Source organism: Streptomyces sp. M2CJ-2 (assembly GCF_016757295.1).
Lineage (GTDB): Bacteria > Actinomycetota > Actinomycetes > Streptomycetales > Streptomycetaceae > Streptomyces.
Genome location: NZ_JAESIF010000051.1, coordinates 1 through 49,299, shown reverse-complemented (window position 1 = coordinate 49,299; position 49,299 = coordinate 1). Strand labels below are relative to the sequence as shown.

The window sequence follows — 49,299 nt, the reverse complement described above, 5'->3', positions numbered from 1 at the left end:
CCGTCCGCCAGCGCCATCAGGCCGCGGAGGAACTCCGGGCGGCGGGCACCCACGACCACGGCCCGGTGCTCCAGGGCCGCCCGGGTGGTGGCCAGCGAGTAGCCGACATCCACCGGGCGCAGCCCGGCATCGGCCCGCACCCGGTCCGCCAGCCGGGCCGCCTGCGCCCGCACCGCCTCGATGCCGCGCCCCGACAGCACCCACGGCACCACCGGCAGCGAGGCCGTCGGGGACGCCGAATCGGAGTCCTGCGGCGGTTCCTGCGGAGCCTCCTCGATGATCACATGCGCGTTGGTCCCGCTGATCCCGAACGACGACACGCCGGCCCGGCGGGGGCGCTCGCCCCGCTCCCACGCGCGTGACGAGGTCAGCAGCTCCACCGCGCCGGCCGACCAGTCGACCTGCGTCGACGGCTCGTCCACGTGCAGCGTCGCGGGCATCACCCCCGCGCGCAGGCCCAGGACGACCTTCATCACCCCGGCCACCCCGGCCGCCGCCTGGGTGTGCCCCAGGTTGGACTTCACCGACCCCAGATAGAGCGGGGACCCCTCCGGCCGGTCCTGGCCGTAGGTGGCCAGCAGCGCCTGCGCCTCGATCGGATCACCCAGCGTGGTGCCGGTGCCGTGCCCCTCCACCAGGTCCACCTCGTGGCTGGTCAGTCCGGCGCCGGCCAGCGCCTGGCGGATCACGCGTTGCTGCGACGGGCCGTTCGGGGCGGTCAGGCCGCTGGACGCGCCGTCCTGGTTGACCGCCGAGCCCGCCACCACCGCCAGCACCCGGTGCCCGTTGCGGCGGGCGTCCGACAGCCGCTCCACCACCAGCACGCCCACGCCCTCGCCCCAGCCGGTGCCGTCCGCACCATCGGCGAAGGACTTGCAGCGCCCGTCACGGGCCAGGCCGCGCTGCTCACTGAAGTAGACGAACATGTCGGGGGTGGCCATCACCGTCACCCCGCCCACCAGCGCGAGGGAGCAGTCGCCGCGCCGCAGCGCCTGACCCGCCCAGTGCAGCGCCACCAGCGACGAGGAGCACGCCGTGTCCACCGTCACCGCCGGGCCCTCCAGGCCCAGCGTGTACGCCACCCGGCCCGACACCATCGAACCGAAGCTGCCGCTGCCGGGGTAGTCGTGGTACATCACGCCGGCGTACACGCCCGTGCGGCTGCCCTTCAGCGACGTCGGGTCGATGCCGGCCCGCTCCAGCGCCTCCCAGCAGGACTCCAGCAGCAGCCGCTGCTGCGGGTCGGTGTTCCGTGCCTCGCGCGGGGACATCCCGAAGAACGCGGGGTCGAAGTCTCCCGCGCCGTCGAGGAATCCGCCTTTCCGGGAGTAACTGGTCCCGGGCCGTTCGCCGGAGGGATCGACGACGCCGTCGATGTCCCAGCCGCGGTCCGCGGGGAATTCGGTGACGGCGTCGCGTCCTTCGGCCAGCAGCGCCCACAGATCCTCCGGTGAGCGGACCCCGCCCGGAAAACGGCACGCCATTCCGACAATCGCCAGCGGTTCGGTGTCGCGCAGCGTCGTGTCGCGAATCTGGCGCCGGGCTTCCCTGAGGTCTGTGGTCGCCCGCTTGAGATAGCTGAGAAGTTTTTCCTCATTGCTCGCGTTGCTCACGATCGACATTCCCCATGGATTTCCGGAGGGCCGGGCCGCCCTGCCGAGTGGACGCTACGACAGGTGGGTTTTCCCGCCCACCCCTAATCGGAGAGAAGTGCCCCTGATTTCCACGGCCGGGTAGCGGTGACCTCGTCACCGAGCCAGGAGGCGAGCCGAGGTGGTCCGGGCAGCGCCGCGTTCTCCTCACCGAGCCGCCGCGCCGCGGCGCCGAGCGCGGGGTCGGCCAGCAGCCGACCGAGCTGCCCGCCGAGGGCGTCCGGATCCCCGGTGTCGGCCGTGAGGGCGGCGCCATGCCTCTCCAGCAGCCGGGCGAGAGCGGTGCCGGACTCGGCGCCACCGAGGTCGAGCTGGGGCAGCCCAGCGGCGAGGGCGGCAGCGGCCGCGGCGGACGAGCCGTCGTGGACGACGGCGGCGCAGGTCGACAGCACGGTGCTGAGGGGCAGTTCGTCGACGAGCCGCAGGTTGTCGGGAACGGAGGCACCGGGCGGGATCCGGTCCTCGGCGAGCCGTGCGACGACCTCGGCGTCGAGCGCGGGCAGGGCCGCCAGCACCTGGGCGACGGGCGTCCTGCCGCCGTCGAGGACGAGGCAGACCCGGATCCGCTTCGGCGCTCTGCCCAGCCATGCGGGCAGGACCGCCGGTCCGTCGTACGGTACGTGCCGCAGCGGCCGGGTCGCGCTGTCGGCGACCGTCCGCAGCGACGGCGGCGTCGGATCGAGGACGAGGCCCGGCGCCGGGTGGCCGGCGCCGTCCTCGTACTCCTCGCCCGGCATCAGCAAGCGGGCGCCGGGGACGCCATGCTCGGCGGCGGCCGCGGCCGCCGCGGGGGCGCCGGAGTCCCAGACGAGCAGGTCGTGCCGCCACACGCCGAGGTACGCCGCGAGGTCCGCGGCGGCGTCCGGGCCGGCCAGGGCGCCGTCGGGGGCGGGCTCGTCGGGGCCTGCCTCGACCGCGACCAGTCCCGTCCGGTTGACGCGCGGCGCGAACCGCGGTGGGGCGGCGACCTGTACCTCGTGGCCGGCCGCGCGCAGCGCCCAGCCCAGCGGCACCATGTTGTGCAGCCGTTCCGGTGCGGCCGGGACGGCGAACAGGACGCGCATGGCGACCTCCAATCATCTCCAGCCGGGGCGGATCCCGCGGTGAGGGATCCGCCCCGGGCCGCGGGGTCAGCTCAGCCGGGCGAGCCAGTCCTCGATGGCCGCGGCGGTGGTGTCGGCCGTCTCGTCGACCATCATGAAGTGGTCGCCGGGCACGGTCCGGATGGTGTCGGCGTGCTGCCAGGTGGTCCGCCACTTCTCGTCGTCGGTGTCCTTGACGAAGGGGCTGTCGGCGCGCAGCAGCAGGCGCGGGACGGCGAGTTCGCCGGGCGCCAGGTCACGGGAGAGCTCCAGGTAGCGGGCCAGTGCGGTGAGCTTGTCGCCGCTGAGGGCGCCGTACTGGCTGTCGCGGCCGAGGAGGCCGACGGCCATCTCGCCCACGACCTCGCCGCCGGTCTCGGCGACGAGACCGTCCCCGGTCTCGGCGGCGGGCTCTCCGACCGCGTAGCTGTCGAGCAGGATGACGGCAGCGGCGGTCTGTCCGGAACGGGCCAGCCGGTCGGCGGTGGCGTAGGCGATGACACCGCCGAGGGAGTGGCCGAGCAGGACGAACGGGCGGCCGTCCGCGGCGCGCAGCACGCTCTTGGTGAGGACGTTGATGACGGCGTCGGCGGTCTCGGGGAGGCGTTCACCCTCGAGGAAGCCGGGCATGGACACCGCCGAGAACTGGCGTACGCCGCGGAACCGGGTGGCCAGGCGCGCGTACTGCACGGCTCCGCCGAAGCCCATGGGGGTGGCGAGGCAGATCAGCTGGGGTTCGGCGGGGCCGTCGGCGAGCCGCACCGCTTCGGGGATCCGTTCGATGTCGATCGAGGAGGTGAACGTGGGCCGCAGTTTGGCGGCCCAGCTCAGGACGCCGATGCTCTCGTGCACCTTTCCGATGCGCACCGCCTGCCGGAACAGTCCGGTGAGGCTGTCCGGGGCTTCCACGGCGTGCGGCGCGGGGGCGGCCTCGGTCGCCGCGTCGATCTGCTGCCGGAGGTGGGCGGCGAGGGCGACGGGGGTCTGGTGGTCGAACACGACGGTGAGTGCCAGTTGTGCGCCGGTGGCCTCGTTGAGGGCGTTGCGCAGTTCGACGGCCGTCAGCGAGTCGAAGCCGGCCTCCAGGAAGTCCCGTTCGGCATCCAGGGCCGCGCCGCTCGAGTAGCCGAGGAGGGCCGCGGCGTGGTCCAGGACGAGGTCGCGCAGGATCTGCTCCTGCTCGGCGGCGCTCCGGCCGACCAGCTGCCGGCGCAGCGCCGCCTCGCCGGAGGATCCGCTGCTCGCGGCGGTGCGGCGGGTGGTGGGGACCAGGCCGCGCAGCAGCGCGGGAACACTGCCGGGGGCCGCGCCCAGGTCGGTCAGGTCCAGCTTCACGGGCACGACGAGCGGTTCACCCAGAGTGCCCGCGAGGTCCAGGAGAGCCAGTCCCTCCTCGGCGGTGAGCGCCGGCATCACATCACCACGACCCCCCTCGGAGGCGGCCGGCCGGCTGCCGGTCATGCCGCCGGCCTGCTCCCACTGCCCCCACGCCAGGGACAGGGCGGGCAGCGACCGGGCGACGCGGTGAGCGGCCAGAGCGTCGAGATAGGCATTGGCCGCCGCGTAGTTGCCCTGACCCGCCGCACCGAACACACCGGCAGCGGAGGAGAACAGGACGAACGCGGCCAGCTCCTGGTCCGCCGTCAGCTCATGCAGATGCCACGCCGCATCGGCCTTCGCGGCCAGCACCCCGTCCAGCCGCTCCGGGGTCAGCGAGGAGATCACACCGTCGTCCAGGACACCCGCGGCGTGCACCACCGCGGACAGCGTGCGCCCGGCCAGCAACCCGGCCGCGGCCTCCCGGTCGGCCAGATCACAGGCCGCCACCTCCACCTCGGCGCCCAGGGCGGTGAGCTCGGCGGCCAGCTCGGCGGCACCCGCCGCCCGGCCGCCGCGGCGGCTGACGAGCAGCAGGTCGCGCACCCCGTGCCGCTCGACCAGATGCCGGGCCACGAGCCGGCCCAGAGCACCGGTGCCACCGGTCACCAGCACGGTGCCCTCCGTCGGCCAGCCGACGGACTCCACGCCAGGAGTGGGCGCGGCAGGCACCAGACGCGGCACGCGGACCGCCCCGTCACGGACCAGCAGCTCGGACTCGTCGGCGGCCAGCACCGCCGGCAGCAGCGCGGGCACCGCCTCGGGCGCGTCGGTGTCGATCAGCACGATCCGGCCGGGGTTCTCGGCCTGCGCGGAACGCACCAGCCCGTGAACGGCCGCCGCGGCCGGATCACTGACCACACAGCCCGGGGCGTGCACGGCACCGGACGTCACCACCACCAGACGGGAACCGGCGAACCGTTCGCCGGCCGACCAGGACTGCAGCACAGTCAGCGCCTCACCCGCGGCGGCCCGCGCCGCGGCGCCGTCGCTGCCGCCCGGCACGGTCAGCAGCACCGCGTCCGGGACCGGCCCGCCCGCCTCGAGGGCGCGCACGTCGGCGGACGTCACGGGGGCGGATGCCTCCGGCAGCGCCACCGGCGTCCACTCCACCCGGAACAGGGAACGGGAACCCGCCGCGGAGGCGGCCTCCGCCGCCGCGATCCCCTCCTGGGAGATCTGCCGGAACTGCAGGGCGGACACCACGGCCACCGGCTGCCCGTCGGTGTCGGCCAGCTCGATCCGCACCGCGCGGTCCCCGCCGCTCCCGCCCGCCGGGGCGATCCGCACCCGCAGCGCCGCGGCACCGGAGGCATACAACTCCACGCCCTGCCAGGCATACGGCAGGGAGGTGTCCTCACCCGGGTCGGCCAGCCCGGCGGCCAGCCCGCTGGCCTGCACGGCGGCGTCGACCACGGCCGGGTGCAGCCCGAACCCCTCGGCGGCGGACCGCTGATGATCGGGCAGCGCGACCTCCGCGAAGATCTCCTGCCCGCGCAGCCAGGCCGACCGCAGCCCCTGGAAGAACGGCCCGTACTCCAGTCCGCGGGCGGCCAGCTCCTCATACACACCGTCCAGCGCGAACGGCTCGGCACCGGCCGGCGGCCACACAACCGCCTCGAATCCCGGCTCCCCGGCGCCCTTGAGCAGTGTTCCGGTGGCGTGCCGGGTCCACGGGGCGGCACCGGTCAGCTCCTCGGGGCGGGAGTGGATACCCACCGAACGAGCACCCGACGCATCAGGCGTGCCCACGGTGACCTGGAGCTGCACGCCGCCGCGGGCGGGCAGGACCAGCGGGGCGTGCAGGGTCAGCTCCCCGATCCGGCCGCAGCCCACCTCGTCGCCGGCCCGCACCGCCAGCTCCACGAATCCGGTGCCGGGGAAGAACACCGAGCCGCCCACCCGGTGGTCGGCCAGCCAGCCGTGGGTGGCCAGCGAGAGCCGCCCGGAGAACACCAACCCGTCGGAATCGGCCAGCACCACCGCGGCACCCAACAGCGGATGGTCGACGGCGCCGAGGCCCATGGTGCCGGCATCACCATCACCGAGAGCGGCCTTCATGTCGACGTCCGGCCAGTAGCGCTGCCGGTGGAAGGCGTACGTCGGCAGCTCGACGAGCCGCGCGCCGGTCCCGGTGTACAGCCGCTGCGGGTCGAGGCCGCAGCCGTGTACGTACAGCAGTCCGGCGGCGGTGCGGGCGCTCTCGGTCTCCGTACGGCCCTTACGGCCCGTCGGCACGACGACGACGTCGCCGCTGCCGCCGTCGGCGCCCAGGGCGGCCTCGACGAGGCCCGACAGGACGGTGTCGGCGCCCAGTTCGACGAAGCGGTCCGCGCCGGACGCCGCCAGGGCCCGCAGGCCGTCGGCGAAGCGGACCGGGCGGCGGCAGTTGGCGACCCAGTAGTCGGGGCTGCCCATCGCGTCGGGTCCGGCGACGGCGCCGGTGACGCTGGAGACGACGGTGAGGCGGGCGGGCTGGAAGTCCAGCTCCTCGGCGATCTCGGCCAGTTCCTCCAGCATGCCGTCCACCAGCGGCGAGTGCATCGCCTGCCGGACGGCGAGCCGGTGGGTGCGGCGGCCCTCGGCGGCCAGCCGCTCCGCGGCCCGGGTGACGGCCTCGTCGGGGCCGGAGAGCACTACGGAGCGGGGCCCGTTGACGGCGGCGACGCTGACCTCGGGCGGCAGTCCCGCCGCGGCTTCCTCCTCGTCGGCCTCTACGGCGATCATGGTGCCGGACGGGCACTCCTGCATCAGCTGGCCGCGCCCGGCGGTGAGTTTGACGGCGTCGGGCAGCGACAGCACGCCGCTGACGTGGGCGACGGCGAGTTCGCCGACGGAGTGGCCGAGGACCAGGTCGGGCCGTACGCCCCAGGACTCCAGCAGGCGGAAGAGGCTGACCTGGTAGGTGAACAGCGCCGCCTGGGTGAACGCGGTGCGGCCGAGCAGCTGGGCGGCGGGAGTGCCTTCGACGGCGAACATCACCTCGCGCAGCGGCCGGTCGAGGTAGGGGTCGAACAGGGCGGTGATGTCGTCGAAGCACTGCGCGAACACCGGGTACGCGGCGTACAGTTCGCGGCCCATACCGGGGCGCTGGGAGCCCTGGCCGGGGAAGAGGAAGGCGGTGCGGCCGCCGGGCCGGGCGGTGCCGCGCACCACGCCGTCGGCGGGCCGGTCCTCGGCCAGCGCGGTGAGCGCCGCGAGGAGCTGCGCGCGGTCGGCGCCGGTGACGGCGGCGCGATGCCGGGCGGCGGTGCGGAAGCCGGCCAGGGAGCGGCCGACGTCCTGCGGGTGCAGTCCGGGCCGGTCCGTGAGGTGCGCGAGCAGCCGGGCGGCCTGCGCGGGCAGCGCCTCGGCGGTACGGGCGGACAGCAGCCACGGCGCGAGGGGGCCGGTGCGGCCGTCGCCGTCGGGCTCCGGCTCTTCCTGCTCGGTGGCCTCCGTCTGCTCGGGCTGCTCGATGATGACGTGGACATTGGTACCGCTCAGCCCGAAGGACGAGATTCCGGCGCGGCGCGGGTGGCCGTCGCTCTCCCACGGCACTGTCTCGCTCAGCAGCCGTACGCTGCCGGTGGACCAGTCGACGTGGGGGGTGGGCTCGTCGGCGTACCGGCTCATGGGCAGCCGACCGTGCTGGAGGGCCATGACCATCTTGATGACGCCCGCGACACCGGCGGCGGCCTGCGTGTGCCCGATGTTGGACTTGACCGAGCCGATCCACAGCGGCCGTCCCTCGGGTCGGCCCCGGCCGTAGGTGTTGAGCAGGGCGTGCGCCTCGATGGGGTCGCCCAGGGTGGTGCCGGTGCCGTGCGCCTCGACGGCGTCGACCTCGTCGGGACGCAGTCCGGCCACGGCCAGGGCGCGGCGGATCACGCGCTCCTGGGCGGGGCCGTTGGGCGCGGTGAGTCCGTTGGAGGCGCCGTCCTGGTTGACGGCGCTGGCCCGGACCACGGCGAGGACGGGGTGTCCGTTGCGGCGGGCGTCGGCGAGGCGTTCGACCACCAGGACGCCGACGCCCTCACCCCAGCCGACGCCGTCGGCGGCGGCCGAGAAGGACTTGCAGCGGCCGTCGGCGGCGGTGCCGCTGCTGTCGAAGTGGGCGAACGGCTCGGGGTCGACGAGCGCGGTGACGCCGCCGGCCAGTGCGAGGGAACAGTCGCCCTGGCGCAGTGCCTGGATCGCCCAGTGCAGGGCCACCAGTGACGACGAGCAGGCGGTGTCGACGCTGACGGCGGGACCTTCGAGGCCGAGGCTGTAGGCGATCCGGCCGGAGACGACGCTGCCGAGGCCGCCGGAGCCGCGGAACATGGCGTTCTGTTCGAGCGCGCCGAGGGGTCCCGGGTCGTAGTCGGACTGCATGACGCCCGCGAACACGCCGGTGGGGCTGCCCTCCAGGGAGGTCGGTTCGATGCCGGCGCGCTCCAGCGCCTCCCAGCAGGCTTCCATGAGCATCCGCTGTTGCGGGTCCATCATGATCGCCTCGTTCGGGCTGATCCCGAAGAACGCCGCGTCGAACTCGGTGGCGTCGTGGACGAATCCGCCCTCGGCCTTCTTACCGGCCGCGGCGAGCAGGCCGTTCCAGTAGTCGAGGTCCCAGGAGCGGTCCTCGGGGAACGCGGAGATGCCGTCGGCGCCGGTGGACACCAGCTGCCACAGGTCCTCCGGGGTGGCGACGCCGCCGGGATAGCGGCAGGCCATGCCGACGATCGCGATCTCGTCGGACGCCGGCGCGGCGGCCGGCGCCTGTTCGACGGGTGCGTCCGCGCCGCCGAGCAGCGTCTCCAGCAGGTGCTCGGCCAGTTCGGCCGGGGTGGGGTAGTCGTAGACGAGGGTGGGTGACAGATGCGTGCCGGTGGCCTCGTTGAGGGCGTTGCGCAGTTCGACGGCCGTCAGCGAGTCGAAGCCGAGGTCCTTGAAGGCCCGCTCGGTGTCGATGAGGTCGGGTGAGCGGTGGCCGAGGACGGCGGCCACGTGCGTACGGACCAGGGTGTGCAGTTCCGTGGCGCGCTCGGTGGCGGGCAGTCGCACCAGCCGGCTGACGAAGGTGTCGGCCCCGGAGCCCGCGGCGGCGGTGCGGCGGGTGGTGGGGACCAGGCCGCGCAGCAGCGCGGGAACACTGCCGGGGGCCGCGCCCAGGTCGGTCAGGTCCAGCTTCACGGGCACGACGAGCGGTTCACCCAGAGTGCCCGCGAGGTCCAGGAGAGCCAGTCCCTCCTCGGCGGTGAGCGCCGGCATCACATCACCACGACCCCCCTCGGAGGCGGCCGGCCGGCTGCCGGTCATGCCGCCGGCCTGCTCCCACTGCCCCCACGCCAGGGACAGGGCGGGCAGCGACCGGGCGACGCGGTGAGCGGCCAGAGCGTCGAGATAGGCATTGGCCGCCGCGTAGTTGCCCTGACCCGCCGCACCGAACACACCGGCAGCGGAGGAGAACAGGACGAACGCGGCCAGCTCCTGGTCCGCCGTCAGCTCATGCAGATGCCACGCCGCATCGGCCTTCGCGGCCAGCACCCCGTCCAGCCGCTCCGGGGTCAGCGAGGAGATCACACCGTCGTCCAGGACACCCGCGGCGTGCACCACCGCGGACAGCGTGCGCCCGGCCAGCAACCCGGCCGCGGCCTCCCGGTCGGCCAGATCACAGGCCGCCACCTCCACCTCGGCGCCCAGGGCGGTGAGCTCGGCGGCCAGCTCGGCGGCACCCGCCGCCCGGCCGCCGCGGCGGCTGACGAGCAGCAGGTCGCGCACCCCGTGCCGCTCGACCAGATGCCGGGCCACGAGCCGGCCCAGAGCACCGGTGCCACCGGTCACCAGCACGGTGCCCTCCGTCGGCCAGCCGACGGACTCCACGCCAGGAGTGGGCGCGGCAGGCACCAGACGCGGCACGCGGACCGCCCCGTCACGGACCAGCAGCTCGGACTCGTCGGCGGCCAGCACCGCCGGCAGCAGCGCGGGCACCGCCTCGGGCGCGTCGGTGTCGATCAGCACGATCCGGCCGGGGTTCTCGGCCTGCGCGGAACGCACCAGCCCGTGAACGGCCGCCGCGGCCGGATCACTGACCACACAGCCCGGGGCGTGCACGGCACCGGACGTCACCACCACCAGACGGGAACCGGCGAACCGTTCGCCGGCCGACCAGGACTGCAGCACAGTCAGCGCCTCACCCGCGGCGGCCCGCGCCGCGGCGCCGTCGCTGCCGCCCGGCACGGTCAGCAGCACCGCGTCCGGGACCGGCCCGCCCGCCTCGAGGGCGCGCACGTCGGCGGACGTCACGGGGGCGGATGCCTCCGGCAGCGCCACCGGCGTCCACTCCACCCGGAACAGGGAACGGGAACCCGCCGCGGAGGCGGCCTCCGCCGCCGCGATCCCCTCCTGGGAGATCTGCCGGAACTGCAGGGCGGACACCACGGCCACCGGCTGCCCGTCGGTGTCGGCCAGCTCGATCCGCACCGCGCGGTCCCCGCCGCTCCCGCCCGCCGGGGCGATCCGCACCCGCAGCGCCGCGGCACCGGAGGCATACAACTCCACGCCCTGCCAGGCATACGGCAGGGAGGTGTCCTCACCCGGGTCGGCCAGCCCGGCGGCCAGCCCGCTGGCCTGCACGGCGGCGTCGACCACGGCCGGGTGCAGCCCGAACCCCTCGGCGGCGGACCGCTGATGATCGGGCAGCGCGACCTCCGCGAAGATCTCCTGCCCGCGCAGCCAGGCCGACCGCAGCCCCTGGAAGAACGGCCCGTACTCCAGTCCGCGGGCGGCCAGCTCCTCATACACACCGTCCAGCGCGAACGGCTCGGCACCGGCCGGCGGCCACACAACCGCCTCGAATCCCGGCTCCCCGGCGCCCTTGAGCAGTGTTCCGGTGGCGTGCCGGGTCCACGGGGCGGCACCGGTCAGCTCCTCGGGGCGGGAGTGGATACCCACCGAACGAGCACCCGACGCATCAGGCGTGCCCACGGTGACCTGGAGCTGCACGCCGCCGCGGGCGGGCAGGACCAGCGGGGCGTGCAGGGTCAGCTCCCCGATCCGGCCGCAGCCCACCTCGTCGCCGGCCCGCACCGCCAGCTCCACGAATCCGGTGCCGGGGAAGAACACCGAGCCGCCCACCCGGTGGTCGGCCAGCCAGCCGTGGGTGGCCAGCGAGAGCCGCCCGGAGAACACCAACCCGTCGGAATCGGCCAGCACCACCGCGGCACCCAACAGCGGATGGTCGACGGCGCCGAGGCCCATGGTGCCGGCATCACCATCACCAGGCGCCGAGGCCAGCCAGTAGTCCTCGCGCTGGAAGGCGTACGTCGGCAGCTCGACGGGCGCGGCGCCGGCGCCGAGGAACGCCGACCAGTCGGGGCTGAGACCGCGGACGTGGAGCCGGGCGACGGCGTCGGTGATGGCGTACGGCTCGGGGAGGTCGGCGCGCAGCGTCGCGACGGCCGCCACGGCGGGGGTCTCCTCCGCGGTGAGGCAGGCGCGTGCGGCGGCGGTGAGGACGCCGTCGGGGCCGAGTTCGAGGAACCGGTTGGCGCCTTCGGCGCGCAGGGCCCGTATGCCGTCGTGGAAGCGGACGGTCTGCCGGACGTGGCCGACCCAGTAGTCGGGGGAGGCGAGTTCGGCGTCGGTGGCGGGGCGGCCGGTGACGGTGGAGACGAAGGGGATCTGCGCGGGCGCGTAGGAGATGCCGGCCGCGACGGCGCGGAACTCCTCCAGCATCGGCTCCATCAGGGACGAGTGGAAGGCGTGGCTGACCTTGAGCCGCTTGGTACGGCGTCCGAGCTCCGCCAGCTGCTCCACCACGGCCTCTACGGCCTGCGCCGCACCCGAGAGGACCACCGCCCGCGGACCGTTCACCGCGGCGATGTCCACGCCCGCCGCCAGCAGCGGACGGACCTCCTCCTCGGCCGCCTCGACGGCCACCATCACACCGCCCGCGGGCAGTGCCTGCATCAGCCGGCCCCGCGCCGCGATCAGCCGGGCGGCGTCGGGCAGGGACAGCACCCCGGCGGCGTGCGCGGCGGCGATCTCGCCGATGGAGTGCCCGGCCACGAAGTCCGGGCGGATGCCCCAGGACTCGAGCAGGCGGAAGAGGGCGACTTCGAGGGCGAAGAGCGCCGGCTGGGTGAACTCGGTCTGCTCCAGCGCCTGCCCGTCGCCGTCGACCACCTCGCGCAGCGGACGCGGCAGGTGACGGTCCAGCTCCGCGCACACCGTCTCGTACGCCTCGGCGAACACCGGGAACGTCGCGGCGAGTTCCTTGCCCATGCGCATCCGCTGGGAGCCCTGACCGGAGAACAGGAACGCGGTGGACGCCTCACCGCGCGCCAGTCCCGTCACCACACCGGGGCCGCTCTCGTCCGCCGCGAGCGCCCGCAGCCCGGCCAGCAGCCCGGCCCGGTCGGACGCGGTCACCGCGCCGCGGTACTCGAAGGCGGTCCGCGTGGATGCCAGCGACCGCGCCACCGCGACGACGTCCAGGGCGTCGTCGCCCTCGAACCGCTCCAGCAGCAGGCCCGCCTGCGCGCGCAGCGCCGCACGGCTGCGGCCCGCCACCACCCACGGCACCGTGACCGCGGCGGCAGCGGTGTCCGGCGCGGCCCCCTGCTCCGCAGGGGTGTCCGGCGCCTCCTCCAGGATCACGTGCGCGTTGGTGCCGCTCATGCCGAACGACGACACGCCGGCCCGGCGCGGCCGGTCGCCCGACGGCCAGGCGACGGCCTCGGTGAGCAGTTGGACGTCGCCGTCCGACCAGTCCACGTGCCGGGTCGGCCGGTCCACGTGCAGGGTCTGGGGCAGCAGCCCTGCCCGGAGCGCCATCACGGTCTTGATCACGCCGGCCACTCCGGCCGCGGCCTGGGTGTGGCCCAGGTTGGACTTCACCGACCCCAGGTACAGGGGCCTGCCTTCGAGCCGGTCCTGCCCGTACGTGGCCAGCAGCGCCTGCGCCTCGATCGGGTCGCCCAGCGTGGTGGCCGTACCGTGCGCCTCGACGGCGTCGATGTCGCGGGCGGTGAGCCGGGCGTTGGCCAGCGCGGCGCGGATGACCCGCTGCTGGGCGGGGCCGTTGGGCGCGGTGATGCCGTTGCTGGCGCCGTCCTGGTTGACGGCCGAGCCGCGGACGACCGCCAGGACGCGGTGGCCGTTGCGACGCGCGTCGGACAGCCGCTCCAGCAGCAGCATGCCGGCGCCCTCGGACCAGCCGGTCCCGTCGGCGGAGTCGGCGAAGGCGTGGCAGCGTCCGTCGCTGGCCATGGTGTTGTCGATGCTGAACTCGACGAAGGTGCGGGGCGTGGCCATCACGGAGACCCCGCCGGCCAGGGCCAGCGAGCACTCCCCCTGGCGCAGCGCCTGCACGGCCAGATGGAGCGTCACCAGCGACGAGGAGCAGGCGGTGTCGACGGTGACGGCCGGGCCCTCCAGCCCGAGGGTGTAGGCGACGCGGCCCGAGACCACTCCCGACGAGCCGTAGCTGCCGGGGTAGTTGTGGTACATCACGCCGGTGAACACGCCGGTCGGGGTGCCGGCCGCCGTGTGCGGCGGGATCCCGGCGCGCTCCAGCGCCTCCCAGGACGTTTCCAGCAGCAGCCGCTGCTGAGGGTCCATCAGCAGCGCCTCGCGCGGGCTGACGCCGAAGAAGTCGGCGTCGAACGCGGGGGCCTCGTGCAGGAATCCGCCCTCGCGCACATAGCTGCTGCCGGGGCGGGTGCCCGTCGGGTCGTACAGCCGCTCCAGGTCCCAGCCGCGGTCGGTGGGGAACGGTCCGACACCCTCGCCGCCGGACTCGACCATCCGCCACAGGTCCTCGGGCGAGGCGACGTCGCCGGGGAACCGGCAGGCCATGCCGACGATCGCGATCGGTTCCCGCGCCGCCTCGGTGAGCTTCCTGTTCTGCTCCCGCAGGCGCCCGGTTTCCTTGAGTGACGCGCGGAGGGCGTCAAGTACCTTGTCCTCGGACTGCTTCATCAGGCCCTCACTCGTCTCCCGCGTCGCGCATCCTGGGAGTTCCGGATCGTCGAATGTCGGAACGGCAGTCGGAACTGGTCCCGGACATCCGGGAACGGGCGTACGCGCGTCACGCGTCCGCCGGTTCGCTTTTCGCCAATTCGCCTACTGCCGGTCGACGCCACTATAGGAGGGGGCGAATGCCCCTCCCGACCCCTAAAAAGGCGCGGACACCCCCTGAACCCGCTTACTCCTGGCGGGAAATGAGGGTTTCTCCGATGAGGCGGGTGACTTCCGCGCGGTGCTCGTCGATGAAGAAATGGCCGCCGGAGAACGTCCGCAGTTCGAAATCGCCGGTGGTGTGCGCCTGCCAGGCGCCCGCTTCCTCGGCGTCCACCTGCGGGTCGGAGCGCCCCGTCAGCACCGTCACCGAGCAGGCGAGCGGCGGCGCCGGCAGATGGCGGTACGTCTCGATGGCCCGGTAGTCGCTGCGCAGCACCGGCAGCACGCTGGCCAGCAGCTCCGGCTCGGCCAGCACCCGCGGGTCGGTGCCGCCGACCTTGGTCAGCTCGGCCAGCAGACCGGCGTCGTCGCGCTGGTGCACCCACTCGTCGCGGGCCTGGGACGGCGCCCTGCGCCCGGAGACGATCAGCCGTACGGGTACGGGCTGCCCGCGCTCGGCGCACAGCCGCGCCACCTCGTAGGCGACGACGGCGCCCATGCTGTGGCCGAAGAACGCGTACGGCCCGGTCAGCGACGGCGCGAGCGCCGTGTGGATCGTCTCGGCGAGGAGGTGGATGTCCTCGACACACGCCTCGCGGCGGCGCTCCTGGCGGCCGGGGTACTGCACGGCCAGCACCTCGACGTCGGGGGCCAGCGCGCGCGACAGCTGGAAGAAGTAGCTCGCCCCGCCGCCCGCGTACGGAAAGCAGACCAGCCGCGTCGCCCCGGCCCGGGGTTCGTGATAACGCCGGATCCACAGGTCGGGATCGGCATTCAGCGACGTCATCTTCTCCCCTTGCCGCCTGACAGGTCCTCTGGCCCGTCGACTGTAGGGCGCCACAGATCCCCGGCAGTACCCCTAAACCGCCCCCTACCGGCTGCCCCGGACACCGCCGCCGCGCCTGGCTTGATCTTTGACCTGTGCGGCGGGGCCGTGGGGTGGTCGACTTCTTCGCTCGTCGTTTCGCTGACTGCGTCGTGCGGGGTGTGCACGTCGTGGCGTGGGGTGAGCCGGGTGTTCTTGCGGCCTGGAGGTCGTCCGGGGCCGGGGCGGGAGGGTTTCGGTGCCTGGGCCGGGCAGGCGGCCTCGGGCGGATGTGCCGAAAGTCGCGGCGGACCCGGGCGGGGTGAGCCTGTCCGGGGAAACCGGCCTTTCCCATGGCCGGCGTCGGCCTGCTGCCAGCGGGCGGGCGAGCCGCAGTGGGGTGTGGGCGGCCAGGACCAGCCGTCCGTCGGCGGCCCGCGGCCAGGGCCCGCCGCAGCCGGCCGGTGTCGACCTGGCCACGGGCCACCGCTGCCCCGAGCACACGCTGACCCGCAACTGCTTCGCCACCACCGCGTTGTCCTGTCCGGCGGCGGACATCCCGGCCGCCTCCATACGGATGCACTCGCGAAATGCCCGCCGTCCGGCGGTCAGGCCACCGCCTTGCGGACACCTCATGATTCGGGCGTACCACGACGCCATCACATGTCAGTCCTTCCCGCCATCACGCCCACAAATTCAGTAACCCCAGAAACATCGACTTGGCCGACCTTGCGCTGGTCCTAGTCGATGCTGAACGCCCGCTGGGAGAGATCCGGTCCGGTGTCGTCCTGCTTGCCGTGGTGGGGATCCAGGCCGACCGGCCCGAGGAGCGTGATGCCGTGCTCGTCGCGTGCGGTGAGGATGTGGGCGGCAGTGACGTAGCCTGCGTCCCCCACGTGCTCACCCGGCATCAACCGGCGTTCGTCCAGGTTCCGGTGGACAGTCCCGGTCATTTCGGCGGCGTCGACGGCGGCGTCCGTGGTCTCCACGTTCGTGATCACATGGGGTGCACCGGCTCACATGTCTCGGTCAGGTAGGTCTTGTAGCCGCACCAGCCCGAGCCCCGCTTCATGCCGTAGCGTGCGTCGAGGTCGTAGGGCGAGGACAGCCTGCGTCTGGCCGGCGGGAGGTCCTTCGCCTCCCGCCGGCGCGCCCCCTCACCGCCGCGGTGGTACTGCTCCATCCAGGCCCGGCGCAGGATCTCGACGGCGGGAATCTGCCGAAGCCGGCCCGGGGCGGCGGGGCTGGAGACGGCCTCCAGAACGGTGAAGCCGTCCCGGCCGACCTGCTCAGCCCACTTCTGGTGCACGTTCTCCCCCTTGGGGAAGCGGTAGGAGTCGATCCGGGCACCGTAGCGCTCGGCCCAGCCGGCCGTGACCTGGCCTGCCGGCCACTGCGGGGCCGCCGCGGCCAGGGCCTCCAGTGCCGCACGCAGGGTCTCGCCGACGAACTCCATCCGGTTCAGCACCCGCACCGCCGCCAGAACCTGGGTGGAGTCCGTCCGCTGTCGACCGCCCGGCCACAGCAGCCCCAGACCACAGCTCCGCTCCAGGACCAGGTCCAGGGCCCTCTCCTCCAGGCCGTGCTCGATCAGCCGGGCGGGGAAGTCGCCAAGGACCGTGAAGTCGAACCCCGGATCGTCCAGTTCCAGACCCAGCGAGAACTTCCAGTCCATCCGGGCCCGCATCTGCTCAACGGCCTGCCGGTCACTGCAGACGGCAAAGAATAGGGGTGGGCAAGGGTGGGAACAGCAGGCCCGCAACGGCAGTCTGGCGACTGTCGGTTGTGGGCTCGCTGAAAGGGTTTCGCCACTCATGGCAACAGGTCAGAGCAGTATCGTCGAGTACTCCCTGCCCGACGGGCGAAAGGTCAACTGCACCAACCGGTTCACCGCCTCGGTGGTGTGCCGGGAGTTCGCGGAAGGCTCCTACGCGGATTGTGTCTCACGCCTCCGGCCGGGCGACACCGTCATCGACGTCGGCGCGCACGTGGGTCTGATCTCGCTGCTGCTGGCGAAAGAGGTCAGCGACCTGCGCGTCATCGCGTGCGAACCCGCCCCGCCGAGCTTCGAATGTCTGACGACCAACTTCGCGAGACACCTCCCGCGAGGTACCGCGGTCAACGTGGCGGTCGGATCCGAGTCGCGCGACGCGACGCTCACGTACTACCCGTACAGCGAGGTGATGTCCACGGTCTTCGTCGACGAGGACGACGACCGCCGGACACTGGAGGCCGGGCTCACGAGCGCCGGTGTCAAGAGCCAGGCCGAGCGGGACGGTTTCATCTCGCTCTGCCGTTCCGACGCCATCGAGTTCCCGGTACGGATGGTCACACTGACGGATCTGTTCGATGAGTACGGGGTGAGTGACGTAGGGCTGCTCAAGGTCGATGTCGAGCGCGCGGAGCTGGAGGTGCTGCGCGGTATCGACGACAAGTACTGGCCGTCCATCCGTACCGTCGCCGCCGAGGTCCACAACATCGACGGACGACTCGAAGCGACCGCTTCCCTGTTGAAGGAGAAGGGTTTCCGTCTGCACAACATGAGTGAGGAACTCTACGCGAACACCAGCCTGCACATGATCACCGCGAGCCGTGTGGACTAGCGTCGGCCGCTGTGATCGAGCAGATACTGCCGCCGCCCGCGACGGCGGCCGAGTCGTTCGGGTACCCGGCCGGGATGCGGTTGCTGCCGGAGGAGGAGCCGCTCGTCACGGCGGCGGTGGAGAAGCGCGGGCGCGAGTTCACGGCCGTACGGCACTGCGCCCGCCAGGCCCTGCGCGAGCTGGGCGTGGCGCCGGGGCCGATCCTCACCGACCGGGCCGGCGCGCCCGTCCGGCCGGCCGGCGTGGTGGGCAGCATGACGCACGGTGAGGGCTACTGCGCGGCGGTCCTGGCGCGCCTGCAGGGCCCCGCCCGCATCCTGCTCGCCGCGGCGGTCAGCACGCCTCGGTGCGCTGTACACGTCCCTCCGCCAGCGGCCCCTCGTACGCGACGAGCCGCTCGGGCAGATCGGTGCGCCGTTTGACGTCCAGTTTGCGGTAGACCCGGGTCAGGTGCTGCTCGACCGTGCTCACGGTGATGAAGAGCTTGGTGGAGATCTGCCGGTTGGTGCACCCTTGCGCGGCCAGCACCGCGACCCGTCGCTCCGCCTCGCTGAGGACCTCGTCGTCCGTCTCCCGCGGCTCCTCCACCGTACGCTCCGGCTCCTTCGACGCCGGCTCGGCGGCCGGTTCGCGGCGGACCGGGGGCTGCCTCACCGCGGATACGCCGGTGTCCCGGGTGAGCTGGTGGGCGCGTCGTACGAACAGCCGGGCGCGGGCGGAGTCGCCGGCGTGCTGGAGCATCTGGCTGGTGTCGTGGAGCGCCCGGGCCAGTTCCGGCCGGTCGCCGCAGCCCTGGAGCAGGTTGACCGCCTCGGCGAGCATCTTGCGCCGGTGGTCGGCGCCGACGGTGGCGGCCAGCAGGCGCAGCGCGCGGCCGCGGGTGCGGTCGTCGACACCGGACGGACGGCTCAGCTGCTCCTGGAGGAGCTGGGCGGCGTGGGTGCGGTCGCCCATGTCGAGCTGGACGCGGGCCAGCTCCAGCCGCCACGGCGCAAGACCGGCGACGTCAATGTTCCAGGACCTCAGCAGCTCGCCGCAGCGCCGCAGATCGGCGATGGCGGAGGCCGGCCGGCCCGCGGCGTGGTGGTGCCGTCCGCGGGCGGCCAGGTAGTGCACGCCGAGCGGGGTGTGGAAGGTGCCCGCCGGGACGGGGTGGGCCAGCCAGCGGTCGGCGTCGGCGAACCGGCCCGCCTCGGTGGCGCAGCCGACGAGGGTGCCGAGCGGTCCGCCGACGGCCACCGCCCACGCCTGCTCGGGGATGTCCTCCAGCGCTGCCCGGGCCTGCTGTTCGGCGGCGGTCAGGTCGCCCAAGCGCAGCGCCGCCTCGGCGCGGACCGCGCGGACGATGGCGCGCAGCGTCGGCGCGTGGCGTACCGCGGGCCGCGCCAGGAGCGTGTCGCCCCAGACCGCGGCCCGGGCGGCAAAGCCCGACCAGAGCAGGGCCAGCAGCGGCGCGGTCAGCAGGCCGAGCGCGCCGTCGTCGGCGTGGTGCCGCTGGAGCAGCTGCTCGGCGGCGGCCCGCACGTCGTTGTCGGGCGCCGGTGCCAGCGCGGCGTCCAGGACGGACACGGCTTGCAGGGTCGGCCGCACCGCGTCGGGCGCAATCGCCTCGCGGCTTGGGGTGTCGGCCGCCTCGCGGACCAGGTCGGCCTGGGCGGGGTGGGACAGCGCGAGCAGCAGCCGCATCGCCCGCGACCGCCCCGTGTCCGCTCCGTAGAAGTCGTCGAAGGTGCTGGCGGCCACCTTCACCGCCTCGTCCGCCCGGCCCTGCCAGAGCAGGTACGGCACGGCGGACAGGGCGGCGTCCGTCGACCAGCCGCTGGTGCGGGCGGCCTCCACCAGCTCGCTCAGATGGCCGTTGACGGACAGCGGGTTGATCTGCCAGCGGGCGCTGACCAGCATGGCGGTGGCCTCGATGCGCCGGTCGGGGGTGCCCTCGACGCGGGTGACGAGCCGCAGGAACGTCGCCGCCATGTCGGGGCGGCCCGTGAAGAGCGCGTTGTCGGCGGCCTCCTGGAGCACCGGCACCACCCAGGGGGCGTCCGTCCAGGCGGCGGCGACCAGGTGCCGGGCGACCTCGCCGGCCTCCGCGCCGTGTTCGTGCAGCACCTCGGCGGCCCGCTGGTGCAGCCGCCGCCGCTCCTCGGCGGACATGTCGGCGAGGATCGAGTGCAGGATCCGGGGATGGCGCAGCCGGCCGGACTCGGTCAGGCCGACACCGCACAGCACCCGCAGGGCGGGCACGGTGGAGTCCGGCGGTACGTCGAGGAGCTGGCCGAGCAGTTCCGCCGGCACCGCCCGGTTGAGCACCGCGAGCGCCTGCGCGGCCCGGCGCACACCCGGCTCGTGCCGGTACAGGCAGCGCAGCACCGCCTGGTCGAAGGCGTCGCCGGCGGCCGGGCCGCGGCCGCCGGCGCGCTCGTCGATGAGGGAGCGGACCAGGAGCGGGTTGCCGCCGGTGATGCTGTGGAACCGGTCGGCGGCCTCCCGGGTCACCGTCTCGGTCTCGCCGCCGGCGTCGCGGTCGACGAGGCAGGCGACGGCGTCGGCGGTGAGCGGGGGCAGGGTGAAGCGGGAGAGGCAGGGCTGGCTGAGCAGTTCGGCGCGGAAGAGGGGGTGGGTGGGGCGCAGCATGGACGCCTCGGCCAGCACGATCATGATGCGGGCGCGCCGCAGCCGCCGGATCACGTACAGCAGGCACTGCCACGACGCGGCGTCGGTGTGGTGGACGTCGTCCACGGCGATGACCAGGGGGCCCGCGTCCGCGAGATCCACCAGCGAGGTGTAGATGCCGTGCAGGGCCTTCGCCCAGAAGGCGCTGCCCGTGAAGGGCTCCTCGGGTCTTTCGGGGGCCTCGGAGAGGCCGTCGAAGGCGCTGCGCAGCAGCTCGTCGATCCGGGCGGCGGCCGCGGGCTCCAGCAGGGCGCTGTGGAACAGCTGCCCGATCACCCCGAGGGGCAGTCCGTTCTCCGCGGTCGACCCGGTGGCCCGCAGCATCCGGCCGCCGGCGCCGACGGCCCAGGTGCCGAAGGCTTCCAGCAACTGGGTCTTGCCGCTGCCCACGGTTCCGGTGACGAGCGCCACATGTCCGCGTTCCCGCTCCTGGCAGGCGCAAAACGCCTCCTGGAGCCCTGTCAGCTGTTCTTCTCGCTGTACCAACACCGCGCGCATCAGCCTCTCTGCCTGCGATGCCGGCAGCGGGATCCCCGTCGCGCCATCGCCCCCGCCAAACAGTTTCGACCTCACCGACCGGAGCAGGACTGGAGGGCAACCGAAACCGGGCGGCCGCGGCCGCGTGCGTGTGACCTCCGGGCTTCCTCAGTCGAACTGAGTCTCCCACCAGGAGAAGTTGTGCCACAACGTTCTCGGGACCTCACCAGTTTCTTCACTACTATTGAAAATAGTACGGGCGTTAGGGGTTGCGGGTCTCGCCTCTGGTGCGGTAATGGCGCTTGTCCTGAGGTGGGCGGTTTTCAGAAGCTGCGCCCGCGTCGTTTGCGGTGGCCGGTGCGGGCTTGGTGTGGCCGTCGCCGGCGCCGGGTGGACCGGTGCGGGATTATGGCCGGTGAGGCGGGCGCTCAGAGGCCCGGTCCCGGCAGGGCCGGGGTGGACGGGCGAGGGGATCCGTTTTCGCTCTCTTCGCATCCGGACGGCGGGCGCGCGGGGCCGGCACCAGTCGTCGCGGCCCGGGAACGGGTCGGGGCACAGCAGGATCTCGTCGGTGCAGACGACGCCAGCCTTCTCGGCGCGCGCCAGCGCCTGCTGCTTGGTGTGCGTGCCGGCCGGCCGGCTGTAGTCGTATCCGACGAACAGTGGCGCGATCAGGACGGGTTCGCCGCCGGCCTCCCACACCGGGTACGGGCCCTTGGGCTCGACGGCGATGCCGCCGGGCGGCTCCTTCTGCCGGTCCCCTTTTTCGACGCCCCGGCGGCGTGCTGGTGAGCCCGGCAGACGGTGGAGTCGACGTTCACGTCCCGGGTGATCAGGCCCTTCGCGTCCGCCTCGGCCTGCAGCCGGGTGACGATCCGGGCCCAGGTGCCATCGCGCTGCCAGCGCCGGAACAGGTCATAGGCCCGGCCCCAGGGACCGTAGCGTTCCGGCACCTCGCGCCAGGGAGCACCGGTCCGGGTCCGCCACCGTATGCCGTCTGTCAGCTGCCGCCGCGTCCACACCGGCGGACGGCCCGGCTTGATGCCCTTCGGCAGCAACGGCTCCAGCCGAGCCCACTGGCCGTTCGCCGGATCCCCACGTCCCACAAAGCGTGATCCTCCACGACCAAGATCCACTTTCGCAACAGGCCCTGGTCGCCCTCGTTCCCGAGGCGGAGCTGCTGGACGAGGGCGCGGTTCTCGGCGTACACGACGCACAGGTCGTTGATCGCGAGTACCTGAAGGTGCACCTGACACCACCCCGGCACCGCAGGCACAGAAGAAGCGGGCCGCGCTGAGCGGCTGCCCCTCCCGTGCACGGTGCGCGGTCCGGTCAGGCAGTCAGTGCCACCGCCTCCACTGCCGGGGCGCGCAGGGTCCGGCGGGCCGTGGCCAGACTGGTGGCCAAGGTGGCCACGACGGCGACCGCCACGACGCCCAGCCAGACGCCCAGTACCTGGTCGGGCAGGACCTCGTCGGCGCGTACCAAGCTGAACGGCAGGATTCCGGTGAGGGCGGCGGCGGTGCCGAGGAACACTCCGGCCACGGTGAGCACGAGTGCCTCCACACCGACCATGCCCAGCACCTGCCCTGGCGTCGCTCCGACCAGGCGCTGCTGGCCGAACTCCTGGCGGCGGTAGGAGGTGGCGGCGTACAGACTGTTGATCAGCATGATGCAGGAGAACACCACGATGATGCCGACCACCGTAAGATTGATGGCCTCCAAGTTCTTGTTCGCGACAGACTTGGTGAGCCCCGAGGCCTTGACCATGTCGTTCTCGACGGACTGCATGGTGAGCGTCGCGGTCGCCAGACCGGTGAAGAGGACCAACGGCATCAACATGCCGGCCAACTGCGCCGCCCGCTGCCGCATGTTGTGCACGGCCAGCCGGCCATTCACCCCGAACAGCGCGGTCAGCGGCCGCCGCAGCCAGCCGAGGAAGACCCGCAGCAGCACCGGCGAGAAGAGGGCCAAGCCCACGGCGACCACGATCGAGCCGTACGCCGGGGCCCCCATCAGCGCGGGGTCCGTGGCGTCGAAGGCAAACGTGGCGCACACCGTCGCCGCACCGACGACGAGCGCGGCCGCTCCGGTGAACGTCCGTCCCCGCCCGGTGGACCGGTTGGCCCCCGCGGCGGCCCTCGTCGCCCGGCGCACCGCGAGGAACGCGGCGCCCATCGAAGCCAGCAGGGTGACGCCGAACCCCGCCGTCAGCGCAATGGCGCCGAACGCGTGGTCCACGTCCGGTGAGGCCTGCCCGCTGTCCTGGAAGGCTTCGAGCAGGGCCCGCCCACCGAACATCGCGGGCACGATCGCCAGCAGCACCCCGACCAGGGCCACCGCCACCGCCTCGCCCAGGACCATCCGCTTGATCTGCGCCGGGGTGGCGCCGGTGTTCCTGAGCAGGGCGATCTCCTCGTCGCGCTGCCGTACGTTCACTGTGAGCGTGGAGGCAACAGAGAAGAACACCAGCAGAGTGCCGTAGCCGCCCACGATGCTCGCGGCGACGCCGAGGAACTCGGCGGTGACGTCGTCGACACCCGAAGCGCCCGCGGTGTCATGCATCGAGTTGAACACCATGATGATCGTGGCGCCCAGGAACGAGGCCAGCAGCGTGGCGAGGAAGCGTCCGGGCCGGTACCGGATGGAACGCATGGCCAGGAAGAGCACGACTCACACCTCCAACTCGGCGTCGGCGTCCACATGGTCGCCCAGGTGCGCGAGCCGCTCGGCGACGGCATCGACGGTCGGCGCGGTCATGTGCCCTGCCAGACGGCCGTCCGCGAGGAACAACACGGAGTCGGCGTACGAGGCCGCCACCGGGTCGTGCGTCACCATGACGACGGTCCGGCCGTGCAGCCGGACGGCCTCCTGCAGCAGCCGCAGCACGTCCCGTGCGCTGCCGGTGTCGAGAGCCCCGGTCGGCTCGTCCGCGAAGACCACACTGGGTTCGGTGACCAGCGCGCGGGCGATGGCGACGCGCTGACGCTGGCCACCGGAGAGCTGGTCCGGGAGGTGGTCGAGACGGTCGCCGAGACCGACCTGGGCGAGAATCTCCCGGGCCCGGTCTCGATCGACGCGCCGCTTGGCCAGCCTCAGCGGCAGCACGGTGTTCTGGGCCACGGTAAGGGTGGGCAGCAGGTTGTACTGCTGGAAGATGAAACCGATGTGCTGGCGCCGAAACTTCGTGAGTGCTGTCTCGCTGCTCCCCGTCATCTCCTCGCCATCCACTACGACCAGCCCGCTGTCCGGCCGGTCCAGCCCTGCCGCGCACTGCAGAAGGGTGGACTTGCCGGACCCGGACGGCCCCATGACGGCGGTGAAACTCCCCGACGGCAGGCTCAGACTCACCCCGTCCAGCGCGGTCACCGCCGCCTCCGCAGTGCCGTAGACCTTGCGCACCCCCTCCAAGCGAAGGGCCTCGGCGCTCCGGGCAGGCTCGGACATGCTTGTACTATGAGACATCGTCAATCTTCTCCCTCCGTCGTGGGCACTTGCTGCGCCATGCCCACGACGCTATGGCTGGCGACCCGTCGGCACACTGGATGCACCACCCGAGCAGAGGATGGTGCCAGGTGCACCTTGTGGGCTAGGAGTTTTAGCGTAATCAAGGGATCCACTGAGGACTGTTCCAGGGTCAGATTACTGGTCTCTGGATTCCCTTGCGCAGAGAGTGTCATGAATCAGGTTCTGTTTCACAGCCGGTGGTGATGCTGCGTCCTTGCTACAGGAGGAGGATGCGGTGGCGGAGGAGGTCGAATCCGGCATGGCCATGCATTTGACGCACCATCTTCTTGCTGTAGATGTTGACATCTTCGATGTTGTGAGGTTCGGCCGCGATGTCGCTGAGATGTTCGGCTTTGTGCATCGATGATGTCTAGGTGAATTGGTACTACCCAAAGGCGGTTACTGAGCTTGAACTCGTGATATCGCTGCTGGTTATCGGGGGGCGATCGTCAACCCCGTCTCTGTGAGGCAGCCGTCTATGAGGTGGCTGCGGTACTGGATATGGCGGAGGCCACTTCGTATGCGCTGCATGAGGTGCTCCGGGGTGGTGAACGCGACGTTGGAGAGCAGTTGCGCCCTGGGAAGTGGTGTACGGGTTCCCAGGACGCAACCTCGGCCCCCGTCCGGCGCCGGGTCGGCCGGTCCGGGCAGCCCGCCGGGACCGGCTTCCGGGACCGGCTTCCGGGACCGGGTGTTCGAGGGTCGACTCGGCGCTCTCGCCGAGAAAGCCGCCCGACTGGTGCTGCCACAGCTTGGCGTAGGCACCGTTCGCCGCGAGCAACTCCTCGTGGGTGCCCTGCTCGACGACGCTTCCGCAGTCGGAAGTTTCCCGTCAGGGGAGGTTCCCGGTCCAGGCATTTACCGCGGACTGGCGAGAACCGGACACCGCTGCGTTCGGCGCGGCCGGTGGGGAGTCGCGCTGCCGGGTCAGCACGGGTCCCGCCACACCCCCAGTTCCGGCTTCTTGCGCATGGACGACAGCTTCAGCTCGCGGGAGTCGGCGCAGAACTCACCGGTCGGCTCCGCGTACTCCACGTGGAAGACCGCCTTGCCCGCCTCGATGAACGGAGTGAGCTCGGCGCACTCGCCGTACTGCGCGCACTCCTCGTTGACGGCGAAGTCGAAGTGCTCCACGAGCTGCGGGATCTGCGGCAGGTCGTTCTTGAGGCCCACCGACAGACCGCGTTCGTGCGCGATGTCCGCGATCATGCGGTTGTAGCGGAGCTGGTCGGCGGCGGTGAGCGGGAACCCGGTGTCGTGGTCGTAGCCCTCCATCAGGTCCGGCTCCACCGCGTCGAAGCCCTTGTCCCGGCACATGTCGAACCGTCGCTCCATGATCGGCTTCAGTACGGGGATCCGGCGGATGTCCAGCCAGCGCTCGCCCTGCCAGCCGTTGGTCCTGCCGAGGACGGAGCGCGGGAACGCGTCCCGGTCGGGCCGGAAGTCCTCCCAGGCGCCGACGTTGATGTAGCAGATCACCTTGCGGCCGTCACGGTGGAGGCGGGCCACGTCCGCCGCGGTGTTCTCGAAGCCGTCGATGTCGTAGACGGGCACCTCGACCGACGGGTCGGCCCTGCCGTCGAGCTGCCACTGCCAGGCGAGCCCGGGGCGCGGGCGCCAGAGTCCCCCACCGGGGGCGGGGGAGGTCCCACTCGGGGCCTCCGGTGAGGTGCGGGCCGGTGCGGACGACCGGGCGGCGTCCGTGTCCCCGGCGCTGCCCGGGGCGGAGCACCCGGTCAGGGCCGTGACGGCCAGCACGACCAGCGCGATCAGCCCGGCCGGCACAGCAGGCACGGCCCGCACCCTCGACGCGGGCGTGTGGGGCGGAGGCTTCCTGGTCATGCTCGTCCCTCGGTTTCGGTCACGGTCAGGGCAGGAGTCAACTCGGCCCAGGGATTGGGAAGTCCACCCGTCACGGGGCAGCAGACCCCGGCGCCGCGGTCCTGCGCGGTGCGTACGGCCAGGGGCACGAGTGCCCCGGGCACACCGTAGACGAGGTGGCAGATCCGTTCCGGTGGATGCGGTTTCACCCGGACGGAGCGGCTGAACGCGGCGACGTAGGTGGACCAGTGTCCCTCGAAGGTGACGGTCAGGTCGGCGAGGCGGACGTAGCCGGGCGCCGGGTCCACTCCGGGGTTGAGCACGACGGTCCGCGCGCCGGCCCGGCGCAGGGACCGGACCAACCTGCGGCAGCCCGGCAGGCCCTCCGGCCCCGCGGTCACCCGGTCCAGGAAGCAGCCGTCGACCGCGTACCACTCCCGGTGCCGACGTGCGTCGGCGGTGACCGCGGAGGGGTCCCGCGCGCCGTAGTCGGTGTCGACGTAGCCGAGCAGCCGGGCGCCGGCCGTCCGCAGCGCGTCCGCGACCGCCGTGAACGCCTGGTCCGGGCCGGTCCCGGGGCCGTTCGCGGGGTTGAGCACGACGGCGTGGGTACGGTCGGCTGCCGTGATCAGCCGGTGCCAGGCGCCCGGGTCCTCGGCCGGATGGACGTACAGAGGGATCAGCAGGCTCACGGCGCGCGGTCGCCTTCCGTCCCGGCGGTGTCCTCACCGCTGGCGCCCGTGCCGCCGTCCGCCCACAGCGCGGCCAGTGACTCCTCGAGGGTGTACGAGGGGTGCCAGTCGAGTGCCTCGCCCGCCGCCGTGATGTCGGAGCACTGCCAGGACACCGCCGCCGAGCGGGCCGAGCCTCCCGTGCCCCCCGTGTCCTCCTCGGTCCGCCCCCCGAAACCGGCCCGGCGGGCCAGCAGGTGTACCAGGTCGCGCACCCGGACCGCCTCGCCGCCGCCGATGTTGAGGACGGGCGGGAGCGGCCCGGCCGCCATGGCGGCGAGCGCCGCCGCACGCGCGACGTCGCGTGCGTCGACGAAGTCGCGGTACGCGGACAGGTCACCGAGCCGCAGCACCGCCCCTGCCCCTGCCCCTGTTCCCGCCCCTGCCTCTGGCCCCGCCCCTGCCGACGCGCCGGCCTCGCGCAGCAGGGCGGCGACCCTGCCGGGCAGCCCGGTGGGCGGCGCCCCCGGTCCCACCGGATTGCCCACCCTCAGCACCACCGTGTCCGGGCCGGAGGCCGTCACCACCGCCGTGCCCGCGAGTTTGGTCGCGCCGTACGGTCCGAGCGGGCGGGTCGCCGCCGTCTCCGTCACCCTGGTGCCCGGTTCCCCCAGGCCGTACTCGGCGGCCGACCCCAGGTGCACCAGGCGTGCCCGGGGAGCGGCCTGCCGCAGTGCGGCTCACAGGACGGCGGGGCCGCGGGTGTTGACCTCGGCCAGGGTGACCGCGTCCCCGGCGGTCGCGCCCGTGCAGTTGATCACGGAGTCGGGTGCCGCCTCCGCCAGGGTCTTGGCGAGCCGGTCGGGGGAGTCGGTGGCCAGGTCGATGCGCGGACCCGCGCCGGCCGCCGCGGTCGAGCGGCTGGCCTCGGGCAGCTCGGTGTCCGGCAGGCCGCGCAGATGGGCGACGACATGACGGCCCAGGTAGCCGGTGCGGCCCAGGACGAGAACGCGCACGGGTGCTCAGGCCCCCTTGAGCAGCATGGACTTGCGGGTGGTGAACTCCGCGTTGGCCCGGTCGTAGTCGTCGGCTCCGCCCGGTTCCAGTGCCATGGGGCCGCTCATGCGGCCACGCTCCTTGTCGCCATGGGTGACGGGACCTGTGTGCGCTCGCCCGGAGGCGGCGCGGCACAGTCGGCCGGCCGGACACTGCGCGTACAGCCCGGTGCCGTCCTGTGTCCCCGTGTCCTGCGGTGTTCCCGTGTCCTGCGGTGTTCCCGCCTCGGCCGGATGCCGCCGGGTGCCGGACAGTTCGAGGTAGACGGCGCTGGAGTTCGACGCCGATGTCCTTCATCCGCAGGTTCACCACGGGGGTGTCGTCGGCGAACAGGTCCGCGTAGCCGTCGAGCACGCCGTCCAGGACCGGGTAGGCGATGCGGTCCTCGGCCAGGTTGGACTGGTGGACGAAGTGCGGCTTGGGGTCGTTGGCGAGGACGTGGCCGAGCGCGATCCGGGTCTCCAGGGGGACGATGTGCTCGGTGTATCCCGTCGCGGTGTCCAGCGGAGCCGGCAGGCACGTCGTGGTGGCCGGGTTGTCCTCGCAGATGCCGCTTCCGCCCTGGGCGCGGCTGGTGTAGATCCAGTTGTACTCGTCGACCTGCTCGGCTGTCCGCCCGGCGTTGAAGAAGGCGATTTCGCCGGGAACGGGTTGTCGTCGGGCAGGACCACCGCCTGGTACTTGGCGCGTGGTCGCCCGTCCACGATGTCGGCGAGGAAGCCGGAGTCGATGACGGGGCGGTCGGACCGGGGTGAGGTCCACTTCGGTGTACGGCGTGCCGGCGGTCTTCAGTTCGGCCGCGATCGCGTCCACGGCCGGGCCTCCGTCGCTGACGACCAGCACGCGCAGGTCGACACGGGGTAAGACGCGGGGTAAGTCGTCGGCGGCGTGCGCGGCCGCGCTCGGCACGCCCAGGGCAGCGATGAGTGCGCCCACCGTGAGCACGGCGGTGCGTGTGATCCGCTTCATGCGGTGCAGTCCCCTCCCGCGGACAGGGCTGGACACCGCTCCGCCAGAGCCGACGCACCCCCGCGCGCGACGCCGGCATCCCCCTCAGAAGCCAGTCGTCGACGCATCCGTCGCGTCACATAGTGATGACTTTGCGTGCTTCTTATGGGCTAGTTGCGAAAACTGGCGGAAAAGCGCGGGTGACCATCAGGGTGTCGGCGGGCCGGAAGCGACGGGCGCGGCTCCCCGGGACGCGGGAGGCCGGAGCGGGCGCGCGGAAGTCCTGAGCAGGTCGAAGACGTGAACGGAGCACCGGCGGGCCGCGGTGAGCCGGGACGGGCGGCGCTGCGCCGGGACAGGGCGTCGATCACCTGGCGCTCGCCCCGGCCGCGCAGCAGGAGCAGCACGAACGGGTCGGCGTCGAGCAGCCGGGCGGTCCGGTGGCAGAGGGCGGCCGATCGTCACGGGATCCAGGCGGCTCACGGGCCGCCGTCCGGCGCGTGTTGGTGGGTCAACCTTGGTGCTATACGCCGCACAGTTACTGCCCAGTACATGACACGCTACTGATGCACCGCGCGTATGACTTACGGCTACGGCAGGGACAACCTCACCGCGTAGCCGTGAGGAGGGCGACGACGCCTACACCACCGTCCACCCCGAACGGCCTCTCACCCAGGAGGCTTGGGACCTTTCCAGGAGGAGCAGTTGCCGCATCCTACAGCACGATCGCTTGCTCCCGCTTCGTCCGCGCGGCATCAAGGCAGTCAGAGCGTTCTCCCGCAACCGGACTCATGGCGCGTCCTCATCGTGGAGCCCGATGAGCAATGGGCAGAACCGCTCATCCGGATCCTGCGCCGCAATGGGCACGACGCTCATGTGGTCGCCGACGGGGTGTCAGCGCTGAAGGAGCACCACCGACACGAGATCGTCCTGCTCGACATGGAGCTCCCGGACGTGGACGGGCTGGATGTGTGCCGGTCCATCCGGGCGGTCTGCGACACACCCGTCCTCGCCGTCACCTTCCGCGACAGTGAGCTGGATCGAATACTGGGTTTCCAGGCCGGAGCCGACGATTACGTCGTCAAGCCGTACGGCGTACCGGAGCTGTTGGCCCGCATATCCGCTGTGATGCGGCGAGCGCGGCCCAGCAGACCCGCGAGTCCCCACATACGGTTGGGGCCGCTCACCATCGAACGGGAGACCCGTTCGGTCCTCCTGCACGGGCGTTCCGTCCCTGTCACCCTCAAGGAGTTCGAGCTGCTGCTGCTCCTCGCTTCCCAGCCAGGAGCCGTGGTGTCCCGGCGCCAGATCCTCCAACAGGTCTGGCAGGACACCGATATCCGGCGAAGCCGGACCATCGACACTCACATCAGTAGCCTGCGCCGGAAGCTCGGCTCTGCAAACTGGATCATCACCGTCCGAGGCGTGGGCTTCAGGCTGGGGCATGTCGCTCAGCGACCCGACTGATCCGTCCGGGGTCCGTATGCACGGCCGTCAAGCCGATCGCATGCGGACGGGTTCACGGCAATCGGTAGGCCCCTTCCGGCAGATCCTCATGCGCCTCGCCCAGTGCCGCGTTCCGCGTCCGAGAGTACGTTCACCGACACTCGGCCGATGGCATGCGAGTGCGGAAGCGAAGTCGGGTACCACTGACGGCATGACCGACCACCGGTCGGGCACTCGGTTTCATACTGGCGTGGGCCCGGCAGGCGTCCGACCCTTCACTCCCACGTCACCGCCGCTCCAACGCCACGCGCGTCGGAGCGGCACTTTCCTCCCGGCCGTGCCGGGCAAGCGAGATGCCCCAGGCCACCAGCACTGCGGACAGGCAGACGGAGCCCGAGGCCATGAGAGCGCCACGGACTCCCCACTGGTCCGCGAGCCATCCCGTGAGCAGCGCCCCGAAGGGGGTCGTGCCCTGGGATATGAGGGTGTAGAGGGCCATGACCCGGCCTCGGTGGGCCGGATCGGAGCCGAGTTGGACACGGTGGTTGCTCGATTGGGCGAAGGCCACCATGGCACAGCCGGTGAGTCCCAGGCCGAGCAGCGCCGTGGTGAACGTCGGCGCCAGTCCGGAAAGGGTCACCAGAACGGCGAAGGACGCGGCCGTGGCAAGCACCGCTCGCTCGCTCGGCCGGCCCCGGCGCACCGTGGTGGCCATGGCACCCAGCAGGGACCCGGCCGCCATGGCTGCGGTGAGCAGCCCGAACGCCGAGGCATCGGTGTGGAAGACCGTGCTCGCCAGCAGCGGCAACGTCACCTGAAAGTTGAATCCGGCCAGGGTGACGACAGCGGTGAGGGCGAGCGACAGCGACAGGTGCCCCCGCTTTCCTACGTACCGCAACCCCTCCACCACTCCTCCGCGTTCCCTCCGCCCTTCGGTCCGGTGAAGTTCCGAGGTCCGCACGGAGCGCAGGCCGGCCACCGTGAACAGGTAGCTCACCGCGTTGAGCAGCATGACGCCGCCGACATCCACGAAACCGATGAGCAAGCCGGCGGTGGCGGGCCCCAGCACCCGCGCGACGTTGAAGTACGCCGCACTCAGAGCGGAGGCGTTCGGCACCAGAGGCGCGTCCACCAATTCGCTGATGAACGACATGCGCGCCGGGATCTCGACCGCGTTGACGACTCCTGTCCCAGCGGCGCAGGCGATGATGTGCCACAGTCCCGCTCGACCGGACAGCACGGTGAGCCCCAGCGCGAGAGCCAGCAGCGCGGACATGGAGTTCGCCGCCATGAGCAGCCGTCTCTTGTCCAGGCGGTCGGCCATGGCGCCACCCGCCAGGGTCATCAGCAGGACGGGCGTGAACTGGGCCGCCGTGACCACGCCGAGCGCCGACGCGGATGCGCCGGTCATCCTCAGCACGAGCCAGTCCTGGGCGGTGAACATCATCCAGGTGCCGGTCACCGAAGCGACCTGGCCCAGGGCGAAGAGCCGGAAGTTCCGCACCCGTAGCGAGGCGGTCATGTCCGCCAGGAGACCCGTACGCGTCACGGAGCCGTGGCCTCCGTCAGCGCCAGGCACTCCTCCAGGAAGGCGAGAGCCCGCAGATGGTAGCTGCGGGCGGCTCTGCCCAGGCTGATGTTGTGTCCCGCGCCCGCCAGGTGCTCGCTCCGAGCCAGTGGCGCGTTCAGCCGGGCCGTCATGGCCTGTACGGTCTGCGGGTCGCTGCGCCACCACCGCTCGTGCTCGGCGAAGGTGAAACGCACCGGTACCCGGACGCGTTGGGCCACGCGGGGATACCTGTCCGGCCAGTCAGCCATCTCCCACGCCTCCCGGGCCGGGACGGAGGTGACGAGTGCGCCGGCGAGCCGGAAGGTCCCGGGCGGGTAGAGTCCCGGCGGACCCCAGTGCATCCCGTGGGCACGGCGGCCGTCGACCGTGGCGAGTTCGCTCGGGGTCACGGCCCACCGGTCGCTGATCCCTGAGACATCCACCCCCAGCAACCCGTCACCCGTCCAACGTGCGGCTGTGCAGAGTGCCGCCTTCCCGCCCAGTGAGTGACCGACGAGGAAGACCCCCGCACCGCAGACGTGGTTCAGCCGGTACGCCGTCACCGCCGCGAGCAGACACTCCGCCTGCTCCTCCAGGCCCATGCCCCTGGGCAGTTGTCCGGCCGAACGGCCGTAGCCGGGGCGATCGAGCGCAAGGGCGGCATACCCGCACGAGGCCGCCAGAGAGAGCAGCGACGTGGCGGGGTCGGCTGGACCGTGGAAGTACCCGGCCCTCATGCCCGCTCCGTGGAGGGCCACCACCAGGGCTCGAGGTGGGGACGCCGGCTGCGCGAGCAGTCCGGAGAGGAGGGTGCCGCCGACGTCCAGAGTGACCTCGTGGACCGGTGCGCGCTCATCGCCGGACACGGGGGCGGCGATCGATGGACCGGGCATGGGCACGGGAGCATCTCCCTCGTCGATGTCGGATCGCGGGACGTCAGGACGCCTGCCTGGTGCGCACTCCGGGCGTCGTGGATTGCCGGGCTTCCTCGTGGGAGGACCGGTACAGCACCGCTCCTCCGTGGCCACGTCAGTCGAGACCCCGGACGATGTGCGGTTCGAGGAGCCACTCGTCCTCGTCGTTCGGGTGGCTTTCGGAGACCGGCAGAGCACGGTCGGTCCGGTGACCGGTTTCCTCGGTCTCTTGGCGAGAGTCTTCCTGGTGGTGCATCGAGTCCTCCCGGGGACGGCAGAGCAGATGATCGCCGGTCGGCGTTTCGCGGAGGATCGAGCGGTCGCTCACTGGGGCGGATTGCCGTGTTTGCGCAGCGGCAGGTCGGACTGCTTGCCTCGGAGCATGGCCAGTGAGCGGACGATGACCTGCCGGGTCAGGGAAGGATCGATGACGTCGTCGACGAGACCCCGCTCAGCCGCGTAGAACGGGTGCATCAGTTCCTCCCTGTACTCCCGGATCCTGCGACTGCGCACCTCCTCCGGATCGTCGGCAGTCGTTATCTCCTTCCGGAAGATGACGTTGGCCGCGCCCTCCGCGCCCATGACGGCGATCTCGTTGCCCGGCCACGCCAGGGCGAGGTCTGCACCGACGGCACGGGAGTCCATGACGATGTACGCTCCCCCGTACGCCTTGCGCAGCACCAGGGAGATCCTGGGAACGGTCGCGTTGCAGTAGGCGTAGAGAAGTTTGGCTCCGCGCCGGATGATGCCGTCGTGTTCCTGGGTGACGCCGGGCAGGAATCCCGGCACGTCGACCATGGTCACCAGGGGGATGTTGAAGGCATCGCAGAACTGCACGAAGCGCGCTGCCTTCTCACTGGCGTCGATGTCCAGTACGCCGGCGGACGACAGGGGCTGGTTGGCGACGATCCCGGCGACCTCCCCACCGAACCGCGCCAGAACACACACGATGTTCCGTGCCCAGTCCGGGTGGACCTCGAAGAGCTCACCCTCGTCGACGATCTCCTCCACGACTGCTCGTATGTCATAGCTGCGACCCGGATCAGCGGGCACGAGGTCGAGCAGGGTCCCGGTGAGGCGTGTGAGGGGGTCATCGGTGGGGACTGCCGGCGGCAGCTCCCGGTTGTTGGACGGCAGCAGCGACAGCAGATGCCGCACGTCCGCCAGACAGGTCGCCTCGTCGTCGTAGGCACCGTGGCACACCCCCGAGACCGTCGCGTGCACGTCGGCCCCGCCCAGACCGTTCTGGGTGATGTCCTCGCCGGTCACCGTCTTCACCACGTCCGGGCCGGTGATGAACATCTGGGACGTGTCCCGCACCATGAAGACGAAGTCGGTCAGGGCCGGTGAGTACGCTGCTCCTCCGGCGCAAGGGCCCAGCATCACACTGATCTGCGGGATCACTCCGGACGCCTTCGTGTTGCGCAGGAAGATGCCGCCGTAGCCGGCGAGCGCGGACACGCCCTCCTGAATGCGGGCACCGGCGCCGTCGTTCAGCGACACCAGTGGCGCACCGGCCGCGAGAGCCATGTCCATGATCTTGTGGATCTTCTCTGCGTGCGCCTCGCCGAGGGCTCCGCCGAAGACGCGGAAGTCGTGGGCGTACACGAACACGGTGCGCCCCTGTACCGTGCCCCACCCCGTGATCACACCGTCACCGGGCGGTCTCCTGCCCTCCAGGCCGAACCCTTGCGCACGGTGTCGGCGGAGCGGCTCCACCTCGACGAACGAGTCCTCGTCCAGCAGCAGTTCGATGCGCTCGTGCGGCGTCAGCTTTCCTCGGGCATGCTGCCTACGGGTGGCTTCGGCATCGGGGCCCTGTCGTGCGGCCTCCTTGCGCGCGGCGAGTTCCGCCAGCCGGCCGACGCGAGATGAAGGGGTGTCGTCTACAACGGTCATCGTTCTCCTCGGATGCCGTGCCGTGATGGGTCACCTTTCCCCGGCGAGGTGCCGGTGCGCGCCGAGGTCCGCGTCATCGACTGCGGAACGACTGCGCGCGTCCGTCCGGGCGAAGCGGCGTGGGGAGAAGGTGCGTGGAAAGCGTTCCGGCGCCCGCCTGCGGCGCCGGAACCCGCTGTACGGGCGACGGCCCGGGCGCGCAGAGCCGCCCGTGCCGCCGGCACCGTCCAGACACAACCGGGCGAACGGATTCAAACAGTCTGGGTGGTCAGATGCGTGTTGACGGCCTCGATCAACGCCCGGGGCGTCGTGGAGTCGTCCAGGTCGGCGTCGTCCAGCATGATGTTCCACCCTCGCTCGATCCGACCGCCGGTTTCGAGCAGTGCGAGGGACTCGTAGCCGAGGTCCCCGAAGTTCGTGTCGAGGATGTCCTCGCCGAGATCGACGCCCTCCTCTGCGCCCGCGCTCTCGAGGAGGACGCGTCGCAGGTCGTCCAGGGTGAAGGCGGAGTCGCTCATGTTCGTGTGCCCCTTTCGGCGGTGAATGGTCTTCCTGACGTCGCGGATACGTCTACGCGGTGTACGGCCGCCGGTCTCTGGCCTCTTTGAGGGACCGGGCCCACCAGAGGAGTTGCTCCAGCATGACCTTCGCCGCGTGGTTGCAGCCCTCGGGATCGCTCGGTTCGCCCTGCTCGTCGAACTGCTTCCAGACGTCCGGGAAACTGACGCTGTCCCGGATGGTGACGGTGTGCAGTTCGGAGAAGACGAGTCTCAGCTGTTCCACTGCCCTCAGCCCTCCGGACCGGCCCCCGTACGAGACGAACCCGACCGGCTTGGCCTGCCACTCAGCCGTGTGCCAGTCGATCGCCGCCTTCAGAACCGCCGGATAGGCGTGGTTGTACTCCGCCGTCACCACGACGAAGGCGTGGGCGGCGGCCAGCCGTGGGCTCACCGTCGCCAGACGGCGGGCCGCGTCGGCGTCCGGCGGCTGGGTGATCACGGCAGGAAGCGGATCGGCGCCGAGATCGAGGACGTCGATCTCGAACTCACCGAAGTTCTCGGCTTCGCCGCGGAACCACCGTACGACGGAGGGACCGGTGCGGCTGCTGGGTGGGCTGCCGGACAGCACGGCGAGACGGATACGTTCTGGTGACATGGCTGACCTTTCAAAAAGGGCTGTGGCCGGCTGTCGGTGACCGGTGTCCGTGGTGTGCGGTGGAGTCCGGTGCCGCACCGCGCGGGGTCAGCTCCTGCCTTCCGCGTAGGCCTTGGCGTGATTGAGCGTGGCGAGGCTGTTGGTACTCAGCGCGGTGTGCACGTACTCGCGTGCTTCCTCGACCGTGGCCGATGCGCCGAGGACGGCGGCGATGTTCGCGGTGTTCAGCACGACGGTGTGCTGAGAGGTGGCCGTCACCCCCCCGACGTCCTCGAGGAAGGTCCAGACGCCCGTGTGCAGGGACATCAGCGCCGGGAGGGTGATCTGCTTGTAGGCGATCCTGTGGTGCGGGAAACAGACCCGGTAGGACTTCGTGGTGTGGGTCGAGCGGTCCTTGGCCCGGGTGTCCATCTCGAGGAGCTGCAGTCCCGGCTCGTCCTCGGTGAGGCGCACGGTGGCCACGTGCGGCAGCCTCTCGGACCACAGGTGGGCTTCGTTGATGAAGTCGTAGGCGTCCTTCGCCGAGCCGCTGATCCGCACCGTGTCCTCGAACGAGAAGGTGACGTCCTGCGAGGCGTGCGCCCGTTCCACGTTCTCCTTGAGGGCGGACAGCTCGGAGCGTGAGTTCCGGTCGACGGCCTGGTCGATCCAGGCCAGGGACTCGAGGTCGTCGTCCACCGCCCGGTAGTCGTGCAGCAGCCGTACCCGGGACTCGCCCGGTGACAGCGGCTCGATGATCCAGTCGCCACCCATTTCCGCGACCGGCGGCGCGGACACCTCCTGCCGGAAGGCGACCCGCAGGTTCCGCGGGTCGAGAACGCGCCGTGAGGTCCAGTTCTTCGCCACGCCGTTGGCGGTGGCCCAGATCCGGATGCGTTCGCTGTCGCCCGATCGCTCCACCTGGTCGACGTACAGGGTCGGCGGAAAGATCCGCGGCCAGTTGCCGACCTCGGCGATCAGGGCGTAGACGGCCTGTGCCGGCGCGGCGACGGTGATCGTGTGTTCCACCTGTCGGGTGACGGGCTCGCTCATACCTGCTCCTTGGTCTCGGTTCGGTGGGTCAGAAGTTGCCGAGGCCGCCGCAGACGTTGAGCGCCTGCGCCGTGATCGAGGCGGCCGTGTCCGAGGCCAGATAGCCGACCAGCCCCGCGACCTCCTCCGGGGTCGAGTAGCGGCCGAGCGGGATCTTCGCCTGGAACTTGGTGAGCACGGCCTCCTCGTCGGTCTCCCACGCCGCGGCGTAGCCCTCCCGCACCCGCTGTGCCATGGGGGTCTCGACGTATCCGGGGCACACGGCGTTCACGGTGATGCCGGTGGGCGCCAGTTCGTTTCCGAGCGCTTTGGTGAAACCGACCACTCCGTGCTTGGACGCCGAGTAGGGCGCGCCGAGCACCACGCCCTGTTTGCCGGCGGTGGAGGCGATGTTGATGATCCGCCCCCGGCTGCTGTGCCGCATCCGGCCGGTGTTGAGCACCTCGCGGGTCATCCGGAAAACACTGTGCAGATTGGTGTCGATCACGTCGTGCCAGAGCTCGTCGGTGATGTCCGCGGTGACCCCTCCGCCACTTCGGCCCGCGTTGTTCACCAGGACGTCCACGGTGCCGTGACGGGCGACCGCGGTCCGGACGAATTCGTTCACGCTCTCGTCGGAGCGTACGTCGAGCGTCAGGCCGTCGGCCGACCAGCCCTCCGCGCGGAGTTGCTCGACCCTTTCGGCCACCCCTTCCTGGCTGCGGGCCCCGATGAACACCCGGTGCCCCTGGGTGGCGAAGAGCCGGGCGACGGCAAGTCCGATGCCGCTGGTCGCTCCTGTGATCAGTACAAGACTCTGGGCAGGCATATGTGTCCGTTCTCGTGGGTGGTGGTGGGCGGCAGCCGCTCAGTCGGCGGCGGTGACGACCATCGCGGAGTTGAACCCTCCCTGGCCGCGGGCCAGGACGAGAGCAGTGCGCACGTCGGCGGCGCGCGGCCGGCCGGTGACCAGGTCGAGGCCGTATTCGACCGCGGGCTCGACGTTGATGGTGGGCGGTATCAGTCCGTTGCCGATCGCAAGCAACGCCGATGCCAGGTCAAGGGGGGCGGCACCGGAGTAGAGCCGGCCGGTCATCGTCTTCGGCGCTGTCACGGGGACACCGCGGGTGCCGAAGACGGCATTGATCGCTTCCGCCTCCGTCCGGTCGAGTTCCGGTGTGGCCGCTGCGTCCGCGAAGACGACATCGACGTCCGACGGGGACGCGCCCGCGTCCGCAAGGGCCAGCGCGATGGCCCTGCGCAGACCCGGGGTCCGGCCGCTCCCCGGCTTCGGGTCCATGGTCGCCCCGTAGCCGGCGATGCGTCCGTAGGCTCTCGCACCGCGCGCCCGCGCGGCCTCGGCGGCCTCGAGGACGAGGATCGCGCCGCCTTCGCCCGGGACGTGCCCCGCCGCCTCGGAGTCGAAGGGCAGGTACGCGCGGTCGGGCTCGTCGCTGCGACTCAGCCGTCCACCGGCGAGCTGGGCCACCCAGCCCCACGGACAGATCGAGGCGTCGACGGCACCGGAGACGACCAGCGGTGTTCCCTTGCGTATCTGACGCCGGGCCTGGGCCACCGCGTCGAGGCCCCCCGCCTGATCGCTGACGACGACTCCGCTGGGGCCTTTCATGCCGTTGCGGATGGAGATCTGGCCGCTGTTGACGGCGTAGAACCAGGCGAAGGACTGGTACGCACTCACATACCGGTTTCCCTGGCCCCAGAGCTTGCGCAGTTCGTTCTGCCCGAACTCGAATCCGCCCGAGGAACTGGCCGTCACCACTCCCATGTCGAAAGCGGGCTGTTCCTGGGGGTCTATCCCTGCGTCGGCCAGGGCCCAGTCGGCGGCGACCAGGGCCATCCGGGTCATGTGGTCGGTCTGCGGAAGCAGCCTGCCGGGCAGATGGTCCTCCGCCACGAAGCCCGGTACCTCACCGGCCAGACGCGACGGGTAGGGCGTGGGATCGAACCGTGCGATCCGGCCGATGCCGCTCTTGGCGCCGCAGACGGCTTCCCAGTAGTCGTGCGTGCCGAGTCCGTTGGGCGCCGCCACGCCCAGTCCGGTCACCACCACGGTGGTCGTCATACGAGCCTCCTCTCGGGACGTGCGAGGATCATCGCGCTCTGGAAGCCGCCGAATCCGCTGCCGACCGTGAGAACGACGTCCGTGAGCTGATCCCGTGCCTGGAGCGGTACGTAGTCGAGATCGCATTCGGGGTCCGGGGTGCGGAGGTTCGCGGTCGGTGGCACGACGTTGTGTTCCATCGCGAGCGCCGACGCGGCGATCTCTATGGAGCCGATCGCGCCGAGCGAGTGGCCGACCATCGACTTGATCGAACTCACCGCGGTCCGATAGGCGTGCTCTCCCAGGCTCTTCTTGAACGCCGCCGTCTCGTGCCGGTCGTTCTGCTTGGTGCCTGAGCCATGGGCATTGACGTAGTCGATGGCGTCGGCCGGCATCCGGGCCTCGTCCAGCGCCACCCGGATGGCCTCGGCCATTTCCGCGCCGTCCGGACGCAGCCCTGTCATGTGATACGCGTTGCTTCGGGTGGCATAACCGGCGATCTCCGCGTAAATGTGCGCTCCTCTACGCCTGGCGCTCTCCAGCTCCTCCAGGACGAAAAAAGCGGACCCTTCTCCGAGTACGAATCCGTTACGGGTCCCGTCGAATGGCCGGGACGCGCGTTCAGGTTCGTCACTGCGCGAGGTGGTCGCCTTGATCGCGTCGAAACAGGCCATGGTGATGGGGGAGATCGGGGCGTCCGAGGAGCCCGCGATCATGACGTCGGCGGAGCCCTCGCGGATCACCTCGACGGCGTGACCCACGGAGTCGATTCCGGAGGTGCAGCCGGTGGAGACCATGGTGCTGGGGCCTTCCGCGCCGACCGCCCACGCCACCTCGGCGACGAAGGAGCTGGGCACGAGGTAGTCGTACAGATGAGGGGCGGCGTAGGCGTGGTCCACGAGCTCGAGCCGGCCTCCGTCGCTGACCACCCGGTACTCCTCGTCCAACCCCATGGTGGCGCCGACCGCGCTGCCCACGGTGACGCCGGTGCGGTAAGGGTCGAGGCCGCCCATCTCGATCCCGCTGTCGGCGACGGCTCCTCCGGCCGCGACCACGGCGAACTGCGCGGCGCGGTCCATCCGCCGGATCTCCTGCGGACCGAGGCCGTGCTCCCACGGGTCGAAGTCGACCTCGGCCGCCACCTTGGACCGGAACGGCGCAGGGTCGAAGAAGGTGATGCCGCGGGTCGCTGTGCGGCCTTCGCTGATGAGGCTCCAGAAGTTCTTGACGCCGATTCCCCCAGGAGCCAGCACTTCCATGCCCGTGATGACCACGCGTCGACCACTCATGCGGTCTCCTCCGGAATATCCATACGTCCTTCTTCCTCACATTCGGATTACACCGAAACGAATTGCTGTGCTTCGCTTCGATGTTCGCGAGCCACAAACAGTCTTGCCTGCGGGCCACTATTACTTCAACGCCTGGAAGTGCAGAGCTTGGTTAAATCGAGTCACACACTGTCATGAAGGTCGGACGCACATAAAAAAGTGCGGCTGAGAAGGGCCTTTGACCCTTCTCAGCCGCACAGCTTTCTTACGCACGGTTGCGGATGAGTTAATTTCCAGGCGAATCCTGAGACTCAGGAATCCTGACGGCGAGCAGAACCACCACGACGAGTGCCGCCAGGCCGGCCGCGGCCAGGAAACCGGTGGTGCTGGACGTGGCCCCGATCAGCGGCCCCAACAGCAGCGGCGAGAGGAACTGGCCGCCGAAGATGACGGTCCCGGCCAGCGCAGCCGCACGGCCCCGCAGCGCTCCGGGCGCGTTCTCGTTGATCAGTACGGTGAGCGAGGGCAGCGACAGCCCCTGGCCGGCTCCGAGCAGTGCCGGGCCGAGCAGCACCAGTGCCGGATGGTCCGCCAGTCCGAGGACGGTGAAGGCACCTGTCCAGGCGAGGGCGGCGATGCGCAGCAGGGCCGGGTAGCTCAACCGGACACGCAACCGCGCGTACACGAGACCCACGAGACTGCCGACGGCGCTGCTGACCACCACCGAGTACAGCGCCACCGTGAGCGGTTCGTGGATGCCCAACGCGGCGAGCCGCGCGGGCAGGAAGACCACCATCGCGTACAGGAAGACCGACGACGCGGCCTGAAGGGCGTAGAAGCCGAGCAGCACCGGGTTGCGTCGTATCAAGGTGACGACGCCGCCCTCACGGGCTCCTCGACCGCCCCGGCTGTCGGGCAGGACGAAAAGGGCCAGCAGCCCGAGCGGCACCCCGATCAGGTACACGGCGAAGGGGGCGTGCCAGGAGATCCCGCCGAGGGCGCCGCCGAGGAGCGGCCAGGTGATGCCGCCGACGCTGTTGGCGGCCGAACGCCAACCCATGACGCGGTCCTGTCGGGGCCCCTGAAACAGTTGGAGCAGGGCGACGGTGGTGCCGATGAAGACGGCTGCCGCTCCAACGCCGAAGACCAGCCTGCCGGCGATCAGGACGGGGTAGGAGCCGGCGAACAGACCGGTGGCCCCGCCCAGTCCGTAGAGGACGAGGCCGAAGGCCAGCGGCGTTCTGACGCCCCGGCGGTCGATCAGCCGCCCCACCAGCGGGCTGACGACGGCGACGGCCAGCGCATGGGCGGTGACGACGAGGCCGGCCGCGGTGCCGCCGATCTGGAGCGCCCCGCGCATCACTTCCACCACCGGAGAGACGACTGAGCCCGCCATCACACCCAGGGTGGAGGCGAGCAGCAGGGTGACCAGTGCGCCGGTGCGGCCGGGGCCCGCCGGGTCCCGGGCGGCGTCGACCAGCCCTCCTGGCACGGGTGCGGGAGCCTCTTCCCCGGTGGGATGCTCGGTACGGCCGGTCATGACACGGTGCGGTGGGTGAGCCCGTTTCGGCTTGCCGTGCGGCCGAACGGCAGAGATCGGGACGGATGGTCCATGGTGCAGTACCTCGTATCAGGGCGAGTGGGCTCCGCCGGGCCTCGCGCCCGGCGGAGGGAGAAGGCAAGAGGCGGGGCGCATGTCGAAGGCGCCCCGCCTGCTCAGCCGACCAGCAGGACGACCTTGCCCCTGCCGTGGCCCGCCTCGACGTCGCGGTGCGCCTGTGCCGCTTCTTCCAGCGTGTAGGTGGCCCGTACGTGGATGTTCAGGGTTCCCTGCACGTACAGGGACACCAAGGCGTCCAGCCGGTTCGCAGACCGCTGGCTTCCGATCCAGCGCGCGCCGAGTTGCTCGTACGCCTCGACCGAGGTGATCGTGCCGACTCGGTCCTTGTCCTTGACCAGTTCCACGGCGGCCCGCAGCCCGTCCGCGCTGGCCGCGTCCAGCGCCGCGTCCACCCCGTACGGGGCCAACTCCCTTACTCGGTCGACCAGTCCGTCGCCATAGGTGACGGGTGTCGCGCCCAGCGCACGCAGGTAGTCGTGGTTCGCTTCACTCGCCGTGCCGATGACGGTGGCGCCCAGGTAACGGGCGATCTGCACCGCTACGGTGCCCACACCGCCGGCGGCCCCGTTGACGAGGAAGGTGTCGCCCTCACCGACCCCCAGGGCCTCCACTGCCGTGTGTGCCGCCTGCCCGGCGCCGGAAAACCCGCCCGCGACCTCCCACGGCATGGAGACGGGTTTCGCCACCACCTGGTCACTCGGCACGACCACGTACTCGGCGTAGGTGAACTGGGTGCGGAAACCCAGCACCTCGGTGCCCACCTCCACACCCGTCACTCCGTCACCGACCTGGTCGAGGACCCCTGCGAACTCGCCCCCGGTGATGTGCGGGAAATCGATCGTGAAGCCGGGAGCACGGCGCCCGGAACGGACCGCGCAGTCAATGGGCTGGACCCCTGCGGCCCGGACCCTGACCCTGACTTCTCCCGGCCCGGCCTGAGGTGTCGGAACGGAGACCGTCTCCAACACCTCGGGGCCCCCGAAGGAGGAAAACGCCGCTGCTCGCATGGATGACAACCTTTCGTCTCGTCCTCCTCGCCGAGCCCGACGAGGAGGTGGACCAACTCTGTGACCTCAAGAGCAGTTGAGGTCAAGGGACGGACGGGCCGGGAGCAGAACAGATCCTCCCGGCCCGCGTCCCTCGTCGGCTCAGCTCTCCATGAGCCGCCGCGAGTGCTAGCGCAGCCCCGAGCCGTCGTGCTGAAGAGTGCGGTGGCGCACCAGCCACCCCGTGCCGTCGGGCACCAGGTGGTCGTGGCAGACGACGCTGGCGAAAATCTCCAACGGTCCTCCGAGCCGCGTGCGCATCGCCAGTGCATAGTTGCGGGTGCGCAGGGTGCCGTCCTGCTGCGGAAGCACCTGGAGCATTCCGAGCCAGTGCCGGAAATCGGTCTGCTCCGCCTCCAGCCGGTCGGCCCGCTGTCGGCAGGAGGCGGCGATGGCCGCCCGGCCGCGCAACGGCTCCATCCGGCTGGCCTCCTCGAAGACCGCGTCCTCAGTGAAGGTGTCCGCCCACTCCTGCGCCTTGCGGTCGTCGATGAGCCCCATCTGCCATGCGTAGAACTGCTGGATCTGCGTGTACAGCTCCGCGGTCACGAAACCGCCTGCTGCCGCGACGGGGGGTGCGGGGGTAGCGCTCATCGGTAACTCACCTCTCTGCTGGTACGAATCCTTCGGAGATCGGTCAACGCCGTACGGTCGTGCTGGAGAGCACCACCGGCACGGCGGGGTCCGGGTAGCACTGGGTGGGGTTGAACTCGGAGGTGGTGGGATCCAGCGACCGGAGAGCCAGGCCCGGGTCGTCGAAGCCGGTTCCGGCGGCCTTGGTGGTCAGCACCCCGGAGGCCGGCGCCTTCACGGTGGCGGTGACCCTCGGCAACTGGAAGGTCTGGCCACCGAAGAAGGGGCCGCTGGCGGTGAGGTACAGCGTGTCGCCCCTCACCTCGACGGTCTGTTCCGAGTCGCCGAGGTTGCTGCCGCCGGAGAGCTCGACGTCCACGGCCATGCTGCCCTCGGGCAGGGTGACGGCCACCGTTATCTCGCGGACCTCCTGTTGGTACGCGGGGTTGAGGGTGAACGGCGACGAGAGGTAGGAGACGTCGAACTGCGAGCGGGGAGCCACCTTGGCCGGGGCCTCCACGTCCCAAGCCCGGGTGCTGTTGTAGGAGAGCCAGGCGCCCTCCCGGTATGCCTGGCAGAGGTAGCCGACGGAGGACTCGACCGCGGTTGCGGATCCCGCCAGTGCCGGGGAAACGATCAGGGCGCCGAGTGCGGCGAACACCGTGCGGACCTTCCAGTTGCCGAACTTCTTCATGGGTGTGCTCCTTCGCGTGATGGTGGTTGTGGACGGGATGTACGCGGCGCTGCCCCTGGGCCGAAGACCGGGGTGCCGCGGGGATGCGGCGGGCCGTGGCCGGCGGTCACCAGAAGAGGCCGCCGTTGACCTCGAGGACGTGGCCGTTGACGTACGAGCTGTCGTCACCGGCAAGGAACACCGCCGCCGACGCCACCTCGTCGCCCCGGCCCATACGGCCGGAGGCGAGTTTGGTCCGGAATTTCTCCCAGACCGCCTCGTTCTGCCTGAGCTGTACGCCCATTCCCTCGTCGATGAAGCCCGGCGAGAGGCAGTTGGCTGTGATGCCGTCCGCGGCGACCTCGACCGCGAGGACCTTGGTGAACGCCTCGACCGCCGCCTTGCTCGCGCCGTAGGCGGCGGCGCCGGGCGCGAACCTGCTGCCCAGCACCGAGGAGACGGTGATCAGTCGGCCCTCGGTGCTCAGTCGGAGATGCGGGATGGCCGCCTGAGCGCAGTTGAAGACACCGGTGACATTGGTGTCGATCACCTCCGCCCAGTGTGCGGGGGCGAGTTTCTCCACTGCTCCGGGGCGGCTCACGCCCGCGTTCGCCACCACGATGTCGACCGTGCCGAAGCGGTCGGCGGCGGCGCTCATGAGGTCCTGGGCAGAGGCCGGGTCACGGACATCGACCGGATGGAAGGTGACACGGGCACCGCCCGCCACCGGTTCCGGTCGCCAGTTGCCCCGGTCACGGGAAGCCACGACGACGTCGGCGCCTTCCTCGAGGAATCTCCTTGCGAGGCGCCACCCGATTCCTCGGGTCCCTCCCGTGACGACGGCGGTCTTGCCGCTGAGCCGCGTCATGCGGCCTGCTCCTGCCCGGCTGCCGCTTCCAGAGCCCGGAGTACCGCGGTCTGGCGGGTGTCCCGGGCACGGACCAACGCGCTGTAGGTCCGGTCACCGTAGGCGTCATCGGCCTGAGCGATGAGGGTCGCGATGGTCTCCTCGTCCATGGGAGGGCGCCCCAGCAGTTCCCAGCCCTGTTCGAGCCCGGCGCCCAGGGTGCTCAGCCACTGACGCAGTCCCCCTTCACCGCCTCCCAGGTGGAAGGCGAGGAACGGACCGATTGTGGCCCAGCGCAGTCCGATGGACTCCGTCACGATCTCGTCCAGTTCCTGAACGGTGACGACGCCCTCCCTGATGAGGTGGACGCTCTCCCTGAGCAGGGCCGACTGCAGGCGGTTGGCGGCGAAGGCGGTGATCGGCCGGCGCAGCACGACGGGAGTCCTGCCCGCCTCGCGGTAGAACGCGACCGCTTCCGCGACGGCGGCACGGTCGGTCGCTTCGCCCGCGACGATCTCGACCAGCGGCACCACATGGGGCGGGTTGAAGGGATGGCCCACCACCAGGCGGGAGGGGTCCGCCATGAGGGTGCCGAGATCGTCGGGGGTGAAGGTGGAGGTGGAGGAGAGGATCAGCGCCTCGGCCGGAGCCGCCTTGCCGATCCGGGCGAAGAGCGCACGCTTGAGCTCCAGGTCCTCCGGAACGTTCTCCACGATGACGTGGGCGTCGGCCACCGCTCGTTCCAGGTCCGGCTCGAAGGAGAGAAGGGAATCGAAGGTCTCGGGGTCGCCGGTGCCGTCGGGGAGGTGGCCGGCCGACAGTTCGATGCCGCGGCGGACGATCTCGGGCGCTTCGGGACGCCGGCTGTTGACCCGAACCTGCATGCCGTAGCCGAGGAAGAGGGTGATCCAGCCCAGTCCGATGGTGCCCGTGCCGATGACGGTCACGGTACGTCGCTGCTGTGTCATGGTGCTTCCTGTTCCGGGGTCAGCGGTGGAAGAGCTTGGGGATGACGTCTTCGGCCATCAGCCGCATGGTGGTGGCGGCTTGCTCGAAGGAGAGGTGTCCGGAGTGGACACCGAGGCTGATGACGATGTCGTCGCCGAACCACTCGGCGATCTGCTCCAGGTCGGCGCGTACCTGGTCGGGTGAACCGATGAGCAGCTTGCGCGCGGCCATCTTCTCCTCGAAGTGCGACCGCCCGGTGGCCTCGAAGAGCTTCTCGTAGCCCGGATAGGCCGAGCTCGTGGTGGACCCCCAAGCCGCTACGGCCTCGTGGATGGCCGCGGTGTTGCGGTCGTCGTCGTAGCGCCCCATGCGGCGTGCCGTCTCGTCGTCGGCGGCGACGACGCACGGGTAGCTGAAGTGGATCTGCTCACTGCCCGGGGCGTGCCCGGCCGCGATGCGCTCCGAGCGGTAGACGTCCAGCCTGTTCTGCAGTTCCTCGGTGGACATGACGTTGGGCACAGTCTGCAGATGGTGGCCGTCCCGTCCTGCGGCCGCGCAGGATTCGGCGCTGCGAGCCGTGGTGACGAACACCGGAGGGTGCGGCCGCTGCACGGGGCGGGGGAGCAGGGTGACGGGACCGAACTGGTGGAACCGCCCCTCGAAGACCACGTCCTCCTCGGTCCACAGCCGTTTGATGGCCTGGACACCCTCCTTGAAGCGGTCCTGGCTCTCGTCCATCGGCACACCGAACGCCTTGAACTCGTCGGGCAGGAAGGCCCGGCCGAGAGCGGCGTCGAGCCGGCCCTTGGAGATGTTGTCGAGCATGGCGAGCTTTCCGGCCAACTTCACCGGGTGCTGGAACGCGGGAATGGTGGCGCTGGTCCCCAGCCGCAGGTTCCTGGTGCGTCCGGCCGCGGCGGCCAGGAAGGTGGTGGGGTCGGGGCTGTAGCCGCCGTAGGCGAAGAAGTAGTGCTCCACCATCTTCACGTGGAGCAGCTCGAGCTCCTCCGCGAGGTCGACGAGGCGCAGGCACTCGTCGAAGTACTGCTCGGCGGACTTGTCCCCGGGTCCCACGGTGGGAAAGAAAACTATGCCGAACTTCATCCTGGCTCCTTTTCGTTTCGTGAAGGTGTGCCGGTACCGGCCCGACGGGGGCAGGCCCGGATGCCGGGCCGGCGGGGGCTGCCGTGGTCACCCGTGAGAGGCGCTCCTGAGGAGGTGCTCGCCGTAGACGGAGCCCGCCGGATCGACTCGGAGGGCCACATGGCCGGCGATGCCGTGCAGGTCACGCCAGATGCGCTGAAGGGGGTCGGGGGGGAGTTGGCCCGTGCTGCCGACCGTTCGGTAGAGACGCTCCACTTCGTCCACCAGCAGTTCCACCGCCAAGGCGCAGTCCGCCGGGTTGCGCAGTTCCTCGGTGGCGCCGGCCGTGGCGTCGTCGGCCACCCGGGCTGCTCGGCCGAGCAGCATGTCAGCCGTGTCGATGCCGGTGGCAGCCCGGGCTGCGACGAGTCTCGCGCCGGGGTCCGGGGCCGGGCGGCCACCCACACGGGCGCACCAGACCTCCAGCGCCGCGCGGGCCGCGCCCAGGGCGGGCCCGGCGAACAGCAGTCCGCTCAGCACGCGCAGCGGAACGGTGTGGCACCGCGCCACCGATGTCGTACCGGCGCCTTTGAGCATGGCCTCACGCGGAAAGGCCCGGTGACGGGGAACGTATGCTTCCGTGGCGATCAGGGTGTTGCTTCCGGTGCCCCGCATGCCCACCGGGTGCCAGGTGTCGGCGATCTCGTAGTCCGCACGCGGTAACGCGAAGAACCACAACTCCGCCCCGTCCTCTTGCGGCACCTGTGCGCAGACCAGTGCCCAGTCGGAGATGCCGATGGCGCTGGTGAAGTCCCATTCCCCGGACACCCGCCAACCGTCGCCGTGCCGGGTCGCCGTCCCACAGGGCATCAGAGCTCCGACGATCACGGAGTCGGGTCCGGCCGCCCATATCTCCCGTTGTCCCGCCAACGGTAGGTAGGCCCCCATCCGGGCGGCTCCGGCGATGACGGAAGCACACCATGCCGCAGAGGCGCAGCCTTCGCCGAGCGTTGCCGCGGCACGCAGCAGATCCGTGACGGATCCGGCGCTACCACCCCACTCCGTGGGAACGAAATGACGCGCGAAGCCCGCTTCCCGGATGGCGTCGGCAACGGGTGGCGGCAGTGCACGCGCCATGTCCGCCTCGGCGGCATGGAACAGTGCCGTCTCCGCGGCCTTCTCGGCGAGAACTTGCAAACGGGCGCTGGACATCTGGCGAGATGTCATGACTTCCTTCCTGTCACCGCCGCTATGGGCGGCGGGCAACGGTTGTTCAAGCAGCGCAGTCCGGCAGGCCCCCGTGGTAATCGACCATCGAAGCGAAGAGCTGCTCGATGTCGAGCCGGCTGCCGGGGGCCTGCCCCAGCGCCTCCGCGTAGGCGCGGTGCAGGTTCGGCACCAGCCGTTCCACGTCGAGCAGTTCGTGGTAAGGCCCCAGGTCGGCCTCACGCGCGGCGTCCAGAGGACTCAGGCCGGCGGAAAGTCCGTCAGCCGCCAGCTTCTGCACGAAGCGCAGATATCCGTACGTCTCGTCGAGGATCTCCGGTCCGGCGACGGGTCCGTGCCCCGGCACCACCGTCTCGGCCTCGAGCATCCGGAGTTCGTCGATCACCTCGATGGAGCCGGAGACCGAGCCGGTCAGGCAGAAGGGCGTCACACCCGACATGACGACGTCCCCGGTGAACAGGACCCGTTGTTCCGGCAGCCAGACCAGTGTGTCGCTGGTGGTGTGGGCGACGCCCAGGTACAGGAGTTCGGCCGGGATGTCGCCGACGTGCAGTGTCATCCGGTCGCAGAAGGTGAGCGCGGGTAGCTCTACGGCGATCTCGCCCCACTGAACGTCCGGCCACAGCCCGGTCAGATGCAATCCGGCCACCGCCATCTCGGCTCGGGCCTGTTCGTGGGCGACGATCACGGCTGTGTCTGTGAACTGACTGTTTCCGAAGGTGTGGTCCCCGTGCGCATGGGTGTTGACGAGGTACCGAGGAGGTGTCCCACTGACCCGGCCCACCGCCTCCTTGAGCGCCCGCGCCCGGACCTGGGTGGCAGCTGTGTCGACCAGGGCCGTGTGCCCCGGCGGGGCGATGATCCCCGCGTTGTTCAGACACCACCCGCCGTCGGGCTGGACATAGGCGAAGACGTGCTCCGCGACCTCCTGGACGTGGAAGGCCGGCGGGTGTGCGCTCTCGGCCGCTGTTCTCATGGGGACACTCCTGACTCGTTCCGTCGTCGGCCGCCCCTGAGCGGGCATGGGGAAGCCGTGAACCGGCCGATCACCGGTGGAAAAATGCGGGGGTCGGTCCTCTGAACCTCAGTCCTTGATCTCGCAGATCACCGCGCCGGAGGTGACCGACGCGCCGACCTCGGCGCTCAGCCCCTTGACGGT

The 49,299-nt window shown here is 71.2% G+C and carries 34 protein-coding genes and 7 pseudogenes; 4 read left to right on the top strand and 37 right to left on the bottom strand.

Annotated elements, in window-relative coordinates; genetic code table 11:
- From JL475_RS28690 to JL475_RS28665, 7 genes and pseudogenes are all read right to left on the bottom strand, one after another.
- A partial coding sequence (locus JL475_RS28690; protein WP_202280871.1) for a type I polyketide synthase occupies positions 1-1,622 on the bottom strand: 1,622 nt, incomplete at its 3' end.
- Between the two features lie 74 nt (positions 1,623-1,696).
- Complete coding sequence (locus tag JL475_RS28685) at positions 1,697-2,716, bottom strand: nucleotide disphospho-sugar-binding domain-containing protein (RefSeq protein WP_202280870.1); 1,020 nt, start codon at positions 2,714-2,716, stop codon at positions 1,697-1,699.
- Positions 2,717-2,782: 66 nt separating this feature from the next.
- On the bottom strand, positions 2,783-14,056 hold the full coding sequence (locus JL475_RS28680) for a type I polyketide synthase (protein WP_202280869.1): 11,274 nt from the start codon (positions 14,054-14,056) through the stop codon (positions 2,783-2,785).
- 226 nt (positions 14,057-14,282) lie between these two features.
- The gene (locus JL475_RS28675; RefSeq protein ID WP_202280868.1) at positions 14,283-15,044 is read right to left on the bottom strand and encodes a thioesterase II family protein; all 762 of its coding nucleotides are present in this window, start codon (positions 15,042-15,044) and stop codon (positions 14,283-14,285) included.
- A gap of 130 nt (positions 15,045-15,174) precedes the next feature.
- Positions 15,175-15,482: pseudogene (locus JL475_RS40395) on the bottom strand (transposase); the annotation flags it as partial.
- A 320-nt stretch (positions 15,483-15,802) separates the two neighbouring features.
- Positions 15,803-16,051, bottom strand: a complete 249-nt coding sequence (locus JL475_RS28670; protein ID WP_202280867.1) for a hypothetical protein — start codon at positions 16,049-16,051, stop codon at positions 15,803-15,805.
- 8 nt (positions 16,052-16,059) lie between these two features.
- Positions 16,060-16,737 (bottom strand): hypothetical protein, encoded by a 678-nt coding sequence (locus tag JL475_RS28665; protein WP_237408557.1) that lies wholly within the window; start codon positions 16,735-16,737, stop codon positions 16,060-16,062.
- A 139-nt stretch (positions 16,738-16,876) separates the two neighbouring features.
- On the opposite strand from JL475_RS28665, the gene JL475_RS28660 reads away from it, so the two are divergent.
- Together JL475_RS28660 and JL475_RS28655 are read left to right on the top strand one after the other, a co-directional pair.
- Positions 16,877-17,665 carry an FkbM family methyltransferase gene (locus JL475_RS28660; protein ID WP_202280865.1) on the top strand — a complete coding sequence of 263 codons (789 nt, stop codon included), beginning with the start codon at positions 16,877-16,879 and terminating at the stop codon, positions 17,663-17,665.
- Positions 17,666-17,676: 11 nt separating this feature from the next.
- Complete coding sequence (locus tag JL475_RS28655; RefSeq protein WP_202280864.1) at positions 17,677-18,087, top strand: hypothetical protein; 411 nt, start codon at positions 17,677-17,679, stop codon at positions 18,085-18,087.
- Here the strand turns inward: JL475_RS28655 and JL475_RS28650 are convergent.
- The 4 genes and pseudogenes from JL475_RS28650 to JL475_RS28635 form a co-directional block, all read right to left on the bottom strand.
- Positions 17,999-20,827, bottom strand: coding sequence for an AAA family ATPase (locus JL475_RS28650; RefSeq protein ID WP_307825187.1), 2,829 nt, complete (start codon positions 20,825-20,827; stop codon positions 17,999-18,001). The genes JL475_RS28655 and JL475_RS28650 overlap by 89 nt on opposite strands.
- A gap of 498 nt (positions 20,828-21,325) precedes the next feature.
- Positions 21,326-21,921 (bottom strand): annotated as a pseudogene (locus JL475_RS40390) (transposase); the annotation flags it as partial.
- 226 nt (positions 21,922-22,147) lie between these two features.
- Positions 22,148-23,485 (bottom strand): ABC transporter permease, encoded by a 1,338-nt coding sequence (locus tag JL475_RS28640; protein WP_202280862.1) that lies wholly within the window; start codon positions 23,483-23,485, stop codon positions 22,148-22,150.
- A 3-nt stretch (positions 23,486-23,488) separates the two neighbouring features.
- On the bottom strand, positions 23,489-24,262 hold the full coding sequence (locus JL475_RS28635) for an ABC transporter ATP-binding protein (RefSeq protein ID WP_237408556.1): 774 nt from the start codon (positions 24,260-24,262) through the stop codon (positions 23,489-23,491).
- Positions 24,263-24,557: 295 nt separating this feature from the next.
- On the opposite strand from JL475_RS28635, the gene JL475_RS41310 reads away from it, so the two are divergent.
- Entirely contained in the window at positions 24,558-24,689 is a 132-nt protein-coding gene (locus tag JL475_RS41310; RefSeq protein ID WP_272932987.1) for a hypothetical protein, read from the top strand.
- 65 nt (positions 24,690-24,754) lie between these two features.
- Here JL475_RS41310 and JL475_RS40385 read toward each other — a convergent pair.
- From JL475_RS40385 to JL475_RS40380, 7 genes and pseudogenes are all read right to left on the bottom strand, one after another.
- Positions 24,755-24,889, bottom strand: a pseudogene (locus JL475_RS40385) (IS630 family transposase); the annotation flags it as partial.
- Between the two features lie 51 nt (positions 24,890-24,940).
- Positions 24,941-25,142, bottom strand: a pseudogene (locus JL475_RS41305) (ABC transporter ATP-binding protein); the annotation flags it as partial.
- Positions 25,143-25,249: 107 nt separating this feature from the next.
- Complete coding sequence (locus JL475_RS28630; RefSeq protein WP_307825186.1) at positions 25,250-26,116, bottom strand: endo alpha-1,4 polygalactosaminidase; 867 nt, start codon at positions 26,114-26,116, stop codon at positions 25,250-25,252.
- Positions 26,117-26,160: 44 nt separating this feature from the next.
- Entirely contained in the window at positions 26,161-26,835 is a 675-nt protein-coding gene (locus JL475_RS28625; protein ID WP_202280860.1) for a spherulation-specific family 4 protein, read from the bottom strand.
- Positions 26,832-27,830: pseudogene (locus JL475_RS28620) on the bottom strand (NAD-dependent epimerase/dehydratase family protein). Before JL475_RS28620 ends, JL475_RS28625 begins: the two are co-directional and overlap by 4 nt.
- 6 nt (positions 27,831-27,836) lie before the next feature.
- A pseudogene (locus tag JL475_RS41525) lies at positions 27,837-27,920 on the bottom strand (nucleotidyltransferase family protein); the annotation flags it as partial.
- A 214-nt stretch (positions 27,921-28,134) separates the two neighbouring features.
- Positions 28,135-28,500: pseudogene (locus JL475_RS40380) on the bottom strand (hypothetical protein); the annotation flags it as partial.
- 1,125 nt (positions 28,501-29,625) lie between these two features.
- Between JL475_RS40380 and JL475_RS28610 the strand changes: the two are divergent.
- Complete coding sequence (locus JL475_RS28610; protein ID WP_307825185.1) at positions 29,626-30,285, top strand: response regulator transcription factor; 660 nt, start codon at positions 29,626-29,628, stop codon at positions 30,283-30,285.
- Positions 30,286-30,550: 265 nt separating this feature from the next.
- Here the strand turns inward: JL475_RS28610 and JL475_RS28605 are convergent, their stop codons facing one another.
- The 19 genes from JL475_RS28605 to JL475_RS28515 form a co-directional block, all read right to left on the bottom strand.
- Entirely contained in the window at positions 30,551-31,813 is a 1,263-nt protein-coding gene (locus JL475_RS28605; protein WP_307825184.1) for an MFS transporter, read from the bottom strand.
- Complete coding sequence (locus JL475_RS28600; RefSeq protein WP_202280858.1) at positions 31,810-32,706, bottom strand: alpha/beta hydrolase; 897 nt, start codon at positions 32,704-32,706, stop codon at positions 31,810-31,812. Before JL475_RS28600 ends, JL475_RS28605 begins: the two co-directional genes overlap by 4 nt.
- A gap of 136 nt (positions 32,707-32,842) precedes the next feature.
- Positions 32,843-32,983: a hypothetical protein gene (locus tag JL475_RS28595; protein WP_202280857.1), complete on the bottom strand. Its 141-nt coding sequence runs from the start codon at positions 32,981-32,983 to the stop codon at positions 32,843-32,845.
- A gap of 68 nt (positions 32,984-33,051) precedes the next feature.
- A complete protein-coding gene (locus JL475_RS28590) occupies positions 33,052-34,626 on the bottom strand; it encodes an acyl-CoA carboxylase subunit beta (protein WP_202280856.1) in 1,575 nt (524 codons plus the stop codon).
- 251 nt (positions 34,627-34,877) lie between these two features.
- A complete protein-coding gene (locus tag JL475_RS28585; protein ID WP_202280855.1) occupies positions 34,878-35,144 on the bottom strand; it encodes an acyl carrier protein in 267 nt (88 codons plus the stop codon).
- A gap of 52 nt (positions 35,145-35,196) precedes the next feature.
- Positions 35,197-35,781: an NADPH-dependent FMN reductase gene (locus JL475_RS28580; RefSeq protein ID WP_202280854.1), complete on the bottom strand. Its 585-nt coding sequence runs from the start codon at positions 35,779-35,781 to the stop codon at positions 35,197-35,199.
- A gap of 87 nt (positions 35,782-35,868) precedes the next feature.
- Positions 35,869-36,813 (bottom strand): aromatase/cyclase, encoded by a 945-nt coding sequence (locus tag JL475_RS28575; protein WP_202280853.1) that lies wholly within the window; start codon positions 36,811-36,813, stop codon positions 35,869-35,871.
- Positions 36,814-36,841: 28 nt separating this feature from the next.
- A complete protein-coding gene (gene fabG, locus JL475_RS28570; protein WP_202280852.1) occupies positions 36,842-37,621 on the bottom strand; it encodes a 3-oxoacyl-ACP reductase FabG in 780 nt (259 codons plus the stop codon).
- A 39-nt stretch (positions 37,622-37,660) separates the two neighbouring features.
- Positions 37,661-38,875 (bottom strand): ketosynthase chain-length factor, encoded by a 1,215-nt coding sequence (locus JL475_RS28565; RefSeq protein ID WP_202280851.1) that lies wholly within the window; start codon positions 38,873-38,875, stop codon positions 37,661-37,663.
- A complete protein-coding gene (locus JL475_RS28560; RefSeq protein ID WP_202280850.1) occupies positions 38,872-40,143 on the bottom strand; it encodes a beta-ketoacyl synthase in 1,272 nt (423 codons plus the stop codon). The genes JL475_RS28565 and JL475_RS28560 overlap by 4 nt, the downstream gene beginning before the upstream one ends.
- Positions 40,144-40,408: 265 nt before the next feature.
- Positions 40,409-41,662, bottom strand: coding sequence for an MFS transporter (locus JL475_RS28555; RefSeq protein WP_202280849.1), 1,254 nt, complete (start codon positions 41,660-41,662; stop codon positions 40,409-40,411).
- A 176-nt stretch (positions 41,663-41,838) separates the two neighbouring features.
- Positions 41,839-42,750: an NADP-dependent oxidoreductase gene (locus tag JL475_RS28550; protein WP_202280848.1), complete on the bottom strand. Its 912-nt coding sequence runs from the start codon at positions 42,748-42,750 to the stop codon at positions 41,839-41,841.
- Positions 42,751-42,918: 168 nt separating this feature from the next.
- Positions 42,919-43,383: a nuclear transport factor 2 family protein gene (locus tag JL475_RS28545; RefSeq protein ID WP_237408555.1), complete on the bottom strand. Its 465-nt coding sequence runs from the start codon at positions 43,381-43,383 to the stop codon at positions 42,919-42,921.
- 43 nt (positions 43,384-43,426) lie between these two features.
- Positions 43,427-44,056 carry a hypothetical protein gene (locus tag JL475_RS28540; RefSeq protein ID WP_202280847.1) on the bottom strand — a complete coding sequence of 210 codons (630 nt, stop codon included), beginning with the start codon at positions 44,054-44,056 and terminating at the stop codon, positions 43,427-43,429.
- A 106-nt stretch (positions 44,057-44,162) separates the two neighbouring features.
- On the bottom strand, positions 44,163-44,903 hold the full coding sequence (locus tag JL475_RS28535) for an SDR family NAD(P)-dependent oxidoreductase (protein ID WP_202280846.1): 741 nt from the start codon (positions 44,901-44,903) through the stop codon (positions 44,163-44,165).
- Entirely contained in the window at positions 44,900-45,850 is a 951-nt protein-coding gene (locus JL475_RS28530; protein ID WP_202280845.1) for a 3-hydroxyacyl-CoA dehydrogenase NAD-binding domain-containing protein, read from the bottom strand. The genes JL475_RS28535 and JL475_RS28530 overlap by 4 nt, the downstream gene beginning before the upstream one ends.
- 19 nt (positions 45,851-45,869) lie before the next feature.
- Positions 45,870-46,934 carry an LLM class flavin-dependent oxidoreductase gene (locus JL475_RS28525; RefSeq protein ID WP_202280844.1) on the bottom strand — a complete coding sequence of 355 codons (1,065 nt, stop codon included), beginning with the start codon at positions 46,932-46,934 and terminating at the stop codon, positions 45,870-45,872.
- Between the two features lie 87 nt (positions 46,935-47,021).
- The gene (locus JL475_RS28520) at positions 47,022-48,140 is read right to left on the bottom strand and encodes an acyl-CoA dehydrogenase family protein (RefSeq protein WP_202280843.1); all 1,119 of its coding nucleotides are present in this window, start codon (positions 48,138-48,140) and stop codon (positions 47,022-47,024) included.
- Positions 48,141-48,186: 46 nt separating this feature from the next.
- Positions 48,187-49,116, bottom strand: coding sequence for an MBL fold metallo-hydrolase (locus JL475_RS28515; RefSeq protein ID WP_202280842.1), 930 nt, complete (start codon positions 49,114-49,116; stop codon positions 48,187-48,189).
- Between the last annotated feature and the right edge of the window lie 183 nt (positions 49,117-49,299).

What these genes read in the sequence shown, in the direction of transcription:
- JL475_RS28685 (WP_202280870.1), bottom strand. Translation starts at nt 2,716, where the DNA reads ATGCGCGTCCTGTTCGCCGTCCCGGCCGCACCGGAACGGCTGCACAAC.
- JL475_RS28680 (WP_202280869.1), bottom strand. Translation starts at nt 14,056, where the DNA reads ATGAAGCAGTCCGAGGACAAGGTACTTGACGCCCTCCGCGCGTCACTC.
- JL475_RS28675 (WP_202280868.1), bottom strand. Translation starts at nt 15,044, where the DNA reads ATGACGTCGCTGAATGCCGATCCCGACCTGTGGATCCGGCGTTATCAC.
- JL475_RS28665 (WP_237408557.1), bottom strand. Translation starts at nt 16,737, where the DNA reads ATGGACTGGAAGTTCTCGCTGGGTCTGGAACTGGACGATCCGGGGTTC.
- JL475_RS28660 (WP_202280865.1), top strand. Translation starts at nt 16,877, where the DNA reads ATGGCAACAGGTCAGAGCAGTATCGTCGAGTACTCCCTGCCCGACGGG.
- JL475_RS28635 (WP_237408556.1), bottom strand. Translation starts at nt 24,262, where the DNA reads ATGTCCGAGCCTGCCCGGAGCGCCGAGGCCCTTCGCTTGGAGGGGGTG.
- JL475_RS28600 (WP_202280858.1), bottom strand. Translation starts at nt 32,706, where the DNA reads ATGCCCGGTCCATCGATCGCCGCCCCCGTGTCCGGCGATGAGCGCGCA.
- JL475_RS28595 (WP_202280857.1), bottom strand. Translation starts at nt 32,983, where the DNA reads ATGCACCACCAGGAAGACTCTCGCCAAGAGACCGAGGAAACCGGTCAC.
- JL475_RS28590 (WP_202280856.1), bottom strand. Translation starts at nt 34,626, where the DNA reads ATGACCGTTGTAGACGACACCCCTTCATCTCGCGTCGGCCGGCTGGCG.
- JL475_RS28585 (WP_202280855.1), bottom strand. Translation starts at nt 35,144, where the DNA reads ATGAGCGACTCCGCCTTCACCCTGGACGACCTGCGACGCGTCCTCCTC.
- JL475_RS28580 (WP_202280854.1), bottom strand. Translation starts at nt 35,781, where the DNA reads ATGTCACCAGAACGTATCCGTCTCGCCGTGCTGTCCGGCAGCCCACCC.
- JL475_RS28575 (WP_202280853.1), bottom strand. Translation starts at nt 36,813, where the DNA reads ATGAGCGAGCCCGTCACCCGACAGGTGGAACACACGATCACCGTCGCC.
- fabG (WP_202280852.1), bottom strand. Translation starts at nt 37,621, where the DNA reads ATGCCTGCCCAGAGTCTTGTACTGATCACAGGAGCGACCAGCGGCATC.
- JL475_RS28565 (WP_202280851.1), bottom strand. Translation starts at nt 38,875, where the DNA reads ATGACGACCACCGTGGTGGTGACCGGACTGGGCGTGGCGGCGCCCAAC.
- JL475_RS28560 (WP_202280850.1), bottom strand. Translation starts at nt 40,143, where the DNA reads ATGAGTGGTCGACGCGTGGTCATCACGGGCATGGAAGTGCTGGCTCCT.
- JL475_RS28555 (WP_202280849.1), bottom strand. Translation starts at nt 41,662, where the DNA reads ATGACCGGCCGTACCGAGCATCCCACCGGGGAAGAGGCTCCCGCACCC.
- JL475_RS28550 (WP_202280848.1), bottom strand. Translation starts at nt 42,750, where the DNA reads ATGCGAGCAGCGGCGTTTTCCTCCTTCGGGGGCCCCGAGGTGTTGGAG.
- JL475_RS28545 (WP_237408555.1), bottom strand. Translation starts at nt 43,383, where the DNA reads ATGAGCGCTACCCCCGCACCCCCCGTCGCGGCAGCAGGCGGTTTCGTG.
- JL475_RS28540 (WP_202280847.1), bottom strand. Translation starts at nt 44,056, where the DNA reads ATGAAGAAGTTCGGCAACTGGAAGGTCCGCACGGTGTTCGCCGCACTC.
- JL475_RS28535 (WP_202280846.1), bottom strand. Translation starts at nt 44,903, where the DNA reads ATGACGCGGCTCAGCGGCAAGACCGCCGTCGTCACGGGAGGGACCCGA.
- JL475_RS28530 (WP_202280845.1), bottom strand. Translation starts at nt 45,850, where the DNA reads ATGACACAGCAGCGACGTACCGTGACCGTCATCGGCACGGGCACCATC.
- JL475_RS28525 (WP_202280844.1), bottom strand. Translation starts at nt 46,934, where the DNA reads ATGAAGTTCGGCATAGTTTTCTTTCCCACCGTGGGACCCGGGGACAAG.
- JL475_RS28520 (WP_202280843.1), bottom strand. Translation starts at nt 48,140, where the DNA reads ATGACATCTCGCCAGATGTCCAGCGCCCGTTTGCAAGTTCTCGCCGAG.
- JL475_RS28515 (WP_202280842.1), bottom strand. Translation starts at nt 49,116, where the DNA reads ATGAGAACAGCGGCCGAGAGCGCACACCCGCCGGCCTTCCACGTCCAG.